At 33.7% G+C, this 57,671-nt stretch carries 57 protein-coding genes, 2 tRNA genes and 3 pseudogenes (2 of these 62 cut by a window edge); 18 read left to right on the top strand and 44 right to left on the bottom strand.

Annotated features, from left to right (window positions below):
• The 4 genes in view from BHU33_RS00905 to ezrA are tightly spaced (at most 57 nt apart) and all read right to left on the bottom strand, a layout consistent with a single transcriptional unit that may run on beyond the window.
• Positions 1–33 carry the beginning of a thiol peroxidase gene (locus tag BHU33_RS00905; RefSeq protein WP_054646329.1) on the bottom strand. It extends 465 nt beyond the left edge of the window, so the window shows 33 of its 498 coding nt (coding positions 1–33); the start codon lies at positions 31–33; the stop codon falls past the left edge of the window.
• Between the two features lie 18 nt (positions 34–51).
• On the bottom strand, positions 52–1,275 hold the full coding sequence (gene thiI / locus BHU33_RS00900) for a tRNA uracil 4-sulfurtransferase ThiI (RefSeq protein ID WP_056997653.1): 1,224 nt from the start codon (positions 1,273–1,275) through the stop codon (positions 52–54).
• 28 nt (positions 1,276–1,303) lie between these two features.
• Positions 1,304–2,449: a cysteine desulfurase family protein gene (locus tag BHU33_RS00895; RefSeq protein ID WP_054646330.1), complete on the bottom strand. Its 1,146-nt coding sequence runs from the start codon at positions 2,447–2,449 to the stop codon at positions 1,304–1,306.
• A 57-nt stretch (positions 2,450–2,506) separates the two neighbouring features.
• On the bottom strand, positions 2,507–4,219 hold the full coding sequence (ezrA, locus tag BHU33_RS00890) for a septation ring formation regulator EzrA (protein WP_054646331.1): 1,713 nt from the start codon (positions 4,217–4,219) through the stop codon (positions 2,507–2,509).
• A gap of 333 nt (positions 4,220–4,552) precedes the next feature.
• On the opposite strand from ezrA, the gene rpsD reads away from it, so the two are divergent.
• The 5 genes and pseudogenes from rpsD to BHU33_RS00865 all read left to right on the top strand — a co-directional run bounded on the left by rpsD (position 4,553) and on the right by BHU33_RS00865 (position 7,859).
• Complete coding sequence (gene rpsD / locus BHU33_RS00885; RefSeq protein ID WP_054646332.1) at positions 4,553–5,158, top strand: 30S ribosomal protein S4; 606 nt, start codon at positions 4,553–4,555, stop codon at positions 5,156–5,158.
• A 101-nt stretch (positions 5,159–5,259) separates the two neighbouring features.
• Positions 5,260–5,721 (top strand): YueI family protein, encoded by a 462-nt coding sequence (locus BHU33_RS00880; RefSeq protein ID WP_054646333.1) that lies wholly within the window; start codon positions 5,260–5,262, stop codon positions 5,719–5,721.
• Positions 5,722–5,736: 15 nt separating this feature from the next.
• A pseudogene (locus tag BHU33_RS00875) lies at positions 5,737–7,016 on the top strand (replication-associated recombination protein A).
• Positions 7,013–7,306 (top strand): hypothetical protein, encoded by a 294-nt coding sequence (locus tag BHU33_RS00870; protein ID WP_225354777.1) that lies wholly within the window; start codon positions 7,013–7,015, stop codon positions 7,304–7,306. The pseudogene BHU33_RS00875 and the gene BHU33_RS00870 overlap by 4 nt, the downstream one beginning before the upstream one ends.
• A 64-nt stretch (positions 7,307–7,370) precedes the next feature.
• Positions 7,371–7,859, top strand: a complete 489-nt coding sequence (locus BHU33_RS00865) for a universal stress protein (RefSeq protein ID WP_054646335.1) — start codon at positions 7,371–7,373, stop codon at positions 7,857–7,859.
• 54 nt (positions 7,860–7,913) lie between these two features.
• Here the strand turns inward: BHU33_RS00865 and BHU33_RS00860 are convergent, their stop codons facing one another.
• The 22 genes from BHU33_RS00860 to BHU33_RS00755 all read right to left on the bottom strand — a co-directional run bounded on the left by BHU33_RS00860 (position 7,914) and on the right by BHU33_RS00755 (position 26,975).
• Positions 7,914–8,807: a helix-turn-helix transcriptional regulator gene (locus BHU33_RS00860; protein WP_054646336.1), complete on the bottom strand. Its 894-nt coding sequence runs from the start codon at positions 8,805–8,807 to the stop codon at positions 7,914–7,916.
• Between the two features lie 255 nt (positions 8,808–9,062).
• Complete coding sequence (locus tag BHU33_RS00855; RefSeq protein WP_054646337.1) at positions 9,063–10,202, bottom strand: D-alanine--D-alanine ligase family protein; 1,140 nt, start codon at positions 10,200–10,202, stop codon at positions 9,063–9,065.
• A 91-nt stretch (positions 10,203–10,293) separates the two neighbouring features.
• Positions 10,294–11,490, bottom strand: a complete 1,197-nt coding sequence (locus BHU33_RS00850) for an FtsW/RodA/SpoVE family cell cycle protein (RefSeq protein WP_054646338.1) — start codon at positions 11,488–11,490, stop codon at positions 10,294–10,296.
• A gap of 36 nt (positions 11,491–11,526) precedes the next feature.
• The gene (locus BHU33_RS00845) at positions 11,527–11,742 is read right to left on the bottom strand and encodes a DUF2969 family protein (RefSeq protein WP_056997654.1); all 216 of its coding nucleotides are present in this window, start codon (positions 11,740–11,742) and stop codon (positions 11,527–11,529) included.
• A gap of 21 nt (positions 11,743–11,763) precedes the next feature.
• A complete protein-coding gene (gene yidD, locus BHU33_RS00840; RefSeq protein WP_054646340.1) occupies positions 11,764–12,012 on the bottom strand; it encodes a membrane protein insertion efficiency factor YidD in 249 nt (82 codons plus the stop codon).
• Positions 12,013–12,024: 12 nt separating this feature from the next.
• Entirely contained in the window at positions 12,025–13,047 is a 1,023-nt protein-coding gene (gene mreB / locus BHU33_RS00835; protein WP_054646341.1) for a rod shape-determining protein, read from the bottom strand.
• 64 nt (positions 13,048–13,111) lie between these two features.
• On the bottom strand, positions 13,112–14,383 hold the full coding sequence (gene murA, locus BHU33_RS00830) for a UDP-N-acetylglucosamine 1-carboxyvinyltransferase (protein WP_054646342.1): 1,272 nt from the start codon (positions 14,381–14,383) through the stop codon (positions 13,112–13,114).
• An 18-nt stretch (positions 14,384–14,401) separates the two neighbouring features.
• Positions 14,402–14,629: a DUF1146 family protein gene (locus BHU33_RS00825; RefSeq protein WP_054646343.1), complete on the bottom strand. Its 228-nt coding sequence runs from the start codon at positions 14,627–14,629 to the stop codon at positions 14,402–14,404.
• Positions 14,630–14,811: 182 nt separating this feature from the next.
• Positions 14,812–15,237 (bottom strand): F0F1 ATP synthase subunit epsilon, encoded by a 426-nt coding sequence (locus BHU33_RS00820; protein WP_054646344.1) that lies wholly within the window; start codon positions 15,235–15,237, stop codon positions 14,812–14,814.
• 12 nt (positions 15,238–15,249) lie between these two features.
• A complete protein-coding gene (atpD, locus tag BHU33_RS00815; RefSeq protein ID WP_054646345.1) occupies positions 15,250–16,662 on the bottom strand; it encodes a F0F1 ATP synthase subunit beta in 1,413 nt (470 codons plus the stop codon).
• Positions 16,663–16,684: 22 nt separating this feature from the next.
• Positions 16,685–17,602 (bottom strand): F0F1 ATP synthase subunit gamma, encoded by a 918-nt coding sequence (locus BHU33_RS00810; protein WP_054646346.1) that lies wholly within the window; start codon positions 17,600–17,602, stop codon positions 16,685–16,687.
• Positions 17,603–17,623: 21 nt separating this feature from the next.
• Complete coding sequence (atpA, locus tag BHU33_RS00805) at positions 17,624–19,150, bottom strand: F0F1 ATP synthase subunit alpha (RefSeq protein WP_054646347.1); 1,527 nt, start codon at positions 19,148–19,150, stop codon at positions 17,624–17,626.
• A 31-nt stretch (positions 19,151–19,181) separates the two neighbouring features.
• Positions 19,182–19,727, bottom strand: coding sequence for an ATP synthase F1 subunit delta (gene atpH, locus BHU33_RS00800; protein WP_054646348.1), 546 nt, complete (start codon positions 19,725–19,727; stop codon positions 19,182–19,184).
• Positions 19,714–20,232, bottom strand: a complete 519-nt coding sequence (gene atpF / locus BHU33_RS00795) for a F0F1 ATP synthase subunit B (protein WP_054646349.1) — start codon at positions 20,230–20,232, stop codon at positions 19,714–19,716. The genes atpH and atpF overlap by 14 nt, the downstream gene beginning before the upstream one ends.
• Before the next feature lie 42 nt (positions 20,233–20,274).
• Positions 20,275–20,487 (bottom strand): F0F1 ATP synthase subunit C, encoded by a 213-nt coding sequence (gene atpE, locus BHU33_RS00790; protein ID WP_054646350.1) that lies wholly within the window; start codon positions 20,485–20,487, stop codon positions 20,275–20,277.
• A gap of 19 nt (positions 20,488–20,506) precedes the next feature.
• Positions 20,507–21,217: a F0F1 ATP synthase subunit A gene (atpB, locus tag BHU33_RS00785; protein WP_103422770.1), complete on the bottom strand. Its 711-nt coding sequence runs from the start codon at positions 21,215–21,217 to the stop codon at positions 20,507–20,509.
• A gap of 219 nt (positions 21,218–21,436) precedes the next feature.
• Positions 21,437–22,063: a uracil phosphoribosyltransferase gene (gene upp / locus BHU33_RS00780; RefSeq protein ID WP_054646351.1), complete on the bottom strand. Its 627-nt coding sequence runs from the start codon at positions 22,061–22,063 to the stop codon at positions 21,437–21,439.
• A 53-nt stretch (positions 22,064–22,116) separates the two neighbouring features.
• Entirely contained in the window at positions 22,117–23,358 is a 1,242-nt protein-coding gene (gene glyA / locus BHU33_RS00775; RefSeq protein ID WP_054646352.1) for a serine hydroxymethyltransferase, read from the bottom strand.
• A gap of 39 nt (positions 23,359–23,397) precedes the next feature.
• Positions 23,398–24,411, bottom strand: coding sequence for an L-threonylcarbamoyladenylate synthase (locus tag BHU33_RS00770; protein WP_056997655.1), 1,014 nt, complete (start codon positions 24,409–24,411; stop codon positions 23,398–23,400).
• A gap of 4 nt (positions 24,412–24,415) precedes the next feature.
• Positions 24,416–25,279: a peptide chain release factor N(5)-glutamine methyltransferase gene (gene prmC / locus BHU33_RS00765; RefSeq protein ID WP_065866294.1), complete on the bottom strand. Its 864-nt coding sequence runs from the start codon at positions 25,277–25,279 to the stop codon at positions 24,416–24,418.
• Positions 25,266–26,354, bottom strand: coding sequence for a peptide chain release factor 1 (prfA, locus tag BHU33_RS00760; protein ID WP_056997678.1), 1,089 nt, complete (start codon positions 26,352–26,354; stop codon positions 25,266–25,268). Before prfA ends, prmC begins: the two co-directional genes overlap by 14 nt.
• 30 nt (positions 26,355–26,384) lie before the next feature.
• Positions 26,385–26,975 carry a thymidine kinase gene (locus BHU33_RS00755; protein ID WP_054646354.1) on the bottom strand — a complete coding sequence of 197 codons (591 nt, stop codon included), beginning with the start codon at positions 26,973–26,975 and terminating at the stop codon, positions 26,385–26,387.
• A gap of 189 nt (positions 26,976–27,164) precedes the next feature.
• Here BHU33_RS00755 and BHU33_RS00750 point away from each other — a divergent pair, with 189 nt between their 5' ends.
• A complete protein-coding gene (locus tag BHU33_RS00750; RefSeq protein WP_056997656.1) occupies positions 27,165–28,517 on the top strand; it encodes a Mur ligase family protein in 1,353 nt (450 codons plus the stop codon).
• Positions 28,517–29,221: a type 1 glutamine amidotransferase gene (locus tag BHU33_RS00745; protein ID WP_054646355.1), complete on the top strand. Its 705-nt coding sequence runs from the start codon at positions 28,517–28,519 to the stop codon at positions 29,219–29,221. Before BHU33_RS00750 ends, BHU33_RS00745 begins: the two co-directional genes overlap by 1 nt.
• 29 nt (positions 29,222–29,250) lie before the next feature.
• Here the strand turns inward: BHU33_RS00745 and BHU33_RS00740 are convergent, their stop codons facing one another.
• Positions 29,251–30,255, bottom strand: a complete 1,005-nt coding sequence (locus tag BHU33_RS00740) for a serine hydrolase domain-containing protein (RefSeq protein ID WP_054646356.1) — start codon at positions 30,253–30,255, stop codon at positions 29,251–29,253.
• Positions 30,256–30,369: 114 nt separating this feature from the next.
• Positions 30,370–30,442: transfer RNA gene (locus BHU33_RS00735), tRNA-Gln, on the bottom strand.
• A gap of 104 nt (positions 30,443–30,546) precedes the next feature.
• Between BHU33_RS00735 and BHU33_RS00730 the strand changes: the two genes are divergently transcribed.
• Positions 30,547–30,620 (top strand) — tRNA-Glu (locus BHU33_RS00730).
• Between the two features lie 77 nt (positions 30,621–30,697).
• Here BHU33_RS00730 and BHU33_RS00725 read toward each other — a convergent pair.
• Positions 30,698–31,003, bottom strand: a complete 306-nt coding sequence (locus BHU33_RS00725) for a hypothetical protein (RefSeq protein ID WP_054646482.1) — start codon at positions 31,001–31,003, stop codon at positions 30,698–30,700.
• Positions 31,004–31,182: 179 nt separating this feature from the next.
• Here BHU33_RS00725 and BHU33_RS00720 point away from each other — a divergent pair.
• Positions 31,183–32,064: pseudogene (locus BHU33_RS00720) on the top strand (3-hydroxyacyl-CoA dehydrogenase).
• A 43-nt stretch (positions 32,065–32,107) separates the two neighbouring features.
• Here BHU33_RS00720 and BHU33_RS00715 read toward each other — a convergent pair.
• The 10 genes and pseudogenes from BHU33_RS00715 to BHU33_RS00670 all read right to left on the bottom strand — a co-directional run bounded on the left by BHU33_RS00715 (position 32,108) and on the right by BHU33_RS00670 (position 41,312).
• The gene (locus BHU33_RS00715) at positions 32,108–32,560 is read right to left on the bottom strand and encodes a DUF3021 domain-containing protein (RefSeq protein WP_054646481.1); all 453 of its coding nucleotides are present in this window, start codon (positions 32,558–32,560) and stop codon (positions 32,108–32,110) included.
• A 1-nt stretch (position 32,561) separates the two neighbouring features.
• A complete protein-coding gene (locus BHU33_RS00710) occupies positions 32,562–33,002 on the bottom strand; it encodes a LytTR family DNA-binding domain-containing protein (protein ID WP_054646480.1) in 441 nt (146 codons plus the stop codon).
• A gap of 129 nt (positions 33,003–33,131) precedes the next feature.
• A complete protein-coding gene (locus tag BHU33_RS00705) occupies positions 33,132–34,076 on the bottom strand; it encodes an exonuclease domain-containing protein (protein ID WP_054646479.1) in 945 nt (314 codons plus the stop codon).
• A 142-nt stretch (positions 34,077–34,218) separates the two neighbouring features.
• Positions 34,219–34,767 carry a GNAT family N-acetyltransferase gene (locus tag BHU33_RS00700; RefSeq protein WP_054646478.1) on the bottom strand — a complete coding sequence of 183 codons (549 nt, stop codon included), beginning with the start codon at positions 34,765–34,767 and terminating at the stop codon, positions 34,219–34,221.
• A 176-nt stretch (positions 34,768–34,943) separates the two neighbouring features.
• Entirely contained in the window at positions 34,944–35,444 is a 501-nt protein-coding gene (gene hdcB / locus BHU33_RS00695) for a histidine decarboxylase maturation protein HdcB (RefSeq protein WP_054646477.1), read from the bottom strand.
• Between the two features lie 17 nt (positions 35,445–35,461).
• The gene (hdcA, locus tag BHU33_RS00690) at positions 35,462–36,397 is read right to left on the bottom strand and encodes a histidine decarboxylase, pyruvoyl type (protein WP_054646476.1); all 936 of its coding nucleotides are present in this window, start codon (positions 36,395–36,397) and stop codon (positions 35,462–35,464) included.
• Positions 36,398–36,562: 165 nt separating this feature from the next.
• A complete protein-coding gene (hdcC, locus tag BHU33_RS00685) occupies positions 36,563–38,023 on the bottom strand; it encodes a histidine-histamine antiporter (RefSeq protein ID WP_054646475.1) in 1,461 nt (486 codons plus the stop codon).
• Positions 38,024–38,099: 76 nt separating this feature from the next.
• On the bottom strand, positions 38,100–38,969 hold the full coding sequence (locus BHU33_RS00680) for a DNA/RNA non-specific endonuclease (RefSeq protein WP_054646474.1): 870 nt from the start codon (positions 38,967–38,969) through the stop codon (positions 38,100–38,102).
• Positions 38,970–39,091: 122 nt separating this feature from the next.
• Positions 39,092–40,365 (bottom strand): annotated as a pseudogene (locus tag BHU33_RS00675) (dihydroorotase).
• Positions 40,366–40,367: 2 nt separating this feature from the next.
• On the bottom strand, positions 40,368–41,312 hold the full coding sequence (locus BHU33_RS00670; protein WP_054646473.1) for an aspartate carbamoyltransferase catalytic subunit: 945 nt from the start codon (positions 41,310–41,312) through the stop codon (positions 40,368–40,370).
• Between the two features lie 378 nt (positions 41,313–41,690).
• Between BHU33_RS00670 and BHU33_RS00665 the strand changes: the two genes are divergently transcribed.
• The gene (locus BHU33_RS00665) at positions 41,691–42,632 is read left to right on the top strand and encodes a dihydroorotate oxidase (protein ID WP_056997657.1); all 942 of its coding nucleotides are present in this window, start codon (positions 41,691–41,693) and stop codon (positions 42,630–42,632) included.
• Between the two features lie 192 nt (positions 42,633–42,824).
• On the top strand, positions 42,825–43,868 hold the full coding sequence (gene argF / locus BHU33_RS00660; RefSeq protein WP_054646472.1) for an ornithine carbamoyltransferase: 1,044 nt from the start codon (positions 42,825–42,827) through the stop codon (positions 43,866–43,868).
• A 58-nt stretch (positions 43,869–43,926) separates the two neighbouring features.
• Here argF and BHU33_RS00655 read toward each other — a convergent pair whose 3' ends face one another.
• Positions 43,927–45,759, bottom strand: a complete 1,833-nt coding sequence (locus BHU33_RS00655; protein WP_054646471.1) for an NlpC/P60 family protein — start codon at positions 45,757–45,759, stop codon at positions 43,927–43,929.
• A 246-nt stretch (positions 45,760–46,005) separates the two neighbouring features.
• Between BHU33_RS00655 and BHU33_RS00650 the strand changes: the two genes are divergently transcribed.
• The 7 genes from BHU33_RS00650 to cydC all read left to right on the top strand — a co-directional run bounded on the left by BHU33_RS00650 (position 46,006) and on the right by cydC (position 53,685).
• The gene (locus BHU33_RS00650) at positions 46,006–46,191 is read left to right on the top strand and encodes a type Z 30S ribosomal protein S14 (protein ID WP_054646470.1); all 186 of its coding nucleotides are present in this window, start codon (positions 46,006–46,008) and stop codon (positions 46,189–46,191) included.
• 23 nt (positions 46,192–46,214) lie between these two features.
• A complete protein-coding gene (locus tag BHU33_RS07490; protein ID WP_159442460.1) occupies positions 46,215–46,322 on the top strand; it encodes a putative metal homeostasis protein in 108 nt (35 codons plus the stop codon).
• A gap of 183 nt (positions 46,323–46,505) precedes the next feature.
• Positions 46,506–47,681, top strand: a complete 1,176-nt coding sequence (locus BHU33_RS00645; RefSeq protein ID WP_054646469.1) for an NAD(P)/FAD-dependent oxidoreductase — start codon at positions 46,506–46,508, stop codon at positions 47,679–47,681.
• A 29-nt stretch (positions 47,682–47,710) separates the two neighbouring features.
• Entirely contained in the window at positions 47,711–49,147 is a 1,437-nt protein-coding gene (locus BHU33_RS00640; RefSeq protein ID WP_056997658.1) for a cytochrome ubiquinol oxidase subunit I, read from the top strand.
• The gene (gene cydB, locus BHU33_RS00635) at positions 49,147–50,181 is read left to right on the top strand and encodes a cytochrome d ubiquinol oxidase subunit II (RefSeq protein WP_054646468.1); all 1,035 of its coding nucleotides are present in this window, start codon (positions 49,147–49,149) and stop codon (positions 50,179–50,181) included. Before BHU33_RS00640 ends, cydB begins: the two co-directional genes overlap by 1 nt.
• Before the next feature lie 20 nt (positions 50,182–50,201).
• Complete coding sequence (gene cydD / locus BHU33_RS00630; RefSeq protein ID WP_054646467.1) at positions 50,202–51,947, top strand: thiol reductant ABC exporter subunit CydD; 1,746 nt, start codon at positions 50,202–50,204, stop codon at positions 51,945–51,947.
• Positions 51,931–53,685, top strand: a complete 1,755-nt coding sequence (gene cydC / locus BHU33_RS00625) for a thiol reductant ABC exporter subunit CydC (protein ID WP_054646466.1) — start codon at positions 51,931–51,933, stop codon at positions 53,683–53,685. The genes cydD and cydC overlap by 17 nt, the downstream gene beginning before the upstream one ends.
• Here cydC and BHU33_RS00620 read toward each other — a convergent pair whose 3' ends face one another.
• The 4 genes from BHU33_RS00620 to BHU33_RS00605 all read right to left on the bottom strand — a co-directional run.
• A complete protein-coding gene (locus BHU33_RS00620) occupies positions 53,686–54,654 on the bottom strand; it encodes a polyprenyl synthetase family protein (protein ID WP_054646465.1) in 969 nt (322 codons plus the stop codon). It abuts the gene before it with no gap.
• Between the two features lie 201 nt (positions 54,655–54,855).
• The gene (locus tag BHU33_RS00615; RefSeq protein ID WP_054646464.1) at positions 54,856–56,205 is read right to left on the bottom strand and encodes a glucose-6-phosphate isomerase; all 1,350 of its coding nucleotides are present in this window, start codon (positions 56,203–56,205) and stop codon (positions 54,856–54,858) included.
• Positions 56,206–56,232: 27 nt separating this feature from the next.
• The gene (locus tag BHU33_RS00610; protein WP_054646463.1) at positions 56,233–57,120 is read right to left on the bottom strand and encodes an ROK family protein; all 888 of its coding nucleotides are present in this window, start codon (positions 57,118–57,120) and stop codon (positions 56,233–56,235) included.
• A gap of 154 nt (positions 57,121–57,274) precedes the next feature.
• Positions 57,275–57,671: the 3' portion of a class I SAM-dependent methyltransferase gene (locus BHU33_RS00605; RefSeq protein WP_054646462.1), read on the bottom strand. The gene runs 779 nt beyond the window's last position; the window shows 397 of its 1,176 coding nt (coding positions 780–1,176); its start codon lies off the right edge, out of view; it ends in the stop codon at positions 57,275–57,277.

Here is a 57,671-nt window from a genome sequence, read left to right as displayed (position 1 = left end):
TTTAACTTTTTTAAAAAACATTTTAACTTCCATGATTAATTAACTCCTTTATTAAAGTAATTCCGCAAACACATCTTCTTGAGAATTCAAATAATTATCATCGACATTGATTTTAGAAATCTTGATTCCGTCTAAAGCTTCCTGCATTAACCCTTCAATGTCAATATTTTTCTCGTATTTACGTGTTTTTTCTAAATCAGGTTTAGTTTTGGGAGATGGTGGTGTAAAAATCGTACAACAATCTTCAAATGGCATTATTGATAAATCATAAGTATCAATATCTCTGGCAATTTTAATAATCTCCGTTTTATCTAATGATAACAACGGCCGTAAAACTGGCATAGTAGTTACATCGTTAATTGCACGCATGCTTTCCAAAGTTTGTGAGGCAACTTGTCCTAAAGATTCACCTGTAAAAACACCGTTACAATGTCTTTCAATCGTAATTGCAACTGCCAATCGCAACATCATTCTACGTTGGATTGTCATTAAATACCCTTCTGGGACCTTTTCTTTGATTTCTTCCTGAATTTTAGTGAATGGAACTTGAATAAAATCCAATGTCCCACTAAAAGCAGTTAATTTTGCCGTCAAATCTTTAGCCTTTGCCAATGCTTGTTCACTAGTATAAGGTGGACTGTAAAAATGAATCATATCTATTTTCACGCCACGTTTCATCGCCATATAAGCCGCCACTGGAGAATCAATTCCACCCGACAACATCATAGTAGCTCGTCCTCCAGTACCAACTGGAAGTCCAAGCGAACCAGAAATTGTTTTGCTTGATAAATAAATTCCAGTCAATCTAACATCAATTCGCAAATTGATATCTGGACGTTTCATTTCAACATCAATTCCATCAATTTTATCCAAAATATAACTACCTACTCCATCATCAATACCATAAGTATTAAGTGGATAGTTCTTATTCTGACGATTAGTAGATATTTTAAATGTATTTCCTGATTGATATTGTTCAGAAATCATTTGCAAAGCTGCCTCTTGGATTTCTTTTAATGATGCATCCTTAGATAATTTGACAACAGGAGAAAACGTTTCAATTCCAAAAACTTTACTTAAGGCATCTAAAATTGGTTGAGCATCTTGTCCGTTTAAAATAACATGTAATCGATCTCTTTGCGCTTTTACCTCAATGCCATCAAAACCAACTAAAACATTACGAATATTTTTACCTAATTGACGAATAAAATCTCTTCTATTTTTCCCTTTAGTTGATAATTCACCATATCTAACCATAATCTCATTATATTTCATTCTGTCACATCCTTTCACATTTTTTAATTTAACTTAAATGTTTAAACTTATCATAAAGTTTATCAAACACTTGGTTAAATTCATCAGCTTCAAAAAGTTGATTATGGTCTCCCAATGATACTCTTACAGCACTCTTGGAAATTTCATTTGGGATTCCCATGGCTGCGAGTGTTCCAGAGGTCTCATCTTTTTTAGAAGAACAAGCACTGGTAGTTGAAATGTAGATTCCTTCCTGTTCAAATGCATGCACAATAGTCTCACCTTTTACTCCCTCAATGGCAAAACACAAAACATGAGGAGCAAAATGATTATTTAAATCTGAAAATACATCAACTTTTTCATAATTACTAATATGATCATAAATTCGTTTTCGAATAGCCTGTTCTTCATTAATACTTTGATTTTCATGTTCTTTAATGATACGAATTGCCTTTGCCATTCCAGCAATAGCAGGTAAATTTTCAGTTCCACTTCTTTGTCCACGTTCTTGGCCCCCACCATCCATTAATGGATCAATTCTGCGACCATTTCTACCATAAATAAATCCAATTCCGCGTGGAGCATGAAACTTATGCCCTGAAAAAGTAATAAAATCAACTCGATCATTAAAAATTAAATCATGAATTCCTTTTGCCATTCCTTGAACCGCATCAACGTGAAAATGAATTTTAGGATATTTTTTTAGTACTTCTGCAATTTCATCTAATGGTTCGATTGTTCCTACTTCGTTATTAACTGCCATAATAGAAACTAAAATAGTGTCGGAACGAATTGCATTAGACAAATCACGAGCAGATACTCTTCCTTCAGCATCAACTGGAAGATATGTGATTTCAAAACCTAATTTTTCTAACATTTTCATTGAATTTTTTACAGCAGCATGCTCAATTTTGGTGGTTATAATATGTTTGCCAAATTCTTTTTTTTGAATTGCTGTACCTTTGATGACCCAGTTATCTCCTTCAGTTCCACCGCTAGTAAAATAAATTTCAGTCGGAGAAACACCAAGCAAATCAGCAATTTGTTTTCTAGACTGTTGTAACAACCCATTAGCCTTTTCCCCAAAGTTATGCAGACTCGATGGATTTCCCCAAAAATTTTCACTAACTTGATTGTAAGTTTTTAAAACATCATCATCAACTTTGGTAGTAGCACTATTATCAAAATAAATCATTTTGAACCTTCCTTCTTCAAAAAACGATACCAGGTCAACAAGACCTGGTATCTAGCATTATTTGTTTTTCTTAGCTTTAGTATTGTAATAATTGTCTTCGATTCGTCTATATGCACCGGGCTCAACCTTATCAACTGCATTAGCAATTGTAGCCAAACTCTCATCATAATGAAAGTCTTTATCGAATAAATACTTAGCCTTTTTCATAGCAGGTCTAATCTCAGGATTACTATTTACATATCGATTAGCATACTGCATAACTTGTTCGGCTAAAACTGACTGATCAATTAAATCATCAGTTTTTTCCTGAAGTGAATCCCGATCTTTTTTTATTTGAATTAGTTGTTTATTAACATCATCCATACTAATTTTAACTTTATTCATCGTAGAATTTAAATGATTAACCTCATCAGATACAATTCCAAAATAGTCCACATAATCATCAGCGATTCCAGGCAAATTCAAATTTTCAATTCTCCGTTGAATTGCATGTAATTCAGACGTTAAATCAGCTAAAATTTGATGAGCTTCTTTTTCTTCAGCACTAAAATCCGCAATAGAGTCATTTAATTTGATTTGCTGTTTTTCTATCTTAGTTAATTCAGCTTTGAACTTTACTATATTATCTAGAACATACGAATAAACTGCCGTACGATTTTTAATTTTATCCATATCCTGTTGGTGTTGTTGGGCAATCGAATCAATCCTTTGTCCTAAATCTTTAGCACTTTCAATCTCACCATGCTCTAAAGAATAATTATGGCTTAAACGTTCTAACTCGTTAGTTAAAGTAACATTTTGTTGTTTAGCGTGCTGAATAAATTTTGTAATAACATTAATTTGCTTTTCAACTTTTACCCGCGCTTTCATTTCTTTTTCCATTTTATCATAGAGACCATTAATTCGACTTTCAACTTCTTGATCTTGGTCTTTTACAAATTCAATATCCAAATGTTTAATATTTTCAATATTATCTGTTATAGTCTCTTTAAGTTCTTTAAGGGAAATATCAAAATCATCATCTACAAAACAAAATCCTTCTGCTTTCATTTTAGAATAAGCTGATTCAATCTCAGCAATTTGATTTTTATACTTAACGTTATTTAACTTAAATAATTTAGGAATAACCTTGATTATATTTTCGAGCTTATTAGTTGCTTGTCTCAAATCAAGCAATAATTTTTCAGCATTTTCATGGTCACCTTTTTGAGTTAAATCAGAAAAATCATTGAAAGTTCCTTCTATGGAAGAAAGTTGTTCCTCAAGTGCATCAATTGCAGGTCCAAATTCAGCATTATTGGTCAACAATATTTTCCTTAACTGTTTATAACTTGTCTCTAAATCAGCCACAGCCTGCTTATGTTCTTTATTCAATTTTTCAACATGTTCAAGGATTGCCTGAATACTGTCAATTTTCTTTGCTGATTTTTCAAGAAGATAACCTGCTTGATCACATTCATCACGTGTTTTTAAAAAATTAATCCCTTTTGAATTTTTACGTGCATTGGCCAGTGCTCGATTAACCTTAGGAAATTCATTTTGAGTAATTGTCTGAAACTCTTTATAAGCATCATCCACATTTTTTAAAGAAGTTCCAGTTAATCCAATTTCACTAATTTTTTTAAAACTCTCTTCTAGTTTAAGGTTTTTCATTCTATTACTTTGCTTTTCCATCGCAACAATTTGTTTTAGAAGATACTTTTGATAAAAGACAACAGAAATATAAATAATAATTATTATTACTAAGATACCTATAATGACATTGAGCATTTTATTTATCCGACCTTTAATTTTTTAGTTTATTTTAAAATAGCGTTGCTTATTCAACAAATTATACCATAAACATCATTCTTCTGACTTTGAAAGATTACGAAATAAGCTTTAAATATATATATTTTATTGACTTTTTCTCCTAATACAAATAGAATAGGAATCGTGTAAAATAATGCAGCGGTACATGGTAAGCTCGTCAACATATCTTTGCTATCTAATAGTTTAATTAGTAACCCACCGGCTGCTGAGGTGAAAGTTCTGAGAGATATGCACGAATACTAAGTGTACATCTATTATTTTACTCCAAAAATTTTATTGGAGGAATTATTTATGTCAAGATATACAGGCCCAAGTTGGAGAATTTCTCGTCGTCTTGGAATTTCTTTATCAGGTACTGGTAAAGAATTACAACGTCGTCCATATGCTCCAGGTGTTCACGGCCAAGGTCGTCGTCAAAAATTATCAGAATACGGTGTTCAATTACGTGAAAAGCAAAAAATGCGTTACATGTATGGTTTAACTGAACGTCAGTTTTACTCACTTTTCTTAAAAGCTGGTAAAATTCGTGAAGGTAAACATGGTGATAACTTTGAAATTTTACTTGAACAACGTTTAGATAATGTTGTTTATCGTTTAGGATTGGCAACCACTCGTCGTCAATCAAGACAATTAGTTAACCATGGTCACATTACTGTTGATGGTAAACGTGTTGATATTCCATCATACGAAGTAAAACCTGGTCAAGTTATCGGAGTTCGTCAAAAGTCTAAAGACATGGCTATCATTCAAGAAGCCGTTAAAGATGTTGTTAGTCGCCCTGCTTATGTATCATTTGATGCTGATAAGCTTGAAGGTTCATTAACTAGACTTCCACAACCAGATGAATTAAATGCAAATATTGATACTTCATTAATCGTTGAATACTACAACCGTTAAAATTTGGTATCAAAAAAGCGGATCTCATGTGAGACCGCTTTTTGTATACATTTTTTTATAAATGTTACAATAAAATCATCAATTATTAAAGGAGCTAATTTATGTCATCCGATAACGGAAATGTACAAAATCGACTTGATCAAGCCATCAATGGTGGAACGCCTAAAATTAATCCAGATGAACAAAGAAAATATTTAGGTACCTTTAGAGAAAGAGTAGCATTTGCAATTACAGTTTCACAAGTTAGTAATAAGGAAGCTCTCACTCAAGTAGAAAAAATTATTCAAGAACATCCCAACTATACAATAATCATTAATGGCAATCTTCCAACGGAAAAACAAAGTCCATATTTAAAAGCAGCTACAGCTAACAATGTAAAATTTACGCTGAAGACTGATAAAATCTATGAAACAAAACCAGAAGATTATGGAATTATAATTGCCGCTCCGGAAGCTATTCATGTCGATAATATTGATTATCATCCTACCGAAAATCAGCAATCATCATCGGATAAATCAACTTCTAATAAAAAAGAATCTTTTTGGAAACGTTTATTTCATTAATAAAGAAGGAATAATATGCAAAAACCTTTAGCATATCGAATGCGACCTCAGAAAATAGAAGAAATTGTCGGACAAGAAGATTTAGTTGGTAATGGTAAAATTATTCAGCGCATGGTCCAAGCTAAAATGTTATCTTCTATGATTTTATATGGACCTCCTGGAACTGGTAAAACAAGTATTGCAAGTGCAATTGCTGGATCATCAAAATATGCTTTTCGCATTCTTAATGCTGCAACTGATACTAAAAAGGATTTACAAATTGTTGCAAATGAGTCCAAAATGAGTGGTACAGTGGTATTATTACTCGATGAAATTCATCGTTTAGATAAAACTAAACAAGATTTTTTATTACCGTTGCTTGAAAGTGGTCAAATCATTTTAATTGGAGCAACAACTGAGAATCCATACATTAATATCAGTCCTGCAATTCGATCCAGAACTCAAATTTTTCAAGTCCATCCCCTCTCAAGTCAAAATATTAAAACTGCCATTGATCGGTCTTTAAATGATTCAGAAAATGGTTTAGGAAACTACAAAGTTAATATTGATGATAATGCTTTAAACTTTTTAACTCATAATACCAATGGTGATTTAAGAAGTGCTCTGAATGCTTTAGAATTAGCTGTTAAATCAACTAAGACTGTTGATGGGATTATTAATGTTACCTTAAGCGACATAGAAGCATGCTTACAAAAAAAGCACTGACACAAGACAAAAATGGTGATGGTCACTATAACGTTCTATCTGCATTTCAAAAATCAATTCGCGGATCTGATGTGAACGCTGCCTTACATTATGCTGCTCGTTTAATTGAGTCTGGTGATTTAAATTCACTTACGCGTCGCCTCATGGTAATTGCATACGAAGACATTGGTTTAGCGAATCCTTCAGCAGCTGCTAGGACCGTGACAGCTGTTGAAGCTGCTAATAAATTGGGATTCCCTGAAGCACGAATCCCGTTGTCGGATGCAATCATTGAACTTTGTTTATCTCCGAAATCAAATTCTGGAATTACAGCTATTGATGAAGCTCTTAAAGATGTACAAACTGGAAATTATGGTGTAATTCCAAAGTATCTACGAGATGCTCATTATAAAGGTGCCAAAGAATTAGGGCATGTTGGTTATAAATTTCCACATGACTACCCTAATGATTGGGTTTCACAACAATATTTACCAAATAAAATTAAAAATGCTAAGTATTATCATCCTAAAGAAAATGGCAAATTTGAAAAAGCATTAGGAGAACAATACAAACGCTTAAATCAAGCTAGTTCACCAAAATCTAAGGAGTGATTTCATTGGCAATTAACATTCTTGCTATTTTATTTTCATTATTATTACTACTAAATGGATGTTTCTTTTTAACACATGTGCATAAAAATTTTATGTTATTTAAACCAGAATCAAACTTAGCTTTGCAAAAAATTCTCTTATTTAGCGGCATTGCTTTAATTGTAATTGCACTATTAGGCATCTTAGCGGTTCTTTTGAATTCAACAATTATGATTGTAGTTGTTTTAATAGCTGGATGTGTTGGCTGTGTAGTTCCAGAATTATTATTGAGTCAATTTATAAACAAGTAATATCAGTGGTAATATTTTGGAAATGGATTATACTTAAACTAATAAAAGTAATGAGGTGGTTATGATGATTCAAGAATATAATAATATTTTAGTTCCAGTTGATGGCTCATATGGTGCTGAGCTTGCATTCCAAAAATCTGTGGCTGTTGCGAAGCGAAATGATGCTCATCTTCACATTGTACATGTAATTGACACTAGGGCTTTTCAAGAAATATCCAGTTTTGATACTTCAATCGTCACTGATATTTCTGACAAAGCTAAAAGCAACTTAGATAAATATACACAAGAAGCTAAAGATGCTGGAGTTAAAAATGTTGATTATTCCATCGAATATGGTTCTCCTAAAACAATCATTGCAAAGGATCTTACCAAGGAATTAAACATTGATTTAATTATGATTGGTGCCACTGGCTTAAATGCTGTAGAAAGACTTTTAATTGGTTCTGTAACCGAATATGTAACTCGAAACGCTACATGTGATGTTTTAGTTGTTCGTACTAATCTAAAGAACCAACTAATTGATTCTAAAAAAATTAAAAATAAAAATCATTAATAAATATAATAGAGAAAAAGGATAATCTTGACCAATCAAGATTATCCTTTTTCTCTATTGTTTTACAACATCATATTGATTAATTTTTAATAATTTTTGAACATTATTACTACTTCTTAAACAACATAATCCATTTGATTGCATAAATAACTTTTCAGCAGCTTCTTCCTTATTCTCTGCCTTCAAACTAATCCCTTTGACATAATAAAAATCTTTTAAACAATAATATGAATAGTTGCATCGTAAAATATTCATAACTAAGTCACATTCTTTTTGAACTAACTGATGTTCAGAAATTTCAAACCCAAAAACTACTACTGCTAAAGCTAACTGAGTATTTACCCATAAATCTTCTTTTTTATGAATATTTCGTAAAGAAATGTTTAATTTACTGATTGCTAATTTGAAATATTCTAAAGAACGTTTTTGTAATCTGAGCCTTTGATAAGCAATCGCCATTCCCAAGAAACTCCAACTAATTACCATTTGATTATTTTTAGATGTATGTTTATATATTGCCGTAGTAAAACTAGTTGTAACATCGTCCAATGATCCATCCATAAATAACTGTGAAAAACCTAAATCACAATAAAATCGAGCTAATAAATCTTTTGAATCTAAATTTTCCTTTTTAATTTTAGAGAGTAGTTTTAATGCTTTAGAAAATTTATGCGTTAAAAGACATAACTCAACTTGTCTTAAATTTCTTTCTCCATATCGATATAAAGATTTATTTTCGATCTCTTTAACATCAATATCAAGACGTTTAATAATCTCTGGAATCAATTCCCATTTGCTAAAACAACCATTATTTTCCAAAGTACTAATCGTAGTTTGTGTACAAATTCCTTTTGCTAATTCAACTTGTGACATATGCAAATCTTGCCGACGTTCTTTGACAAGTAATCCAATCTTCTTTAGCATTGCCGATGATGGAAATATCACCATGTATTCAATCTCTCCTACTTATTTAAATAGTCGTGCTATTAATTATCAATATCTTAAACAGCACAGCTTAAAATTATGAAATATTATTCCCATAATGTCAATAACTTTATGACAAAATAGTGATAATACCATTATCATAACTATTAATAAATACGTAATTTATAAGAGTTATTATTATAATTTCATATATAATTTTTACTCATTAAATAAAAAAGGGTTCAAACTAGATAAATATCTAGTTTGAACCCTTTTTATTTATTTTGCTTTATAAACTTTTTCTTGATCATTTTGATTCAAAGGTTTGAAATCATGTAAAACTTTTTCTTGTTTTTTGAATTCTTCAAAAGCAAGTTCAATTAGTTGATCGATTAGTTCAGTATAACTAATTCCAGATGCTTCCCATAACTGTGGATATAAGGAGATATTAGTAAAACCAGGCAATGTATTAATTTCACCCAAATAAGGTTTAAAATCTTTTGAAACTAAGAAATCAATTCTAGCCATTCCTTTTAATTCCAAAGCAGTAAAGGCTTTTAACGCCATTTCTGTGATTTCTTCACTTACTCCATTTGGTAATTTTACTGGAATTGTAAATTTAACCTCACTAGCGTCAACAAATTTATTTTCATACGTATAAAATTCATCATTTTCAGGTACCTTAATCGCACCAAGTTTAGAAGCTTTAGGTTTTTCATTTCCTAAAATTGAAATTTCAACTTCTTCTGGTCCTTCAATTGCTTCTTCCACTAATATTTTATCATCATACTGAAAAGCATCTCTAATTCCCTGCTCATATTCTGTTTGGTTTTCAATTTGATGAATTCCAATTGAAGAGCCTTGCTTAGCTGGTTTAATAAAAATAATTGAAGAATTAAGTTTTTTGCTAAGTTTATCGTAATTCCAGTTTTTAGCATTTGCTGGTGTAACCAAAACATATTTAGTATTTCTAACTCCAGCAATATCAAGCATTTTTTTTGTAATATCTTTATCATATGCCATAGATGAAGCCATAATTCCACTACCCACATATGGCTTATGTAGTAATCGTAATAATCCCTGGATAGTTCCATCTTCTCCTAAATTACCATGAATAATTGGGAAAAATACATCAATGTTATGTGTACTATCTAAATTAATAATTGGAGCGAGTGGATTATTCATATCTAACTTTGCCGTTACATCTTGTAAAACCGCAGCTTCATCCTCACCATCAAATACACGATGAGATGATGCATCATCTAAAATAATCCCATTTTTAGAAACCAAAAATAAACTAACGTCATATTTATCTTTGTCCATGGCGTCATAAATATTGTGAGCGGAACGTTTTGAAACATCATGCTCAGAAGAGTCCCCGCCAAATAATAATGCTACGTGTGTTTTCTTATCTGTCATTTAAATATACTCCCATTCGTATTGTTTGGAAACTTAAGTATATCACTAATTATAATTTCAAGTAACAAAAAAAACATGCTTAGCATGCTTTTTATGAAAATTGTTTTTCTGTGCTAAACATCGAACTTTTATTATGGTATTGCATCGACATTATTAACCCAATCCCTATCATGTTACCAATTAAGGCAGAACCACCTTGACTAATAAATGGTAATGGAATTCCTGTCATAGGAATTAAATCAATGCTCATTCCAATATTTTCAACAACATGGAATAAAATCATCATAATTACTCCGGTTGAAATATAAGCATAAAAAACATTTTTAGTTTGAAAAGTAACTTTAATCATTTCATAAATCAATAAAAAGTATAGTAAAATCAGTAAAACTCCACCAATAAACCCAAAATTTTCACCAACTACGGAAAAAATCATATCAGATTCACGAACTGGAACATAAACTTTTGAAACATTAAATCCTGTACCACTTACACCACCAGATCCAATCGCCTTCATACTTTGCCACAATTGAAACCCTTGATTACTGGAATCTGATGCTGGATGCAACCAACTATCAATTCTAGCAAATTGATAAGATTGAAAACCTAAGTGACTTAAAATAGATCGTCCCCATTTAGTAACAACTAATGAAACAGACGTTATACTGATAACAAGGAAAATTAACAAACCTGGACCTAATATCTTCCAAGTAATTCCAGAAACAATTAGCAAGCCACCTAAAATTGCAATAAAGACAATCGTAGTTCCAAAATCGTTTTGTAATTTCAACAAAATAATTACAGGTAGTGTCCATAAAAACATAACACCAATTAATTTCCAATCGCTTTTAACTGTATGAACTGGATAGCGATTATTATGTGCAGCAATTACTTTTGCTTCCATTAAAATATAAGCCGGTTTCATTATTTCAGACGGTTGAAAGGTCAAAGGACCAATTGCAAACCAACTTTTAGCACCAGTTTGTACAAAATATGATCTACTATAAAGAAACAAAACTGCAAATAATAGAAAAATTCCAACCCCATATGCATACGGAGCGATTTTCCATAGTTGTTCTGAATCAAATTGCATTATTACAACAATTGCAACAGCCCCAATTGCATACCAAATTAATTGAGAAACAACTGCTTTAACTACAGAAGTAGACCCAGTGTCATGAGCAGCAGCAACAAAGATTGATGCTAATCCGACTAAGGCTAACATCAACACACAAAAAATTATTCCCCAATCAATTCGATTTTCATCTTTTACTTGTTCTTTTCGAAACACGATAAACTCTCCTTAACATCAATTTAAGTTAAACGTTTATCTTTGATGCAAATTATACTCTCTTACAACTTGGTGAAGTGCTTCTTCTTCTGATTTTTCATGAAAAATACTGTCACCAACAACGCAGTCAAATCGATTATCTGACTGAGTAATTGTTCCAATTGTATGACCATTAATTTGCACTAAACGTACATTACTATCTTCTGGATTATCAATTACAGTAATTTCTATCTCTTTTTTTCTCCGTGCCATCATAACTCCCTAATAATAAAACTAATTTTTGGTACTATTATTTTTACTCAGCTTAAAATGAGTTGGGACTGGATCATAACCACCCTTAACGAATGGATTGCACCTTAATATCCGAGCACAACCCATCATTATTCCCTTAATTGTTCCAAATCGTTGAATTGCTATTAACATATAGTTAGAACAGGTAGGTTGATATCTACATTTTGCAGTTGTATAAGCTGAAATATTTTTTTGATAAAATTCAATCAACGAAATTAAAATTTGTTTCAAAATTTCACCTAATTAATTTTTCCCAAATAAACTAAATCCTTTTTTCTTTGGTTTATTTTCGCTCATATGATCTAATAAAGCACCAGCACCTTTGGCTACATTTTCTAACGGATCATCTGAAATAAGAACCGGAACCGTCAAAGCATCTGAAATAACAGAGTCAATATCAGCTAACATAGATCCACCACCAGTTAACATGACACCTCGATCAATAATATCAGCAGCAAGTTCTGGTGGAACAGTTTCAAGGACACTTTTAGCACCACTAATAATTGTTTCAATCGTACCATGCAATGATTCAGCAATTTCATTACTATTAATGGTAACTGAAATGGGCATTCCTGAAACGGCATCACGTCCACGTACTTGCATTTCTTTAACATCATCACTATTCATATCTGCGGTACCAATCGTTTTTTTGATTTTTTCTGCAGTGTGCTCACCAATCACAATGTTATGATTACGTTTCATGAAATCAATAATGTTTTGATTCATAACATCACCAGCTACTTTTAACGATTTACTAGCAACTACATCACCTAAAGAAACTACCGCAATATCAGATGTTCCGCCACCAATATCAATTACCATACTGCCCTTGGGTTCAAAAATATCCATTCCAGCACCAACCGCAGCCACTTTTGGTTCTTCTTCAAGAAAAACTTCACCACCAACCGCTTTTTGTGCAGCTTCAATAATTGCTTTTCTTTCAATATTGGTAATATTAGTTGGTGCACAAATCATAACTTTTGGTTTCGAAACTAAGCCTTTAACACTTAATTTATTAATAAAGTAGGTTAACATTGATTCAGTAACATCAAAGTCAGAAATAACTCCATCTTTAAGCGGACGAATTGCCTTAATGTTTCCAGGAGTTCTTCCTACCATTTCATACGCTTCTTTTCCAACAGCCAAAACTTTATTTGTCTTGGTATCAACTGCTACCACTGACGGTTCGTTAAGGACTACTCCCTGTCCGGTTACAGAAACAAGAACGTTGGCCGTTCCTAAATCAATTCCAATATCTTGAGCCATGTTATTCTTCCCTTCGTTATTATTACGATAAGTAGATTATATCATAATACTTGTCTAAATTTATTTATGCACCAGTAGAAACACGTTCAATATCAGCACCTAAATTACGTAGTTTTTTCTCAATTTCATAATAACCACGATCTAAATATTGTAAATTTGTAATGATAGTTTCACCTTTTGCAATTAATCCTGCTAAAATCAATGCTGCTGCAGCCCTTAAATCAGTTGCCGCAACCTCAGCACCCTCAAAATCAGTTGGACCGTACATAATAACGCTATTACCTTTAATTTCATACTTAGCATTCATTCGTCTTAATTCATCTAAATGCATAAATCGATTTTCAAAAACATTTTCTGTTAAAGTGCTAACACCATTAGCAGCTAATTGTAAAACTGTCATTTGAGATTGCATATCAGTTGGAAAACCAGGATAGGGTGCAGTTTCAACATCAACTGGCTTTAACTCATCAGGCCCAATAACTCGAATTCCATTTTTCTCCTGTTCAACTTTTACACCCATTTCACGAAGCTTTGAAATAAATGGCAGATTATGATCAGCAACCCCATCTTCAATTAAAACATTTCCCGCGGTAATTGCAGCAGCTGCCATAAAGGTACCTGCTTCAATCCGATCTTGAACAACTCTATGAGAAACCCCGTGAAGACTTTGAACTCCCTCAACCGTAACTGTATCCGTTCCAGCTCCAGAAATCTTTGCTCCCATATCATTTAACATATCAGCTAAATCAACAATTTCAGCTTCTCTCGCAACATTCTTAATCACAGTTTTACCATGAGCTAGCGTAGCAGCCATCATAATATTTTGAGTTGCTCCAACACTTGGAAAATCAAAATAAATTTCAGCACCTTTTAGACCATTTGGAGCACTTGCTTCTACATAACCTTCGTGTTGCTCAATTTTAGCACCCATGGCTTCAAAACCACGTAAATGAATATCAATTGGACGTGAACCAATCGCACATCCGCCTGGAAGAGCAACCCGTGCGTGTCCTAATCGTGCCAATAAAGGACCTAACACCACAATTGAGGCCCTCATTTTTGAAACATATTCAAACGGTGCTTCAGAAGATAAACTGCCAGTAGCATCAACCGTAATTTTATTTTGATTTTCATCAAATTTAACTTCTAAATCTAAACTGCGCAAAACCTCATTCATAATATGAACATCTGAAAGAATTGGTGCATTAGTTAGCTGTGACTTGCCTGAACTAGCTAATATTGTAGCTGCTAAAATTGGTAAAACAGCATTTTTGGCACCTTCAATATGGACATTCCCTGTCAATTTGTTACCACCATGCACAACAATTTTATCCATTTATAAAACTCCTAAATTTTAAAATAATAATGTTAAATTTTTTATATTATCAATAAATGAAAGGAAAAATGAACTACAGAGAAAACCAATCGCAATTGATAATAGAACAATTAAAACTTTACCTTGTTTTTCCTGAATCGGTAAAAATCGTTCAAAATGTATTCCTTGAATTGCCCAAAATGATAAAATTATGAAAAATAATTGACAAATAATTCCCATTAAAGCTTGAATTCCAAATACGTTCATAATATTCTCCTCCAATTTATTGCTACCTTTAATAATATCATAAAATCATGTAACTGTCTTTGATAGCAATGTTTTAACCACTATCAAAAAGTATTTAATTAATTATTTACAAACAAAAAGGCACTCCTTAATTATTAGATAAATTCATCTAATGATTATTGAGTACTTTAAAATGATTTTTATTAACGTTTTGCAACATTGATTCGGTTAACGGCTCTTTGCAAAGCTACTTCAGCACGATTCATAGTATCAGTATCATTTGCTTCACTAGCAGTTTTAATCTTTTGTTGAGCACGTTCTTTAGCACTAGTAGCTCTATCAATATCGATTTCGCTTTTAAGTTCCGCACTATCTGCAACAATAGTTAACTCGTTATTGGAGAATTCAACAAATCCTCCATTAACCGCTAGCACATCAGATTCATCATTGCCGTAATTAAATTGAGCTGGCCCAATTTTCAAAGCAGCAATTATAGGAATATGATTTGCCATGATACCAATATCACCGGATCCAGTCTGAATGACAGCCATAGAACATTTATCATTAGTATATTCTTCGCCATCAGGAGTAACGATACTAACAGTTAACACTGATTTGTTATCAGCCAATTAGATCCCTCCTTATTTACTGGCACCTTTTTTAGACTCATCGTATTTAGCAACAACGTCTTCAATTGGACCACAGTTTCTAAAGAAATCTTCTGGAATGTAATCGTATTTACCCTCTAAAATACCTTTAAATCCAGCAACAGTATCTTTGACAGGTACGTACTTACCAGGGACACCTGTAAATGTTTCAGCAACTGTAAATGGTTGTGAAAGGAAAAATTGAATCCGACGAGCACGACCAACAATCGTCTTTTCTTCATCAGATAATTCATCCATACCTAAAATTGAAATGATATCTTGTAATTCACGATATCTTTGCAAAACCTGTTGAACTTCACTAGCAACTTTAAAATGTTCTTCCCCGATAATATCAGGATCTAAAGCAGATGAAGTCGAGGCTAATGGATCAACAGCTGGATAGATACCTTGTTGAGTTAAAGAACGTTCCAAGTTAGTAGTAGCATCCAAATGGGCAAATGTGGTTGCAGGAGCTGGATCAGTATAATCATCAGCTGGAACATAAACAGCTTGAATTGAAGTAATGGCACCCTTTTTAGTTGATGTAATTCTTTCTTGTAGCTGTCCCATTTCAGTAGCTAAAGTAGGTTGATAACCTACGGCTGATGGAATACGTCCTAACAAAGCTGAAACTTCTGTTCCGGCTTGGGTGAAACGGAAGATATTATCGATGAACAATAGCACATCTTTACCTTCTTCATCACGGAAGTATTCAGCAAGTGTTAATCCAGTCAAGGCAACACGCATACGTGCACCAGGCGGCTCGTTCATTTGTCCATAGACCATGGCAGTTTGTTTCAACACACCAGAGCCTTTCATTTCAAAGTACATATCATTACCTTCACGGGTTCTTTCACCAACTCCGGTAAAAACCGAAATACCGTTATGACCCTGGGCAATATTATGAATCAATTCTTGAATTAAAACAGTTTTACCAACTCCGGCACCACCGAATAATCCAACCTTTCCACCACGAATATATGGTGCAAGTAAATCAATAACCTTGATACCGGTTTCTAAAACTTCTGTCGATGGATTAATTTCATCAAACTTAGGTGCTTGGCGATGGATTCCCCATCTTTCAGCATCTGGTCCGAATTTGGGTCCACCATCAATAGTCTGACCTAAAACGTTAAATACTCGTCCTAGCGTATCATTACCAACAGGAACCTCAATTGGTGCTCCTGTATTTTCAACTTCCATTCCACGACGTAAACCATCAGTTCCGTCCATGGCAATTGTTCTAACAACTCCGTCACCCAATTCAAGTGCAACTTCTGTAACTAAGACATTATCGTCACCTTTTTGGACTTTCAAAGCATCGTTGATTTTTGGTAAATCGCCATCTAGGTGAAATTCAACATCGACAACCGGCCCAATAACTTGTACAACTTTACCAGTACTCATTATGCGTTAATTCCTCCTATCATTAGTGATTCAATGCTTCCTGACCACCAGTAATTTCAGTGATTTCAGTAGTAATAGCAGCTTGTCTCGCTCTATTATATTTTAATTCTAAGCTTGAAATTAAATCATCCGCATTGTCTGTTGCAGCCTTCATCGCCATCGAGCTTGAAGAATGTTCAGCAGTTTTAGCATCCAAAATTGCTCCATACACTAAACTTTCAGCATATTGTGGCAAAATTGCATTTAAAACTTCTTCTTCTGAAGGTTCAACTTCATATTCAGCAGAAAGTACTTTGGTTTTTACATCTGAACCAGCACCTTCAGCACCATTCATGCTTTGCTCGATTGACTCGCGATCCATTGGTAACAGCTTTTCAGCTCTATAATCAGATTTAACTCGGTTAACAAAATGGTTATAACAAACATATAATTCAGTGAAAACACCATCATTATACATTTGAGAAACTGCTTTAACAATTCCCTTAACTTCATTAAATGTTGGAATATCTGAAACACCACGATATTCATAAGCAATATTGGCACCATTTTTCTTATAAAAATCAGCACCAGTACCGCCAACTGCCATAATGACATAATCATCTTGGTTGGGAGTGTGTTGTTCAATGAAACGATTAGTTCCACGAAGTACACTACTATTATAACTACCAACCATGCCACGATCTGATGTAATTACTAAATAAGCTGTTTTACCTTTTGAATTATCAGCTTTATTTCTTGAAGGTTTATGGTTGTCTAACATATGAGACTGAGCAAGATGCATTACAACCGATTTAATCTTAGAAACATAAGTATTATACGTTTCTGTTTGACCCTGGATTTGATTAAGCTTAACAGTTTGAACCATTTCCATCGCTTCAGTAATCTGACGCGTACTTTTGGTTGATGCAATTCGATGCTTAACTTCGTTCATTCCAGCCATTAGTTATTAACCTCCTTCAAGTTATTTGTCAGCAACTTTTTGGGCAGATGATTTAAAAATATTTGAAAATTCGTCAATTGCCTTATTCATTGCATCTAAATCTGGTAATTTTCCAGTTTCTTTAATGTGTTTCAATAAATCTTCATGAGAATCATCAAAATAACTAAAGATTTGGTTTTGATACTTCAATACATCATCAACAGGCAATTTATCAAGATACCCATGAGTAAGACAATAGAGAATCAAAACTTGTTTTTCTACTGGAATTGGATCATGAAGTTTTTGTTTTAATACTTCAACAGTTCTGGCACCACGATCCAACTTAGCCTTAGTGGCTTCGTCAAGATCTGAACCAAACTGTGCAAATGATTCAAGTTCGTGATATGAAGCAAGATCAATACGCAGTGTACCTGCAACTTTCTTCATAGCAGGAATCTGAGCGTCTCCACCAACACGAGATACTGATGTCCCAGCATCAATAGCTGGACAATCACCTGCATAGAACATATCTGAGTTCAAGAAAATCTGACCATCAGTAATCGAAATAACGTTAGTTGGAATATAAGCAGAAACATCCCCTGCTTGGGTTTCAACGATTGGCAAAGCAGTCATTGACCCACCGCCTAATTTATCGTTTAACTTGGCTGCACGTTCCAATAAACGTGAATGAGTATAGAAAATATCACCAGGATATGCTTCACGACCTGGTGGACGTCTCAAAATTAATGAAAGTTCACGATAAGCATTTGCTTGTTTCGTCAAATCATCAAAGACAATTAAAACGTCTTTTTTACGATTCATAAAATATTCACCCATTGTAGCACCAGAATAAGGTGCAATATATAACAATGGAGCTGGTTCAGAAGGTCCGGCATTAACAACAATGGTATAATCCATTGCACCATATTTCTTTAAAGTATCAACCTGTCCCATGACAGTAGAATCTTTTTGTCCAATCGCCACATAAATACAAATCATATTTTGATCTTTTTGATTCAAAATTGTATCAATAGCAATCGAAGTTTTACCAGTCTTTCTGTCACCAATGATTAATTCACGTTGTCCACGACCAATTGGTACTAACGCATCAATGGCCTTAATTCCAGTTTGTAATGGTTGATCAACAGAATGACGATCCATAATGCCTGGTGCCTTATGTTCAATTGGTGCAGTCATATCAGTATCAATATCACCTTTACCATCAATTGGCTGACCTAATGAATTTACAACTCGTCCAACCATTGCATCACCAACTGGAACTTCCATGATTCTTCCAGTACATTTAACTGTATCGCCTTCACGAATACCAGTATAATCACCTAAAATAACGATACCAACGTTGTTACTTTCTAGGTTTTGAACCATTCCGTAAACACCGTTTTGGAATTCCAGCAATTCACCAGATAAGGCATTATCTAAACCATAGGCACGTGCAACACCATCACCAATGTATGTAACAATACCAGTTTCATCAACGGTAAGGTCATCTTTGTAGCCTTCTAATTGTTTTTTAATTAGAGCACTGATTTCTTCAGCCTTAATGCTCATAAAAGTTTCACCTCTTTAATTATAGATATCACTATTTCAACAATAAACGTTTAACTTGTTCGATTTTAGTACGTATACTTCCATCGTAAACCACGTCTGATGACTTTAAAATAACGCCACCAATGATATCTGGATTGATTTTAGTAGATAACTCAACCTTTTTAGCATTAATTCTTTTTCCTAATGATTGAGCTAACTTACTTTTTTCATCTTCATCTAACGGAACTGCCGTAACTGCTTCAGCTTTTACAATTCCATTTTTCTGATTGTATAATTTATCAAATTCATCAATCACTGCAACTAAATCACTAATTCTTCCATAATCAAACAACATGTTGATTAAATTTCGAACATATTCAGAAGTTGCACCATCAATTAAAGGATTCAATAAAGTTTCTTTTTGCTGAGTATCTAAGGAAACTCCGTTTAGCGCAGCTGCTAATTCAGGATCATTATCAAATACAATCTTAATTGCATCCAAATCAGCTTTACCCTTATCTATTGAATTTTCATTTTCAAGTGCTTCGTATAATGCCTTTGAATAGTTTTTGGCAACATCAAGTTTACTTAGACTCATTATTACCCAACCCTTCAATATAAGAATCGATTAGTGCTTTTTGATTATTGGCATCTAAGTTCTTCTTAATGATTTTGGAAGCAATCTCAATAGATAAATCAGCTACATCATTTTTAATACTAGCAAGTGCATCTCTTTTTTGTTGTTCAATATCTTTCTCTGCATTTTCTTTAATGTTTTTAACATCGGCTTGTGCTTCCGAAATGATTGATTCACGCCGTTTATCACCAGTTTGTTGTGCTTTATTGATAATTTCATTAGCTTCTTCTTGAGAATGAACTAAAGCTTCCTCGCGTTTTTTAGCTAATTCAACTGCCTCATTTCGAGATTTTTCAGCTGTATCAATATCTTTGGCGATTTTATCAGCACGGTTCTGCATCATTTTAGTAACAGGTTTCCATGCAAAAATCTTAACAACCCACATTAAAATAATGAATAAAATTGCATAGAAAAGTGCATCACCGATGTTAAACCCAGCAGCTCCAACAATTAAATGTGTAAACATCTATCGACACCTCCTTTTTCTTTAATTAAGAAAATGTTATTCCTATTTGTTCATAACTAACATAGCAATAACAAAGGCTAAGATAGGCATAACTTCGATCAAAGCAACCCCGATAAACATATTAGTTCTTAAAGTGTTACTAAGTTCTGGCTGACGTGCCATTCCTTCAAGCATTTTAGAAATTAAAATTCCATCACCAATAGCGGCACCAATAGCGGCACCACCCATAGCGATTCCAGCAGCAATAGCTCCCATAATTAAGTCCTCCTATTTTTTATTCCTCAATTGACAATTTTTGAGAAACGTATACACACGATAAAGTTACAAATACATAGGCTTGTATACACCCAATAAATACTGAGAATCCTTGCCATAACAGTTCAAGTGGAGCAGAAACGGCAAGTGTGACAATTCCGTTAGAAAATGCCAACTTGGCAATTAATCCAGCCAATAGTTCACCAGCAAAGATATTACCGTAAACACGAATACCTAACGTTAAAAAGTTAGTCAATTCTTCCATCAAGTTAACAGGTAACAAGAAAGAAATTGGTTGCATATATGTCTCAAAATGACCTTTGTATCCTAGTTTCATAACACTAGAATATTGTGCAATCAATAGCGACATAAGCGCAAAAGTCATCGCAACCACCGGATCAGCAGTTGGACTCTTTACATAAACAATTCCACCTACTTCAATATGCAGGAATAAACCTAACAAGTTGGAAACTAGAATAAAATAAAACAATGTAAAGACCCATAAACCGTAATCCCTAGTTGAACCACTTGGCATTGTTGACTTTACAATTCCATTTGTAAAGTCAATCATGTACTCCAATAGATTTTGTTTACCTTTCGGCTTAATTTGCAAATGTCTAGAACAAACAAATACAAACACAAAAACAATTGCGGCTACGATAACACCAGAAATCATATTTCCAACATTAAAAGTCAGCCCTAAAAATTGAAAAGTACGAGTTGGATCCACTAATCATCACCTCTTTTACCCATCATTTTCCAAGCAGTAAAAATTTAATACTACTAAATTTTTGATTAAAATTTCAAAAAATATAATCTAAAATTCATTGTGAATGATACCACCAAATAAAGCAAAATACAAAACTAAATGCTTAACAAATTTAACACGTTTAATTAAATATTTGATATTAAAAAAGTAGAAATATTTAAATTTCTACTTAACAATTTATTATTTAGTTCCAAATAAACGATCTCCAGCATCACCAAGTCCGGGAACAATATAACCATCGTCTAATTTTTCATCCAAGGCAGCAGCGTAGATATCGATATCTGGATGTGCTTTTTCCAAAGCTTTAACACCTTCAGGAGCAGCTACTAAACACACGAATTTGATATTTTTAGCCCCACGCTTCTTTAAAGCATCAATTGCCATAATAGCAGAACCACCGGTTGCAAGCATCGGATCAACTACTAATACTTCCCGATCTTCAATATCGGATGGTAATTTAACAAAATATTCATGTGGTTCAAAGGTTTTTTCGTCCCGATACATCCCAATATGTCCAACTCGAGCACTTGGAATTAAGCTCAAAATGCCATCTACCATTCCAATACCTGCCCGTAAAATTGGAACAACCGCGACTTTTTTACCAGCTAATTTTTGTACATTAGCAATTCCCATTGGGGTCTCAACCTTAACATCCTTTAATGGCATATCTCTAGTAACTTCAAAAGCCATTAAATTAGCAATTTCGTTTACAACTTCACGAAATTCGTTAGTTCCAGTGTTCTTATCTCTAATGATACTTAATTTGTGCTGAATCAATGGATGATTCATAACATGAAATTTGCCCATTTCAAACGCTCCCTTTTACTATTTAAATCTATTGTACCACATTGATTTAAATTCTATCTGGTAATTGGATGTGTAACGCATAATGCTGACACCTCTGCTTTAACTTCATTTAAAATAACTTGATCTTCACTATTTTCTACTACTTTAATAATTAATTCTGCAACTTTTTGAGCATCTTTTTCATCAAAACCACGTGAAGTAATTGCTGGTGTTCCAATTCGAACCCCACTAGTTATAAATGGACTCCGTTTTTCGTTAGGAAGTGCTTCTTTATTGGTAGTAATATGGGCGCTATCCAACAAATTCTGGGCTTCTTTGCCATTCAAATCCGTACCAGTTAAATCAATTGTCAACAAGTGATTATCAGTGCCACCAGAAACAACCCGAATTGAATCTGATGCTTCAAATGTTTTTGCCATTGCTGTCGCATTTTGTAAAACTTGTTGTGAATATTTTTTGAATTCAGGTTGTAATGCTTCATATAAGGAAGCTGCTTTCCCAGCAATTACATGTTCTAAAGGACCACCTTGAGTTCTTGGAAAAACAGCAGAATTAAGTTGTCTTCCATATTTTTCTTGCGACAAAATCATCCCACCGCGAGGTCCACGCAAGGTTTTATGAGTAGTTGTAGTTATCACATCAGCGATTCCAACTGGACTGGGGTGTAATCCGGTTGCAACTAAACCAGCAATATGAGCCATATCTACCATTAAGTAGGCACCAACTTCGTCAGCAATCTTTCTAAATTTATTCCAGTCAATAATTCGACTATATGCAGAAGCCCCAGCCACAATCATTTTCGGATGCACTTTTTTAGCAATTTTTCTAATAGCTTCATAGTCCAATCGTTCTGTTTCTGGATTTAGACCATATGAATATGATTGGTATATTTGTCCCGAAAAACTCACTTTGGCACCATGCGTTAAATGCCCACCAGCATTTAAATCCATTCCCAAGATTACATCACCAGGATTCAAAAATGCTGAATAAGCAGCTTCATTAGCTTGTGAACCAGAATGAGGTTGTACATTAACGTATTCTGCGCCAAATAATTCTTTAGCACGATTAATTGCTAAGTTTTCCACCACATCAACATATTCACAACCACCATAATAACGATGAGATGGATACCCTTCGGCATACTTATTAGTTAAAACGGATCCTTGAGCAGCCCGAACTGCATTTGAAACAATATTTTCTGATGCGATTAATTCAATTGTATTTTCCTGACGCTTACTCTCGTTTTTTATTGCATCCCAAAGTGATGGATCATCTGTTTGATAATCATAACTCATATACCGTACCTCCGTCTTTTTTATTTTCAGCGATTATAACTACTCGAAATGCTTTTGTCCAGCGGATTTATTAAGACGGTTCATATAGGCTTCCCCAATTCCTTCTGTAGTGAAACCCTCTACCAAAATATCAGTAATATCAGAATGCAAATCAAAGTTACGCAATCCAGCAAATAAAGCATGACTAGCAGATTTTACGTCATTTCCTAAACTATAAGTTTCAACATTTTGGGGCCAGTTATAGTCGTTAAGGATAGCATCAGTTGCTAAAATTCCCACTTTTCCTGATTGATTGGCAGCCCATTCAGTTACACTTTTCCATTGATTTTCATTATCAACAATTTGAACAGATGCAGTCGGAGAATAATGAGTATATTTCATACCAGGAGCCTTAGGAACTTCGGTTTTACCAACATGCTTTTGTTCATCAACAACTGGACCAATTACTTTTTCAATTGCTTGGCTTGTAACTGCCCCAGGTCGCAAAATTGTAGGATGATTGGTTGATAAATCAAGTACTGTAGATTCAACTCCAAAATCTGTTGCCCCTGCATCCAAAATACCGGCAATTTTACCATTTAAATCATGATAAACATGTTTTGCCAATGTGGGACTTGGTTTTCCAGAAGTATTTGCAGATGGACCAACTAATGGGACTCCTGCTTTACGGATTAAATTCAACGTTGCTTCCTTATCAGGGTTTCTAAAAGCAGCAGTTTTAAGTCCTCCAGTAACTTTTGAAGATAATACATGTGGTTTTAGTTTCAAAATAATCGTCAAAGGACCAGGCCAAAACTGTTTAATTAGTTGTTTAGTTTTTTCATTTAAGGGTTGTGCGTATTTTTCAACAGTTGATATATCCGCCACATGAACAATTAATGGATTGTCACTGGGACGCCCTTTTGCCTGATATACTTTTTCAACTGCCTGAACATTTGTGGCATCTGCACCTAATCCGTAAACTGTCTCAGTAGGAAATGAAACTAAATTTCCTTTTTTTATTTCAGCAGCAGCCTGGTCAATTTGGTCAGGCTTAAATATTTTAGTTTCCATTTAGTTAATTATCTCCTTTTAAGGTCATCTTTATCATCCGATCATGTTCAGCTAAATCTTTTTGTAATTCAATTTTTGCAAAAGAATTACTTCTTTCAAGTAACGATTTGACTGCTTTCCCCTGTTGAAATCCAATTTCTAAATACAAATCACCATTATTAACTAAATAACTTTTTGCACTATCAGCCAGCCTCTCATACAATAAAAGTCCCTCATGTTGGGCAAATAAAGCCTGTTGCGGTTCATATTGAATCACGCTTTGATCCATATATTTAACTTCATCGGTGGAAATATATGGTGGATTGGAGACAATTACATCAAAATTTTGAGATTTTATTTGTTTAAACAAATCGCTGGCCTGAAAGTTAATTGAAACTCCGTTTAATTCAGCATTTTGTTTGGCAACTTGCAAAGCTGAAGAAGAAATATCAGACGCCGTAATTTTCCAGTTGGGACGGTGCTTTTTTAAAGTAATTGCAATCGCACCGCTTCCAGTACCAATGTCTAAAACTTTTAATTGTGGTTCCAAATGATCACGTAAAATCCACTCTACAAGTTCTTCAGTTTCTGGACGCGGGATTAAAACATTTTGATTTACATAAAATGGAAATCCATAAAAATAGGCATTTCCAGTAATATACTGGGCAGGTTCTCCAAGTAACAATCGATGCACATGAGTTTCAAATGTTTTTTGCTCGCTCTCCGATAAATGCTGACGATAATGTAATAACAAATTAGTTTCATCCCAATTCATCTGATCAAGCATCAAATAACGAGCACCATTAGCTTCCAAATTATTTTTTTGCAAACACAAAGAGGCCCAATTAAGGGCTTCGAAAACTGTTGCATTCGATTTAAGCTTGGTCATCATTTAAGTGTTCCAACTTATCTGCTTGATCAGAAACAATCAATGCATCAATAATTTCATCCAAATCACCATCCATGATTTTGTCCAGCTTGTTTAAAGTTAATCCGATTCGATGATCAGTTACCCGATTTTGAGGATAGTTATAAGTTCTAATTCGCTCAGAACGATCACCAGTTCCAACAGCAGATTTTCTTTCAGCATTATATTGATTCTCTTCTTTTTCTTTATAATACTCATAGACACGTGCTTTTAAAACATTCATAGCTTTGACACGGTTTTGCTGTTGTGAACGTTCGTCTTGCATAGCAACTACAATCCCAGTGGGTAAATGAGTCATCCGAACCGCTGATGAGGTCTTGTTAATGTGCTGACCCCCAGCTCCGGAAGATCGGTAAACATCAGTTCTAATATCAGCCGGATCAATTTTAATATCAACGTCTTCCTCTTCAGGCATCACACCAACTGTTGCAGTTGAAGTATGAACCCGGCCAGCCGATTCAGTTTCTGGAACTCGCTGAACTCGATGAGCTCCATTTTCATATTTTAATTTTGAATAAACCTTATCACCAGTAATCATTAAAACAATTTCTTTAAAACCACCGACCTCAGTGTCAGCTTCATCAATTATCTGAACTTTCCAACCTTGTGTCTCTGCGTACTTAACGTACATATTGTATAAATCAGCAGCAAAAAGACTAGCCTCATCGCCTCCAGCCGCACCATGAATTTCCATGATAATATTTTTTTCATCATTTGGATCTTTAGGAATTAACAATATTTTAAGTTGATCTTCAAGTGCAGCCTTTTGTGGTTCTAAAGTCGAAATTTCATCTTTGACCATTTCTGTCATATCATCATCAAGCTTATCTTTTAACATAATTTGGTCTTCATCTAATGTTTCGGTTACGGCTTTATATTTATTGTAGGCATCCACCGTTTCGCGTAAACTTCCTTCTTCTTTTGAAAGTTTCATAAAACGATTAGTATCAGCAATCACTTCTGGATCACTAATTAATTCATTTAATTCATCATAACGATCAGATACAGATTGTAATTTATCAAAAATCTGGTCCATCTTATTATCAGCCATATTCGTTCCTCATTTCTATTTTAAGTTCAGTGGCGGATGATAGTAGTGTTTGCGGCAAACTGGATAATAAGCTTCATTACCACCCATCACAACTTGCTCTCCTTCATATACTGGTTTGCCATCATGGATTCGTAAGTTCATCGTTGCTTTTTTTTCACAAAACCAACAGATTGTTTTCATTTCTTCTAATTTGTCAGCATATAACAATAAGTATTTTGATCCTTCAAACAGATGATTTTGAAAATCATTTTTTAATCCAAATGCCATAACTGGAATATTAAATTTATCAACAATTGTAGCCAATTCTTTAATATGATGTTTTTCTAAAAATTGAGCTTCATCGACCAAAATACAACTAACCGACTTATCAAGCTTACTTAACTGTTCTTCAATCATTGTTGTTACATTGGATTCTGATTTGATGGGCATTGCATCACGTTCTAGTCCAATCCGAGATGCAATCGTGCCTTCCTTTTCTCTAGTATCAAGAGCACTAGTCATCAAAATCACGCGTTTTCCTTGTTCTTCATAGTTATGAGCAACTTTAATAATTTCAAATGATTTTCCACTATTCATTGCACCATACCGAAAAAAGAGTTGTGCCAAAGTATCACCTTTTCCTATAAAATTCCACTTAAATTCATTATATCTAATTTGATAACATGCTGCATTGTTATTTTAATTTTTTAAAATAATATTAATCAACGTTATAATTCGGTTTATCTGTTGTTTTTATGCTAAAATTTAGAGTACGATGTATTTTTATCAGCAAATAAATAAAGGATGTGAATTCCTATGACATTACAAAGCAGTATCGCAACATTAGCAGGTAAATCTTCATATTGGTTCCTGCATACTTTTATGGGTGGCGGAAGCTCTTTACCAGGAAAAATAACCACCAAAATTGATCCTAATGTTTTAAAAGACCTTGGGGAAAACTATGACGTGATTATCGTAAGTGGAACAAACGGTAAAACTTTGACCACTGCCTTAATTGTCCAGGTACTAAAAGAAAAATATTCTGAGGTTTTAACCAATAAGTCTGGATCAAATATGATTCAAGGAATTGTCTCAACCTTTTTAGAGGCTAAAAATCCTAAAAAAGGTGAAAAAGGAATTGCGGTCTTAGAAGTTGATGAGGCGAATGTAAAACCAATCGTTGAACAAATCAAGCCTAAAATGTTTGTTTTAACTAACATTTTTCGTGATCAATTAGATCGTTACGGTGAAATATATACTACTTATCAAAAAATTCTTGATGGAATTAAATTAGCTCCAGATGCTTTAGTTCTTTCTAATGGCGACGAACCAATTTTCAATTCTAAAGAATTGCCTAATCCCCAAGTCTTTTATGGTTTTGCGGACCAGCCTGCTGACCAAAATATCAAAGCAGATCCAAATACAGACGGAGTTCTATGTCCAATCTGTCAGCATATTTTGCATTATCACTACATTATTTATGCCAACCTAGGTGACTATTTCTGTCCAAATTGTGGTTATCATCGTCCTAATTTAGCGTTTAAAGTTACTGAAGTAGCCGAACGAACACCTATATCATCAAAATTTTCAATTGATAATCAAGCTTACGAAATTGGAATTGGCGGGACTTATAATATCTATAATGCTTTAGCCGCCTACTCGGTAGGACGTGAGCTTGGAATTTCAGCCGAAAAAATTAAACATGCTTTTGAATCCAACAAACGTATTTTCGGTCGCCAAGAAGAAATTAAAGTTGGCGATAAAGATGTAACTATTATTTTAGTTAAAAATCCCGTAGGTACTAATCAAGTTATTGATTTATTATCAACTGAAAAAGAACCTTTTTCTTTTGTAGCTTTATTAAACGCTAATTACGCTGATGGAATTGATACTAGTTGGATTTGGGATGGTGAATTTGAACGTCTACCACATATGAATATCAAACAATTTGAAACCGGTGGTCAACGCTATAAAGACATTACTTTTAGACTAAAAGTTGCTGGCGTCCCAGCTGATAAACATCAAATTCAGTCCGACCTCGAAAAGGTAGTTGCCGACATTCCTAATCTACCAACTAAAAAAGTTTATATTTTAGCAACGTATACTGCAATGATGCAAGTTAGATCCATTTTAACTAAAAAAGGCTACATCAAAGGAGGAGTAAACTAATGACAATGACAATTAGAGTTGCTCACCTTTATGGTGATTTAATGAATACTTATGGTGATATTGGTAATATTCTTGCCTTGCAATATTATGCAAAACAAATTGGAGTTGAAGTAACTTCTGACATTGTTAGTCTGGAACAAGACTTTAATGCCGATGACTATGATTTTGCTGTGTTTGGCGGTGGGCAAGACTATGAACAATCAGTAGTTGCCAAGGATTTGCAAAATAAAAAAGATGAACTAATTAAATTTATTGAAGCAGGAAAACCCTTAGTAGCAGTGTGTGGTGGTTATCAAATGCTTGGTAAGTACTATGTAGACGCTGCGGGTCAAAAACTTCCTGGAATTCATGCAATGGATCATTATACTGAACAACAGGATAACCATCGTTTTATTGGCAATGTTTTAATTCAAAACGAAGTAACGGGGCAAAAATATCATGGCTTTGAAAATCATCAGGGAATTACATTTTTGGGTAAAGATGAGCATCCCCTGGGAAAAGTATTAAAAGGCTATGGAAATAATGGTGAGGACGGTACTGAAGGTGCTGTGCATAAAAATACCATTGGAACCTACTTTCATGGACCAATCATGGCCAGAAATGGAAATCTCGCTAAACATATGATGTTTAAAGCATTAGAAACTAAATATCCTGAAACTGATTTTTCTAAAATGAAAGAAAAAGTTAAAACTTATGAATATTAAAAAAATGATGCCAATACGGCATCATTTTTTTATTCAAATAATTCTTTTAAATAAGTATTCATCATTTCATTGCGTTCTTCCATAAAATGCTCATTCACATCAGGATGAACTCGATTTGATAAAAACACAAAAGCACTGCGCTTTTGCCGCACAATTATCATGACAACACCAGTATAACCACTTTGCCAAATATAAGGATGTCCTTCATATTCATCAAGTCTCCAACCAAACGAACGACTACCATCCTGCATTGGCGTTTGATCAACATACATCGCATCAAACATATCATTTGAATATACTTTACCCGGTGGTGTCAGTTGTAACATCCACTGAGCAAAATGGTCCATGTCGCGTAAAGAGCTGAATAATCCAGCTGATCCACAATCAGATCCGAGAACCTGGGCTTTAGGATCATGAACTTTACCAACTCGATTCATCCCTGTTGTTTCATCATATGTAGTTGGGACAGTTCGTCTAGCATCTGGATGAAAAGTTGAATCAATCATCCCTAGTGGTTGGAGTACCATTTGATTAATTAATGGTTGAATAGGAAGACCTGTCACTACCCCCGCAATCCAGCCTAAAAAAATATAATTTACATCTTGATACTTCATTTTTTTACCGTATTCATCTCCGACATCTAAACCTAATAAAGCACTTCGCAACTGATTCATGTTTAATTCATCACGATTAGGAATATATCCATCAATGTCAGAAGTATGAGTAAGTAGATGTCTGATTGTTATTTTTGGATGTTTCCACTCAGGAAGGTATTTAGTAACTGGGTCATCAATACCTATCTTGCCCTGATTTAATAATTGCATTATCACAGGAAGAGTCCCCATGACCTTTGTCATTGATGCTACGTCATATAGTTGATTAGGATACAAGTATTCTTGTTGTGGTTTTAAACTTCTATACCCTTCTACATGATCTTCAACGTTAACTCCCGTAATAAATGAAAATGAAGCACCGGGAATGGTTGTTTCTCTAATCATTCTTTCAATTATTGCCTTAGTATTCTCAAAGGTCATTATCATCACTCCTATCATATGATAATTATAAGCGTTTTTATGATAATAACCCAACAAAAAAAGCCCATTATAATGGACTTTTGATTTTTATTGAGATTAATAAAATTACTACAATTGAGTATACTGGATTCGAACCAGTACATTATGGATTCAGAGTCCACTGCCTTACCAGTTTGGCTAATACTCAATAATTACAATAAATATCTTACAATGTAGATTTATATTTGTCAATTATTAATTTTTGGTTGACAGTAAATCTAGAAGTCGGTAAAATATAACATATTGGATTATTGCCCGTTGGTCAAATTGGTTTAAGACGTCGCCCTCTCAAGGCGGAGTTACGAGTTCGAGTCTCGTACGGGTAATTAATAGAAATCATCTAACTTATAAGAATATGTTTAAAATTAATTATAAATAAAAAACGACCTATTATGGTCGTTTTTTATTTATTCAAAAATTTCCAAATTACTCCGCCAATAAATGCAGCAATTAATACCGGCATGAACAACATAAATATCAATTCTTTTGGCATATAGATTCCTAATAAGGCTAAGCATCCAAATAAGATAAAGCTGAAAATCAAAACAACTGTATCAATGAAACAAATGATTTGACCACAGTCGGCCCAAGCATTTTTATAAATTTTCCTTTTCATCAGTTTATCAATTAGCCATAAAGCTGCAGTAACAATCCACATAACAATATTAATTACAACCAGTGTTTCTAATAAGTCAAGTATTTCAAGCATTTTAAACTCCTCCACTAATTATTGATTACAATTTAATTATATACTTTTATTCATAAAGATAAATTATTCTCAGTTAAAAACCTTCTAAAATCAATAAGTTCATTTAATATGTGACAAAATTTAATGGTGTTATACTTATCTCGTTTAATTAAAAGATAATAACAAAGGAGATTATTAAAATGGAATTTAATAATGTTACAGTAGTTGGTGGAGGAACACTTGGATCACAAATTGCTTATATGTCAGCTTTTCATGGTAAAAATGTGACCATTTGGGGTCGAAATGATGGTTCATTAAATCGTGCTAAAGAACGAGTTGGTCGGTGGGCACAAGCCGTTAAAGATGATCTTAAAGCAACTGACTAACAGTTAAACGATGCACAAAAACATCTCACTTATACTACTGATTTAGCCCAAGCACTAAAAGGTGCTGATTTAGTAATTGAAGCTCTTCCAGAAAATATTGAAACTAAAAAAGACTTTTATGAAAAATTTGCTAAATTAGCAGATCCAAAAACTATTGTTGCTACCAATACATCAACACTTTTACCTTCACAATTTGCTGACTACACAGGTCGTCCCGATAAATTTTTAGCCTATCATTTCGCTAATGAAATTTGGAAAAACAATACGGCTGAAATCATGTCACAAAGTAAAACTGATAAAGATCTTCCTAAGATGTTTGAAAAGTATTCTAGAGAAATTGGGATGGTTCCATTGCTTGTTAATAAGGAACAGCCAGGTTATATTTTAAATTCACTGCTAGTTCCCTTCGTAACAGTTGGAATTCAACTTTGGGTTAAGGGAATTTCAGATCCAAAAACAATTGATAAAACTTGGATGATTGCAACTGGCTCACCAATGGGTCCTTTTGGATTTATTGATATGATTGGTTTGCGAACTGTTTATGAAATTAACAAAATGTCTAATGATCCAACTTCACAAAAAGCAGCTGAACTGCTTAAAAAGATGATTGATAATGGTGAGATTGGTGTTGAATCAGGCAAAGGATTTTACACTTATCCTAATCCTGATTTTAAAAAAGCTGACTTTTTGAAATAAATTTAGGGAAAAAGCCTCTCATTTTATGAGAAGCTTTTTTTAATTATTGATTTCTTCTTTTTAATTTCTGATTAACCAATAGTACGTTTTGTCGCGCTTCTATCATTGAACTAATCCAAATAAAAATATAAATGATAATAAAAATCATGGTAAATAGAATTAAATTCCAAAAACCAATTTTAAACCACCCACACAAAACAGCTAATGGTAAAAATAAGGTATAAGTCACACAAAAATGAACAATCGTTTTCTTAGTGATACTCCAATTATCTTTTCTAAAAATTAATCCTGAAAAAGAAAACACCATTCCAATTATCATCCATAATAATCCCGACACAATCGTTGCAGTTAAATTTGAAGTAAAATGTTGCATAAAAATTGGAGTGGATGGTATGAATTCAGTGGAATGATAAATCCAAGAAAAGAAAACTGCATTCCAAAAACCAAAAAAAGTTCCAAATCCAGCTCCACATAAAATTCTTTTAAAGATTCCCATTTTAAATCAGCTCCCTTTTTATTTTTTGTACAAATCTCCTAGATGCAAATAAAATTTCATTGTTTTTTAGTCTCACTTCATATGAACCAAGTTTGCTTAACGAAAACTGTTTTACATAATCTAAATTAACTACTTCTGAACTAGAAATCTGCACAAATTCTTTTGCTGACAATAAATTATTTAGTTGATAAATACGTTGTTTAATTCGATAATTTTGTCTATCCGTTTTACAATAAACGATATTTTGATATGTATAAAATCTAATTATTTCTTGAAGTGGTATTGCAAATTTTTGATTGTCCACATAGCCATAAATTAATTTTTGTTTGGTTATTCTTTCAATATCAACGGCTAGTTCTTCCAATGATTTCGTTTTTTCCTTCGCATTAATCGTTACAAATGGATCAATAAATGAGTCTTTAATATTGAAGTATATTTTCATTATTTTTACCTCCTTATAACTAAATCCTAGCAAATAAAGTTTGTAAAACAATCTTTTTTATAGTAATCGGTTCAAAACAAATAATAATTGGAAAAGCATCCTGAAAATAGTTACTTTTCAGAATGCTTTTTATTGAATCATATTCATAAATTGTTCTTCAGTGATAATTTGGATATTTTTGCCCTTTGTTGCATTTAACTCTTCTGCACGGCGTTGTTTGGTAGATTTACCATCAACTACAACGGCCGGATTTTCAATTCCCACTACCACATAATCAGTCTTTAAAACCACTGATTTTTTAATAATTCCTCCTTCCCCTTCTACAATTTTTTGAGCTTGCTCTCTAGGAAGTTGCTTCAAATCACCTGTAAAAACAAATATTTGATCTTTTAATTTGGATTTGTTTTCAGGTACTACTAATTTATCAATCAATTGATTGCCAAATAATGCTCGTTTTTTATTAATCTCATTTTTACTCAATGAGTTATCAAATTGATCATAAAAATAATCTTTTGATTTCCATTGCCTGAATTTTGGTCGTGATGGCTTTTGCAAATAACCAGCATCACGGAGTTTTTGATAGACAACTGCAGTAGTTTTAACATCATTCAAAGAATTATGAGAACGATTATCAATCCCAAAATAATTTTTTAAAGTTTCTAATTTTGTATTTGGTAATTTTAATTGATTCTGAGCAGCTTGAGCAATATCAAGGGTATCAACAAATTCAAGTTTAGGAAGATTCAATCCATTATATTTTAAAAAGGATAAATCAAACATCACATTATGCCCAATAAGAGGTTGATCGCCAATAAAATCATTTAATTTAGGAATTATTTCTGTAATTTCGGGTGCATTATCTACATCTGAATTTGAAATTCCAGTTAAATTTTCAATAAACGGACTAATTTGTTTATGAACTGGTTTGATTAAAGTATCCAAATAGTCTAATTCCTGATCCTGTTTAAATTTAACAGCTGATACCTGAATAATTTCATCTCGTTCTTTTTTTAATCCAGTAGTTTCAATATCTAAGACCACATAGTCGTATAATGGCTGTTTAATTTTTTTCATCATCTATTCTCCAATTAAAAAGAGTTATTACTTTAACAAAAGCATAACTCTTTTTTTGATTAGTTTCGATTGATTTTTCCAGATTATTCAATTTACTATTAATGAACTTTATCATTCGATTACCATACTGCATACAACAATTTTACAGTTTAAATTCATCCTTTGATAGCACCCATTGATTTGCATCATGCCATCCATCAGTTAATTTAATGGAATTTTCTTTTATCTGTGCTAACTTAAATCCACATGTATGAGCCACTTGGTTACTGGGAAAATTATCCACAGCAGCATCAATAATAATTTTATCTAAAGCTAATTCTGTAAAACCAAATTTACACATTCCTAAAACAGACCGATGCATAATTCCTTTTCCAATAAATTGATTGCCAAGCCAATAACCAATTTCACCAATCTTTTGCTTAGTATCAAATCGATTAAAACTAATCATCCCAGCACTTTTTCCCTGATAGATAATCACAGCTGATAACGATTTTCCCTGATAATATTCATCCATAGATTGATTTAAAAATCTTAATTCATCATTAACTGTAACTGTTAAATAAACCCATGGTAACCACTTACCTAAGCTAGTAACTGATTGCTGAATTAATTGATATAAATCGTTTGCATCTTGATATGAATCTGGTAGCTTAAGCGTAATCTCATTATCAATTTTCAACGGTAAAAACACAAAAATCACCCCATTAACTTTCTAATAGTTAATGGGATAATAACTGATTAATTATTAATTTACAATGACTATGTTAACGGCCAGTGACACCAAACATATAAAAAACATACATAGCCAATGGAAAAGTCATTAAAACCAAAAATAAAAAAGCAAAAAATATTTTTTAAACACCTTATTCACTTTCCAGCTTTTGAAATTGATCCATTAAAATCATCATATTCGTAACGACTAATTTTTCCATTTTGCAATGCTGTACGTAATCTATCAATTTCTACTGCATGATCTGGGTTGCTCAAATAATTATTTTCACCGCGATTTGTATTAGTATAATTTGCTTCTAAAGGTAGCGTTGGTTTTAGCGTTTGAACAAAATCAAATACTCTTCCTATTCTAATCTGATTAACCTTATACACGTGATTTCCAAATTTAAATTGAATTTCTCCATTGGGAGTTCCTTTAATAAAGGTTAATTTTCTTACCTGATTCAACGGAAAAGTTTTGGTATTATCTTTTTGTGCTAAAATCAATAAGTTTTTCGTAGCTAATAATACAACTTCTTTTTGTTTAATTTTCCCTAATAGCAGCGAATTTATTTTTCGCATTCCATAATTTAGTTGTAAAGTTTGATAAAAATCAGCATTTATTTGATTTTCAAGTACTGCTATTTTTACATTCATTATTTTAACCTTATTAATCAATATTCAATATGTTGATCTTTAACAATCGATTGATACTTCATTTTTTCAAGCCATTTTGGCAACGTTAATTGCTCCATGATGTTCATATCTACATCTGGTGTTAAAATCGATCCGCCGGGAACAGCATCAACTGGAATCGAAAAGTAAGGTCCAACTGTGATAGCATTCCCAATTTCTCCGGGTTTCATCATTACATGTGCAAATCCAATCCAGGAACTAGCAAATGAAGTATTAGCATCCTGACCACATTGTGCGATTGATAAAGCAATGGCTCTGCGTCGTCGATCTAAAAATTCATTTAAGTCATCTTCATTTGGAGTATTCCAAGTCCCAGCATCTTCAATAAACATTGATGAATTATGAACTGGATCTTTAGCAATTGAAATGGCAATGGCCGACCACACCCCATAACTCTCCCCAGTTCTTAACGGACGATCTTCTTTAGGACGATACGAAGTAACCCCCTTATTTGCACAAACAATAAAACTACCTGGTGCTGGATAATGACGCCGATTGTCTGAAGTACCAAAATATTCAACTAACGTATCTTGAAGTGGTTTCCCATCATAAATGGGTAATTTAGAACCATCCCATTGATCTTCTTCAAATAATGGCTTTGCATTATCAACTGCTGGGTTTCTTAATAAATCGTAGCCTAAAATATGCCCTTGAACTCCTGTAAAACTTGAAGCAGTTGTCATATTAATCTGACCCATATAGGCATTTTTACATTCAGCACGATCGTATGAAACAATGCCGTCTAACACTTCATCATCAGTTTTAACTCTTGTACCAGCATCAACTTTTAATCCAGTTACATAACCAGTACCTAAATTTCCTGGTTCCATATAACCACGTGAATACTGCTTATAAGGACTGATTGCAATTCGGTCAATTCCTTCTTGATTTAAAATTTCATCAATTTTTGCCATCAAAATTTCCCCTAATCATTCTTAAGATTATTAATTACAGTTTAATGGTAGCACAAGCAAAAGATTGTTACACATTTCACATCTTGACTTTTGTGCAATTATTTAATTATTTTACAAAATAAAAACTGTTAGCTGGGTTAATCAGCAATAACAGTTTTCCTAATTTTATTTAAATATAATGAATAATCCCATCACAGCAATTAAAACAATCATAATAGCAAAAACTCTCTCAAATTTACCGAAAACCGGTTTTGTAGGAGCATATTGTTTTCTAGCATAAATAAACAGTGGAATTCCAATTGCATAAATCACAAAAGCAATCGTTAAATATTTAATACCTGCTGTGTACCCCATAAACAAGGTTCCAACAATTGCTAAGATGGATGTAATAAAAGCACCCGTGCGCGAAGTAGATACTACATTTCCTGCTGGATTAAAGGTTTCTTTTTTTGCACTAATTTTAGCTAAAAATAACATTGAAATTAGATACGGAGGAACAGTCATGGTAGCGACAATTGTCAGTGTCGTATTAAAAGCTCTTCCAGCAAAATGAGTAAAGAAGATAATGATTTGAATTACCAATACTGTCATCAATAATGAAGCAACTGGAACATTATGCTTACCCATCTTATTGAAAAATTTTGGAAAAGTTCCATCTTCTGCTGCAGCTCGTGGCATTTCTGACAATACCAAAATCCAACTTAACCAACTGGCTAAAACTGCAACAATTACTCCAAAGGTAATAATCAGCCGTCCAACGGGTCCCATTACATATTGCATTAAGCCAGCAGTTGACGGACTAGATAAATTAGCCAGCTGTCCATAACTTTTTAATCCTAATGGTAGAATTGAGACTAAAGCATACAGCACCAAACAAATTAAAAAACCATCTCTGGTGGCATGACGCACATCTTTTTGACTTTTTGCATTTCCTGAAAGGACAACTGCACTTTCTACTCCCGAAAAGACCCAAAGAGTAGTTAACATGGCGCCTTTAACTTGAGAAAAAAGACTTCCTAATGCTTTATCATCAACTTGGGGTAAACTTTTAGCCGCCATTGGATTGGTAATAAACGTCTGCCAGTTAAACGCAACAATCATTACAATAATAAAAAATGCAACAATCAACAGCATACAAACTGTACCGAGCATATCAACATTACTTGTTGTTCTAATCCCTTTTACAATTAGAGAAGCCATAATCCAAAGTACTAAAGATCCGCCAATTACAGCTGCCCAATTATTTCCCCCGGAAAAAGTTCCCGGCCAAAAGGCATTCAAAGTCGACATTAACAATACTGAATAAGCAGCAATTGCAAATGACTGACAAATCCAATAGCCCCAACTAACGAAAAAGGCAGTAAAGTTACCAAAGCCCGCATGTGCATAATGATAAAGTCCCGTCGTATATTGCGGCCTTACTTGTGACAAGATCAAAAATGATTTAACAATTAAACCAATAATTAAGCCGGAAATTACCCAAGCAATTATTTGAGCAATCAAACCCGCATGCAGTGCCATATTTTGAGGTAAATCATAAATACCCCCACCAACCATCGCTGAAAGTACGAAAGCAGTTAACCCAAGTGTACCAATTTTTTCATCTTTTTTATTATTCAAACTCACACCTCTTTCGTGATATCTTCATTATAAAGACATCAAAGGTGTTTAGCAATCAAACCCATAGTTAGTAAATTTTATCCTAAAGATGATAATGTCCTTTAATATGAAAAGCTCGGTGATGTTTATGAGATTGATAACCAGTATTAAATTTCTTGTAAGTTTTTGAATGGTAGTTTTCATAATTAATTGGCGTCGGAACTTGCGTGCTTGGATCAACATTTGAACGTCCAGTAGCATAATCAAAGTTTAATCCAGGCTGCACATTATATAAGTAACGATCAAAATGCATACTTCCATCAGTACTAGCAGCTTGAACCCATAAACCTTGTGCCATCAAATCATCGCCCACATACACAGGGGTCACTTGATAAATTACTTTTTTATTTTTCTCCAAAGCATTTCTAACCATTTGTTCGTTAATGGTCATTACTTTTTGATTTGAAAAAGCAGTTTGTGTAAATAAATTTTTAGGATTATCAATCGAGCCTTTCTGACCCGGATCTGGTTGTCCATCATTGTTTAAGTTAAAACTACATGAATATGCAATTAAATGTCCGCGGTTAACCGGAAAGACTTTTTTACCATTTACCTTTTTAGGTTGATTATACCATCCTGTTGGTTTGAAAACCTGAGGCGCCCGACCATCAGAATGACCCAAATTGTCTTTCGTCAGATAAGCAGTTGCCGTTCTCGCTCGATTTAAATGATCAAGATTAGAAAAATTAATTTTACTAGTATCATAATTAATTTTTTGAATTGTTTCTGGATTATCCTTATTTAAAACATCATAAGCTTGTGAACCAGGTTGATATTGCTTTTTTTGCAATGATTGATATGTAGCCGTCTGTTCTGGATTTTGAGCGTCATCAGCTTTAACAGCTTTTAATGAAGTAATTAGCAGTGCTGAACTCGCCAGCGTAATAATACCTAATTTAACCGAGATTTTCATTTTTTATCCTTTCTATTAGTACGAACATCTGTTTTGTATCTTAAATTAATTTTAACCCATTGTCAAAATCATCTAATTGTAAATAAAAAATTCTGTCACAAATAATCGTGACAGAATTTTATTTAGGCTTGATACACAAGTTTTCCATTTGAAAAAGTGGCTAAATTATTGGCATTGACTTGCTCTCCAATAAAAGGAGAATTACGTCCCTTCGACTTCATTTCAGTTGTAATAATCTTATGTTGATGCTGCAAATCCCAAATAGCAAAATTAGCTAGGTTACCAACTTTAAGCTCATTATCATTTGTTAAATTAAATTTTTCAACTGGTGCCCTGCTCATCCATTTTAATAATTGTTGAAGCGTAACTTTTTTGGTTTCAACTAAACTGGTATACAACAAAGGAAATGCTGTTTCGATTCCAGTAATTCCAAATGCCGAATCAACAAATGAATCGCCTTTATCAGTTATGGTATGTGGGGCATGGTCAGTAGCTATCATATCAATTGTTCCATCCAATAACCCAGTTAATAATGCTTCACAATCCTCTTTACTTCGTAACGGCGGATTCATCTTATACATTGGATTATCCATTTTAATCATTGAATCATCCAGTAACAAATGATGTGGTGAAACTTCGGCTGTTACATTGACTCCATCAGCTTTCGCACGTCTAATCAGTTCAACACTACGGGATTTAGATACATGACAAACATGATAATGCACGTGAGTAACCCTCGCTAATTCTAAATCACGTGCTAGCTGGCTTGTTTCAGCCACTTCATTAGCTCCTTTTAGACCTAATGCTTCTGAAACTCTTCCTTCATTCATCACACCGCCATTCATTAATGCATGATCTTCAACATGAGCTGCTAATGGCAATCCAGTTTTGGCAATTTCAACCATTGCATCAAACATTGTTTTACCAGTCTGGATTCCAATTCCATCATTACTAAAAGCAACTGCTCCTGCACGTTTCATCGCAGCAAAATCAACTAAATGATTCCCACGTTCATCATACGTTACAGGGGAATATTGTTCGACATTAATAACACCTTGTTTTTCATTATAAGCAGCCATCTCTTTTAATTTATCAGGAGTATTTGGGACTGGAGTTACATTAGGCATAGCACAAACAGTAGTATATCCTCCATGAGCAGAGGCTTCACTTCCAGTTTTAACTGTTTCCTTGGCAGTTTGTCCAGGGTCACGAAAATGAACATGCACGTCTACTAAACCGGGAAGGATTGTCTTTCCTTCAGCATTAATTACTTTTTCAGCAGACTCAGATATAATTTTTTTTGTATTTTTTTAATCATTCCATCAACTAACAGCACATCTTCTTGCTGTAATTGTTCGTCATGATAAACTTGAGCATTTTTAATTAAAATTTTCATGATTAATTAATTCCTTTAATTTCAGCTGGACTAACAATTCCCTTATTGACTAAAATATCAGTTAAAATAGCCATCCGCATGTACATCCCATTTTCCATTTGTTTAAAAATTCTTGATTTAGCACTTTCTACTAATTCAGAATCAATTTCGACTCCTCGATTAACCGGAGCCGGATGCATAATAATGGCATTATCTTTCATCATGTCATAACGTTCTTTAGTTAAACCATACTGTTGATGATAAGTAGTCGCATCAAAATCATCTGCTGCTTTTCCAAGTCGTTCTTTTTGGACACGTAACAACATCACAACGTCTGAATTTTTGGCTGCTTCGTCAACACTTAAATGAGATCCGTAATCTGAAAACTTATCATCATACCATTGATCAGGTCCGGAAAATGCAACATTTGCACCTAACTTAGTTAGTAATTCCATATTAGATCTAGCAACCCGAGAATGATTTAAATCGCCAATAATACTAATATTTAATCCTTTAAATGTCCCAAATTCTTGATAAATGGTCATCATGTCAAGCAAAGATTGAGATGGATGCTGACCACTGCCGTCACCAGCATTAACAATGCTAATATCTAAATTAGCTTGTAAAAGTTGTTTATAATATTCATTATCAGAATGACGGATAACGGCAAAATCAACTCCAATAGCTTGAATAGTTTTTACTGTATCTGCTAAAGTTTCACCTTTTGTCACTGAACTAGCAGCGGCATCAAATTGTAAAACTTGTATCCCTAACTTTCTTTCAGCCATTTCAAAACTGGTATGAGTTCTAGTACTATTCTCAAAGAAAAGATTCATTGCATAAGTCGGACGATTAAGCCGAATAGTTTTTCCTTCACTAAATAACTGCGCTAATTTGATTTTATGTAATACTTGTTGTTGGGTCAGATTTGCCACTGTTACTAGGTCATGTTTGGTTATTAATGCCATTTTATATCCCCCAAGGTTTTCATCCATTGTAAATAAAACTGCATAAATAAAAGACATACTACAATTAACGTAGTATGCCTGTTTTAATAACATTACCAGTTAACTTCTCGATTTCTCTGAATCGAATTAAAGTATTCCTTATTTATTGTTACTTACTCTATCCAAATTCATTAAAGATGTCAATAGACATAATATTATTGACATTCTACGATGAATTCAGTAATATTATGACAATTAATCTTAACTTGGTTCAGAGAAGCCAAAAGATCTTATCACCACTTAATATAAACATACCACTGCCGCAATTTTGACTACTTAGTATTTCTCTGAAAACCATGGTCTTAATTGCGGCTTTTTGTATATAAAGGAGTTTTTACAATGACTAACATCTCAATTTCAGCAAACATTGGTAACGAAGTTTTTCAATCACCTTTCATCAATGCTGCAGGTGTTTTTGACGAAACAGCTGCCGAAATGAATCAAATTTTAAATTCTGAAGCTGGTGGAGTGACCACTAAAAGTGCTACTTTAAAACCGCGCAAAGGAAATCCAACTCCTCGTTATGCAGATACCAAATTTGGCAGTATTAATTCTATGGGGCTACCTAATCAAGGATTAGACTATTATTTAAATTTCATTGAAAAAAATGAAATTAATAAACCAATCGATTTATCAATTTCTGGGACTTCTAGGGAAGATAATTTAACCGCACTCAAAAAGGTACAAAAAAGCAGTTTCACTAGCTTATGTGAGTTAAATCTTTCTTGTCCTAATGTGATTGGAAAGCCTCAAGTCGGTTACGATTTAACCGCAATCGAAGAAACTTTAACTGCCGTTTTTGAATTTTTTACAAAACCATTAGGCCTTAAACTTCCACCTTATTTTGATCTTCAACAATATGATGCAGTTGCTAAAATTTTAAACAAGTATCCCCTAACTTACATTAATACCATTAACAGTGTCGGAAATGGATTAGTGGTTGATGCTAAAACTGAATCAGTCGTGATTCGGCCTAAAGGAGGATTTGGGGGAATCGGTGGAACATACGTTAAACCAGTAGCACTTGCTAATGTTCGCGCATTTCGCCAACGTCTTAATCCGGAAATTAAGATTATTGGAACTGGTGGAGTCAAAACCGGATTAGATGTTTTTGAGCTAATTTTATGTGGCGCAGATATTGTAGAAATTGGAACTGCTCTTGCCCAAGAAGGACCACATATTTTTGCCAGACTAAAACAAGAACTTACAGATATCATGCAGGAAAAAGGTTATCATCAACTTTCTGATTTCCGCGGAAAATTAAAAGAGTACCAAAATTAACACGACGTTGCATTATTGAAAAAAACATTATGAAATTTCCCGTTTAAGTGAATTCAGAAATTAATAAAATTAAATGTGTTTTAATTCATATTTTAGAAATCACACCATCAGAATTTAGCCAGCATTCGTGTTGGAACTCTTTATATATCATAAGTAATCATTCAAGAAAAATTTTAATTATAAGGAATTAATATGAATACACTCAAAGAATTAAAATCCATGCAAGGACGTTCATTTTTAAAAGAAGCTGATTTTACCCCAGCACAAATTAAAGCTTTAATTGATTTTTCAATTAAGCTTAAAGCCGAAAAACAACAAACTGGTAAAGTAACTAAATATCTTCATGATAAGGATTTAATTCTTTTGTTTCAAAAAACTTCTACAAGAACCCGACTTTCCTTTGAACTTGGCGGAGATGATTTGGGTGCTAATACGGCATACATTGATCCCACTTCAAGTCAGTTTGGTAAAAAAGAATCTGTTGCAGACTCTGCCAGAGTGTTTGGAGAACTTGCAGATGGAATTGAATATCGGGGATTTTCTCAAAAAAATATGGAAATCATGGCAGAACATGCTGGAGTCCCGGTTTGGAATGGTTTGTCAAACGAGTGGCATCCTACTCAAATGATTGCTGATTTTATGACTATCAAAGAAAATTTTGGTCATTTAAAGGGCCTAACCTTAACTTTTGTAGGAGATGGACGTAACAACATGGCTAACTCTCTTTTAGTAACTGGCTCAATGTTAGGAGTTAATGTCCATATTGTAGCTCCCAATTCACTACAACCAGATTCAAAAATTCAAAAACTAGCAGCTAACTTTGCTAAAAAATCTGGAGCTCAATTGGTCATCACTTCTAATATTGAAACCGGTGTGAAAAATAGCAATATTATTTACACTGATGTTTGGGTTTCAATGGGAAAAACTAACTGGCAAGAAAGAATCAAGTTATTGTCACCCTATCAGGTTAATATGAAAATGATGCAAGCAACTGGGACGCCTGATGAGCAATTAATTTTTATGCATTGTCTCCCTGCTTTTCATGATGGTAATATCAGTACTGCTGCAGAAGCAGTCAAAAAATACAATTTAAAAAGTCCAGAAATGGAAGTTACCGATGAGGTATTTAAAAGTAAATTCGGACGACAATTCAGTGAGGCGGGTAATCGAAAACATTCTATTATGGCAATCATGGCGGCTACTCTTGGTGATTTAACCCTATACACTGAACACTAAAAAAATAACAAAAAACTTTCACGAATTAAAATTCGTGAAAGTTTTTATTTGGTTTAATTTATTTATTAGCATTTCGACGTTTGATACCGAAAAGAGCCATTAGTCCTAAAATAATTGCTCCTAAAATCGATGCAAGCAAAGTAGTTTGTTCCCCAGTTTGTGGTAAAACATTATTACCTTTACTATTCGATCCAGTATGATTCTGACTGGCTGAATTAGTTTGGTTATCAGTCTTAGCAGTTTTTGCTGAATTTACATCAGCAACATCAGAAGCAGCATTGCTACTGTTAGAGTTACTACTTGAAATATCTTTTTGGCCATTAGCTGATTTCGATGAATCAGTGTTTAAAGCACTAGTAGCTGATTGATTTTGATTAGCTACTTGAGTATTCGTTTGATTGCTAGCTTTATTTTGATTATTAGTCTTAACTTGACTATTCAAATTTTGCTTTACATCATCATTATTTGTGCTTTGGTTATTACTAATTGGGGTAATAATCTCAGAATTATCTTTACCGTCCTGAGAAATTTTAAATTGAGTATCTAGATTAGTTTCTGGTGTGCCTGGTTGGTAGCCGATAGAAGTATCGTTAGTCACTGCAAAGTTTTTACTAAACAACTTAGTATAATTCGATGGTGCCAAATAATTAGAATCATCTACAGTTGCGGTTGGCTGACTAGCAGCTACTGCATTTTGTCTTGGTGTCGTAGTTGCATTGCCAGTATTATTAGTATTAGCAGGAGTTGTATTGTTAACAGCTACACTGTTATTAGTAGAACCAGTGGCATTAACTACTCCATTTACCCGGCCAAAAAGTACTTGGCCTTGGAAGTATCCCAATGAATCATTATTAATTACTCCTCGGTTTTGAGCATCCAGCATTAAACCATTTCCAAGATAAATTCCATCGTGATAGATACTACCATCATTAAAGAATACTAAATCTCCAGCCTGAGCTTCATCTGAAGATATATGTTGAACAGCTGCATATTGGTCAGAAGCGACACGAGGTAAGTTAATTCCATTTTTACCAAAAACATATTGAACAAATCCAGAACAGTCAAATCCAGCTGGTGTTGTTCCACCCCAAACATAAGGAGTTCCGACATATTGTTTACCAGTATTAATAATTGCACTAGCATTATTAGTATTTGAAGCTGTAGTTACTGCTTGTGAGGTGGTAGCTGCTGCCTGTTTATTTACTGGAGCTGCAGGAGTGGCTTGTGGAGTAGCAGTTTGAGTTGGTGTTGCTGCAGGTGTAGTATTAGCCGAATCATTATTAGTTACTGCTAAATTAGTGGCAGCAGTTCTAAGTCGGTTTTGGGTTGCAGAAGTAGAAGCTGCTTGAACATTAGATTCAGTAGTCTGTCTAGCATTATTATTTACTGCAGGAGCTGCTTGATCTGCAACATTATTTGCGACTGTATTTTGTGGAGCTGGTGTACTTTGTACATCAGTTGCTTGATTGTCAGGTGTTTGATTAGATGCGGGAGTATTATCAGCAGCTTTTGCAACATTATCATCGGTAGTAGCGGCATTGTCAGCTGTATTTTGAACAGCCTGAGTAGTACTTTGATCCTGATTGGTTGTTGCAGCTGCATTATTCAATTGATTAGTTATGTTTTGATTATTATTTGCAGTTTGATTATTAGTAACATCATTAGTATTTGAAGCTGTTTGTTGATTTGACAGTTTGTCAGCCTGATTACTTGTAACATTATTATTTGTTTGTGCAGTTTGAGTAGTTGGTGCTGCATTGGTTGTAGCGTCTGCAGAAGCACTGTTAGAAGCTAATAATACTCCTCCTGAAACCATCAATGTTGCAATCCCAGCAAACATCCATTGTTTACCAGCTTTATACATTTTATAATGTAATTTTTCGTTTTTCATTAAGTAAAACTCCTTTATGGGTTATCTTATAATTAAAATTTATATTAACTTTTACACTTACGATGATTATATTATCATTACAACCCCAATATTTGGCGATAACAACCCTTTTTTAACACGATTGTCATATAAATGAAATATATTATGAATACATTAAGAAACACAAACACAATTGTTTGACTTTAATTGACCAATAGTAGTACACTAGGTTTCCGTGGGTACTAAATATTTAGAAAGGAGGAGATTATGGCAAAAAAATCAATGATTGAAAAAAGCAAGCGCCCCGCTAAATTCACGACACAACAATATACGCGTTGCGAACGTTGCGGCCGCCCTCGTGCTATCTACCAAAAATTTCATCTTTGTCGTATCTGTTTAAGACAGCTTGCGCATAAAGGTCAAATTCCTGGCATGAAAAAAGCTAGCTGGTAATCTTAGTTGGAAGGAGTTCTAATATGAAAAAAGAAGATTTAGCAACTGCTTACCGTAATCTAAAAAGTCCAAACAAGCGTACTAAGAGCCGTGCGTTACGAACTATCAAAAAGGCCAAAAATGAAAAATAATCATAATATATAAAAAGAACTGTAATCTGGAAAATAGATTACAGTTCTTTTTATATAATGGAAGCAATTATTATAATTAATCAACTAAATAACTTGAATATCCAAGTGATTAAGGTATATTTAATTTGATTAACAAATTATTAAGTTCTTTATGATATCATGTGGTGAGAGGAGATGTTAATTATGACTGATGTACTTGTTCTCGGAGCTGGTTATGCTGGACTTCGAGCATGTAAACAATTAGCTAAAAGTAAACTAGATTTAAATATTACTTTAGTTAACAAAAATTCATATAATTATGATGCGACTGCCCTAGAAACTGTGGCAGCGGGTGCTACTGCACCAGAAAATATTATGATGGATATAGCTGATGTAACTAGTAATAAAGTTCATTTTATTCAAGACGAAGTTGAAGTTATTAATCGTAATCAAAATTCAGTAGTTTTAAAAAATAGTAAACAAGAGCTGAAATACGACTATTTATTTAATGCCCTTGGCTTTGAACCAGAAACTTTTGGAACACCAGGTGCAGATGAATATGCATTACAAATCAGCAATATTGATAATGCTGTTGCTGATTATGAAACCGTGGTCAAACACTTGGAAACATACCAAAAAACAGGTAATAAAGATTACCTAAGTATGGTTGTAGTTGGTGGGGGGTTAACTAGTGCCGAATTACTTGGTGAGTTAGTCCATCAAATTCCTAAATGGGCTCGCAAATATGGATTTGATAAGGCAGACTTCCAATTAACTTGTATTGGTCCTAATTTGTTGTCAATGTTTGATGAAAAACAGCGTGCCTATGCACAACGTTACTTAGAAAAACATGGAGTTAAGTTTATTCTTGGACAAAACGTTAAATCAGTTTCTGATACTGGTGTAATTTATGGCGACAATAATCATAATCTTCCTGCTAGAACAGTTTTCTGGACTGCTGGGGTTAGCGGTAGTCATGTTATTGAAAAATCTGGATATCCAGAACATCGTGATCGAGTTGCGGTTAATGATGACATGACGTCACCTACTAACGCTAATGAGTACATTATTGGTGATGTAGCCGCTGTTAAAGATCAATCAACTGGCCGGTTTTACCCACCAACGGGACAAATTGCAATTCAAGAAGCTAATATTGCCGTTGCAAATCTAAAAGCTAAATTAACCCATAGCAAGCCAGTTCCATTCACATACAGAAGTTTGGGAACAGTTTGTTCATTAGGACCTACTACTGGAATTGCTTATGATTTGCTAGGATTTCCTATCAAACTAACAGGTATTCTTGTTCCCACAATTAAAAACTTGATTTTCAAACGGTCAGCTTTTGAACTTTCTGGTCTCAAAGCCGCCTTACAACGTTAATAATATTATAATGAAAGAAGTATGATAATATGTTTAATTTAGGACTTAGTGTGTTATCACTAGCGCGGTTCCAGTTTGCCATGACTACTATTTTCCACTTTTTCTTTGTTCCTACTTCAATTGGGATGGGTTTAATGGTAGCCATTATGGAAACCGCTTATGTAATAACAAAAAAACAAATCTACAAATCAATGACTAAATTCTGGGGAAAAATCTTTTTACTCAGTTTTGCCGTCGGTGTTGTAACTGGATTAATTCAAGAATTTCAGTTCGGAATGAACTGGTCTAACTATTCTCGATTTATGGGTGATATTTTTGGTGCTCCGCTGGCAATCGAAGCTCTACTTGCCTTTTTCTTGGAATCAACTTTCTTAGGAATCTGGATGTTCACCTGGGATAAAATGAAACCAGTTTGGCACGCCTTAATGATTTGGTTGGTTTTCATTGGTTCCGTACTTTCGGCCTTATGGATCTTGGCTGCTAATAGTTTCATGCAGCATCCAGTAGGTTATGCTATCAATAAAAAAACCGGTCATGCCGTTATGACTAGTTTTAGTGCTATTGTTGCTAATAAACAACTTTGGTACGAATTCCCCCACGTTATTTTTGGAGCTTTTGTAACTGGTTCCTTCATTGTCGCTGGACTCTCAGCAATTATGCTTTTCCGGAAAAAATCACCTGAATTTTTCCGAAAATCAATGCGTCTCGGTTTAATCATCGGATTATTGAGTTGTGGCGGTAGTTTCTTATCCGGTGATTCACAGATGGTATATTTACAACATGATCAACCAATGAAATTCGCAGCTGATGAAGGTATTTATCAAAACGTAAAAAGTCCTGCACCATGGACAGTTGTTCAAATTTCAGACAACAAGACCAAACGTGGTTATGGTAAGATTGAAATTCCTTATTTATTGGATATTCTTAGTTATCACAAGCTATCTGGTAGTGTTAAAGGAATGGATTCTGTCAATGCAGAATTACACAAGAAATATGATAAGAAGTTTGGAAAGCATATGAACTACTATGTCGCCACCAACACACTTTTCTATTCATTTAGAATTATGGCTGGTGGGGCTGGTGCCTTAGGATTACTAGCAATCTTAGGACTATGGTTCTCAAGAAAGAAAAAAGATACGATTATGAAACAAAAATGGTTAACTTTCTTACTTTCCATTGCAACTATCGGACCTTGGATTATTAATTCTTGTGGTTGGTTAATTACAGAATTGGGTCGTCAGCCTTGGGTTGTTTATGGTCTATATCCTACAGCTGCTGCAGTTTCACCTAGTACATCAGCTGGTGAAGTATTATTTACCAACATCATTTACTTCGTTGTTTTTGCAACATTGGCAGCTTTTATGATTATGTATTCCTTAAAGATTCTTAATAAAGGACCTAAAGCAGTCGGTGATAATGATAATTATGACCTTGAAGACCCATTTTCAAAGGAGGCCTTTAAATAATGAGTATCTTACAATTATTGTGGTATAGCGTTATCGGTTTACTGTTCGCATTATTCTTAATCCTTGATGGTGCAGATTTCGGGGTTGGAATGGCAACTAGATTTTTATGTTATAACGATACTGAACGTGGGTTGGTTTTAAGAACAATTGGTGCCCACTGGAATGGTAACGAAGTTTTCTTAGTTACAGCTGGTGGAGCAATGTTTGCATCAATCCCTTTGTGGTACGCTAGTTTGTTTTCTGGTTTTTATATTGTTTTGTTCCTGATTTTAATTGCTTTGATTTTTCGAGGAGTCTCTTTTGAATTTTCAGAAAACGCAGAAACAAAACAAGGAAAGAATCGCTGGATGTGGGCAAATTTCTTTGGTAGTTTATTCTTACCTTTCTTATTCGGAATTTTGTTCATGGATATGATTCAACCAGTTCCAATGGATAGTCAAGGTAACATTTTTGCTAGTTTCTGGAATGTAATCAATCCCCTATCATTATTAGGTGGAATTGCTTTAACTGCAATTTGTTTATATCAAGGATTACACTACATTTCCTTGCATACTACTGGTTTGATTGAATACAAATCAGAACGATTAGCTGATAATCTATACTGGGCTGCTTACCCTGTTGAAGTACTCCTTGTCGTTGCGCTTTATTTCCAAACTAATTTTTTTGAACGTCATTTATACAGTACTTTAATTTTATTAGTTTTAATTGTAGCAATGACTGTTTGGGGACAAATAGCAAGTGCTAAAGATCATGAATGGCAAGCTTACTTTGCTAGTTCGTTAAGTCTTGTATTTATCGTAATGTTAGTTTTTGTAGGACTATTTCCATATGTTCTAATTGCTGAAAATCCTGCTCATTCAATTTTAATTACTCAAGCATCTTCAACTCCATACACATTAACAGCAATGACAATTGCCTTGGTAATTCTTTTACCTATCATGTTGGCTTACTTTATTTGGAGTTATATTTACTTGTCTGGCAGAATTTCTTTGCAAGAATATGAGAAAATGGAAAAACAAGACGAAAGTTATTAAAAATATGATTGGAGAATTGCATGTTTGATAAACAACTTATGTCAATTCCCGGTGTCAAAAATTTAATTGTAAAACTTTCTTTTTTAGCAATTATTCAAGGACTAGCGATTATCTTTGAAGCCGTATTCTTATCATTAGCGGTTGTGCTAACTTGGAAACTCAAAAAAGTAACAGCATTATTTACTCCAATGCTGTTCTTTTTTGTATTTTTTGCAATTCGTTATTTAGTTACACGAATCGAAGCCCAGTTAACTGATCAATTTGCTTCTAAAGCAAGCGGAACTCTCAAACAAAAACTTTTGATAAAAGAATTTGAGCTTGGTCCTACTATTGTTAGCAACCTAGGTTCTGGTCATTTGATAACATTGGCACTGGAAGGCATTAACAAAATTGATAACTATTTAAATTTAATCATAATTAAAACCGTTAATATGGCAATAATTCCTTGGGTACTTTTAATCGCAGTTTTTTTCTTGGATAAGCTTTCTGCCTTTATCTTATTGCTCATGTTTCCCATTATTATTTTATTTATGATCATTTTGGGGAAAGCTGCAGCTGCAAAATCAAATGCCCAATATGAAGGATTTACAAACATGTCTAATAATTTTGTGGATTCAATGCGCGGTTTAAAAACATTAAAATTATTTGGTTTAAGTAAAAAATATAGTAATAATATCTATAAAGTCAGTGAAAACTATCGTAAAAGTACCATGAGCGTCTTAAAAGTTGCTCTCTTATCCACGTTTGCACTTGATTTTTATACCACTGTTTCAATTGCAATTGTGGCCCTCTTTTTAGGAATCAATTTAATTAACGGACATATTTTATTATTTCCTGCTTTAGCAATTTTAATTTTATGTCCAGATTATTTCTTACCAGTTAGAGATTACGGTAATGATTATCATGCAACTTTAGATGGCAAAAATGCATTAGTTAACATTAATGAAATCCTTGCAGTTCCCTCCCCTCATGCTAAAGTTACTTTAAAAAACTTTGCTGGATGGACTGCAAATAGTTCTTTAGCTGCTAATCATTTAGACTTTGATTACGAAAAAGAACCCACTTTATCTGACATTAATTTTAAGATTCACGGATATACTAAGGTTGGAATTGTCGGTCGCTCTGGATCCGGAAAATCAACTTTATTAAATTTAATTGGCGGCTGGCTACAACCAACCAATGCTAAAGAATTACCATTTACAGTTGGTAATCAAAAAGTTGATAGTTTAGCTCAAGCAGAGTGGCAGCAACATATTAGTTATATCCCCCAAGATCCCTACATTTTTAGTGGAAGCATTGCAGAAAATATTGCTTTTTATAAACCAGATGCATCAATAGCAGCAATCAAAACTGCTGCTGAAAAAGCTGGGTTAACTAATTTTTTAACAGAATTAAAAGCTGGATTAGACACCAAAATTGGTGAAGGCGGTCGTGGCATTTCAGGTGGTCAAGCCCAACGAATTGCACTGGCACGTGCTTTATTAGATCAAAAACGTAATATTCTTTTGCTAGATGAACCAACTGCCCATTTGGACATTGAAACAGAATATGAGCTAAAGCAGACAATGCTGCCTTTATTTAAAAATCATCTTGTCATTTTTGCTACGCATCGATTACATTGGATGAATGATATGGATTACGTCTTAGTAATGGAAAATGGTAAATTAGTTGAACAAGGTAATCCAACTAATTTGTTACAACAAAATGGTGTTTATCGAGATTTAATCAATGAGATTCGAGGTGAAATCCATGAAAAAAATCTTTAAAAATGACTCTTGGATTAAACCTTATTTAAAAAAATACAAGGGCTTATTAGCATTAGTATTTTTCTTAGGTGTTATAACTTTTATTTGTTCAATCGGACTGATGTTTACAGCGGGATATTTGATTAGCCGTTCGGCTCAAAGACCATATAATATTTTGTTAGTCTTTGTACCCGTTATCATCACTGAAGGTTTTGGAATCTTTCGACCAGTTTTTAAGTACTTGGAACGAATTAATAGTCATAACTGGGTTTTAAAAGTCACTTCTAACCTCCGTAAACGACTATATGAAACGCTTGAAAAACAAGCCATGTTTTTAGATCAAAAATTTAAAACTGGTGATTTATTAAGTGTTTTAGCAGATGACATTGATCACTTAGAAAATTTGTATTTAAGAACTATTTTCCCATTAATCGTGGCCTACTTAACCGGAATTATCCTAATTATCATTTTGGGAATTGTAAGTTGGGTTTATGCTTTATTCATGTTATTTACTTTTTCATTAATTCTTTTAGTGATTCCTTTAATATCGGTGGCAGTTCGTGGTGCTAGTCTAGAATATCAAAAAACATTACTACACGATTCTTACAATAATCTGACTGACGCAACATTAGGAATTGGCGATTGGATGATTTCCGGTCGAAAGAAAGGTTTCTTACAACAAACCACTAAAAATGATACTAAATTATCAGCATCAACTTTTAAAACTCATCGTTTTGAATGGAATCGTGATTTTGTTATCAAGTTAATTTTCGGAATAATGGTAGTTGGAACTCTTATTTGGACAAATTTTGCCCTTACTTCTTCGGCTCGACTGGCTGACTATGTAGCTGCATTCGTATTGGGAGTCTTCCCCTTAGTCGACGCCTTTGCCCCTGTTTCACAAGCTATGGAAGAATGGCCAATGTATCGTGATTCAGTTATTCGTCTTAATCAACTTTCTGATGATGATACAACTGAACCCAATGTACCTCAAACTGATTTAAGTCCAAGTGAATTTAAAAACATTGAAATGAAAAACGTTACTTTTCATTATCAAGGAGATTCACTTGATTTATTAAAAAATGTTTCTCTAAAAGTTTTAAAAGGACAAAAAACTGCTATCATTGGTCCCTCTGGAGTTGGTAAAACAACTTTACTACAATTATTGTTAGGTGCTTTAACTCCCACAAATGGAGAAGTAACTATCAATGAAACTGTTGATGTCGCCGCTTTGCAGAATAATCGCTCGAATTGGTTCAGTGTTCTTGATCAAAAACCATTTTTGTTTAAAACTTCGGTACTAAATAATGTTCGAATTGGAAATGAAAATGCAACTGATACCCAAGTTGAACAAGCGTTAGCAGATGTAGGTATGAAAAATTTTGTTAATTCATTACCAAATGGGATTTATACTGATGTTTCAGAAAATGGAGTTCGTTTTTCTGGCGGACAGCGTCAACGATTAGCACTTGCACGAATTTTATTGCAGGACAATCCAATCGTATTATTAGATGAACCAACCGTTGGATTAGATCCAATTACTGAAAATGATTTAATTAAAACATTGGAACAGGTATTAAAAAATAAAACAGTAATTTGGGTAACCCATCATCTTCAAGGATTAGATACTATGAATCAAATTATTTTTTTAGAAGATGGTGTTATTAAAATGGCAGGAAATCCTAGCTCATTGTATAAAAATAATCCTCGATTCAGACAGTTAACTGCCATGGATCAAGGATTACCGTTCAAAAAATAATTAACTAAAAAGCTGATGGATGACTTTTTCCAGTTCTGTTCTTTCACTGGAATCAGGTATCTCACGTAATAAAGAAAATGCTTCATCTAAGAAATTTTGTAAAACTTTTCGAGCATAATCAATTCCACCGCTTTTCTCAATTATGTTAATAACTTTTTCTAGATCAGCTGAATTCAGCTGATCTTTTTTTAATAGTATCTCTAATTCTTCTTCGTAACTAGTCGTCAAGGCATGAATAACAGGCAACGTATAAATACCACTCTGCACATCATTTAGAGTTGGTTTACTCGTTTCAACATCTGGTTCAAAATCACGTAAATCATCTCTAATTTGAAAGGCCATTCCAATCTGCAGACCAATCTTTTCAAGCAAAGCAATCTGATGTTGAACGCCACCACTTAAAATAGCACCCTCACCCATGCTAATTCTAAATAATTCGGCTGTTTTTCCCTTAATTGCTTTAAAATACTGATTTTCAGTTCGATTTACATCATAACGCTCAACACTTTGATTTAGTTCTCCTGCTAAAAGATCTTCCATTACCTTTACATTATATTTTAAATTTTCAAAATTTGGTGCATATTTTAATAAGAGTTCAAAATACTGTGTGAATAGATAATCACCTAAATAAACGGCATTATGAATCCCAAAGTTAAAATTTAATGTTTCTTTTCCACGCCGCAGATCTGATTCATCAATTACATCATCATGAACTAAAGAAGCTAGATGAATAATTTCAATAGAAGCAGCTGCTTTTTCATATTGCTGATCAATATCTGGTTTAGTGCCTAAATTAGCAGCCAATAAGAGTAAAGCTGAACGAAGCATTTTGCCATTACCATCAATCAAATTCTTGATTCCGTCATTAAATTCAGGAATATTAACCTTAATCTGATTATCCATGATAATTTCAGTTTCAGTTAATTTTTCTTTTAAAGACGTAAAGTTTTCCCATAAACTCAAATCCATGTTTTACCGCCCTTGTAATCCGTATTAATAACATTAGTATAGCATACCATCTCAATAGAATAAGATACCCTTTTAATGATTACATTCTTTTCTTAATAAAAAGAGACTATTAAAAGGAAAATTACTTTGCTTCCGTTCTTTAAAAATTAAAAAAAGGTCAGCTGTAATCAATTTAGACTACAGCTGACCTTTTTAATAATCTTATTCATGTAATTCTTTGTTTAACTTCTTACCAAGTTCTTCAAAACCAGGTTTGCCAAGCAATGCAAACATGTTCTTTTTATATGCTTCTACGCCAGGTTGATTAAACGGATTAATCCCATTTAGATAGCCAGAAATTGCCACTGCAACTTCAAAGAAGTAAATTAAATAGCCTAAACTGTATTCTGACTCATCAGGAATCTCAACAGTCATTACCGGTACCCCACCATCATTATGGGCTAAAACAACTCCTTCATAGGCTTTATCGTTAACTTCATTCATTGATTGTCCCTTTAAATAGTTCAAACCATCTAAGTTTTCTTTATCCATTGGAATTTCAACGTTATAAGGCGGATTTTGAACTTTAACAACCGTTTCAAACAAGTTACGTAGACCTTCTTGAATGTATTGTCCAAGCGAATGCAAATCAGTTGTAAAGTTAGCTGATGAAGGATAAATTCCTTTTTGGTCTTTCCCTTCAGATTCACCCATTAATTGTTTCCACCATTCTGAAAACATTCTCAAGTTTGGTTCATAATTTTCAACTAATTCAGTTACATAACCCTTACGATACAAAATATTACGCAAAGCAGCATAACGATAAGCATCATTTTTCTCAAGATCAGAGCTAACGTAATCTTTAGCTGCATCGGCAGCCCCTTGCATTAATTGATCAAGATCTGCACCAGTTGCAGCAATTGGAAGTAATCCAACTGGAGTCAAAACAGAATAACGTCCACCAACATCATCAGGAATAATAAACGATTCATACCCGTTAGCATCTGCTTCTTTACGTAAAGCACCACGTTTGGCATCCGTTGTAGCATAGATTCTTTGGTTAGCATCTTTACCATATTTTTTAATTAACTTATCTTTAAAAATTCTAAATGCAATTGATGGTTCAGTAGTAGTACCTGATTTAGAAATTACATTCACTGAAAAATCACGATCGCCTAAAAATTCTTCTAATTCATTCAAATATGATGCACTTAAAGAGTTTCCAGCAAATACTACTTGGACACCACGACGATTTTCTTTAGGTTTTGAATTATAGTAACTACCATTTAAAAAGTCAATCGCCATTTTAGCGCCTAAATATGATCCACCGATTCCAATCACTACTAAAACATCAGAATCTTTTCTAATCTTTTCAGCGGCCTTTTTTATTCTGGCAAATTCAGCTTTATTATAATCAGTTGGTAAATTAATCCAACCTCTAAAGTCAGCTCCAGCGCCTGTTCCCTCGCGAAGTTCAGTATTAGCAGCATCAACCATTGCCTGCATTTCTGGAACTTCGTTATCGTGGACAAATTTTTTCACTTTTGAATCATCAAATTTAATGTGTGACATAATAATATACCTTTCAAAAATAATTAATTAATCGTTTTTTTGTTCGTCAATTGCCTTTTGTGCTAAAACAAAATCACCGAAAGTTGCTGATCCATTATGAGCAATTTCAGGAGCAGTAATGTATTTTTCCAATGAACCAACATTTAGATAGTTATTAAATAGTAAAGTAAATTGAGCTCTTACCTTAGCAATAAAATCAGGCGTACAAACTCCACCACCTAAAATTACTTTGTTAGGTCTAAATGTTACGGTTAAATCAATAACAGCTTGAGCAACATAATATGCAATGATGTCCCAAGTTGGATCAACGATTGGGGTATCAATTCCTTTAACTCCGTTTCGAGCTTCAAAAGTAGGACCAGAAGCAACCCCTTCAAGACAGTCTCCATGCCATGGACATATTCCCTTAAAATCTAAGTCGTCACGATGACGTTTAACTTTAATATGACCAAATTCTGGAGTGCCTTCTACACCAAGGAATTCACCGTTAATTACGGCACCCATTCCAATCCCGGTTCCGATTGTGATATAAGCGACTGATTTAATAGATTCATCATTTTTTTTAGCACTAATATATTCGCCATAAGCTGATCCATTAACATCAGTAGTCCAGTACATAGGAACATCAAAATTTTCTTTCATTTTGCCTAAAAAGTCGATATTACTCCAACCTTTTTTAGGTGTTTTAATAATCCAACCATAAGTTTCTGAATCTTTATCAACATCAATGGGTCCAAATGAAGCAATCCCAAAAGCATCAATATGATCAAATTTTTTAAAATATTTAATTACTCTAGCTAGAGTTTCATCTGGAGTAGTGGTAGGAAATTGAGTTTGGTCAATTACATTGAAATTTTCATCACCAACAGCACAAACAAATTTAGTTCCACCTGCTTCAATACTTCCATATAGCATAATCATCATCCTCCTTGGATGTCTTCTTAACTTTTCTTTGATTAACTATATTATAATAGTCGATAAACACTATTGCAACGCATTTGTAATCGTTTTCATAAAAATAATGTTTCACAAATTGAAACCTTTGTGTATCAACTAGTTCAGCGAGAAACTATTTTTGCAGCTTAAACCATAATCCTTTAATTGGACTTTCACGTAAATATTCTTTATCAAATGGAAAATCTGCTGGTGCTTTAAAGACTTCCTTTTCAATAAAAGCATGTTGAGTGTTGTTTAAAGCGTCTTGAGCGTTACTACGCAAATCACGGATACTAACACTAGTAGTTTGAGTAGTTAAGAAAATATCAGCTTGTGAATTTGCTAAAGCAAAAACGATGGTAAGCAATTCTTTCAAATCTTTTCGAATGTTAAAGTTACCTTTCTTACTACGTAAGAAGACTGGTAAATTAATGGTAATTACATCAAAACGCAAATCATGTTTTGAAGCATAATCAAGATAACCCTTAATATCCATAATCCGAACAGTTTGAGCGTCTGATTGCACACTA

Origin of the sequence: Fructilactobacillus lindneri DSM 20690 = JCM 11027, from assembly GCF_002907375.1 — a bacterium.
GTDB classification, from domain to species: Bacteria; Bacillota; Bacilli; order Lactobacillales; family Lactobacillaceae; genus Fructilactobacillus; species Fructilactobacillus lindneri.
Note: the sequence above shows the minus strand (reverse complement) of the source record. Positions and strands in the feature narration are given on the sequence as shown.

Bases quoted from the DNA above. Each gene is read 5' to 3' on its own strand.
- BHU33_RS00645 (WP_054646469.1), top strand. From the start codon at position 46,506: ATGACTGATGTACTTGTTCTCGGAGCTGGTTATGCTGGACTTCGAGCA.
- BHU33_RS00620 (WP_054646465.1), bottom strand. From the start codon at position 54,654: ATGGATTTGAGTTTATGGGAAAACTTTACGTCTTTAAAAGAAAAATTA.
- mreB (WP_054646341.1), bottom strand. From the start codon at position 13,047: ATGGCTCAAGATATTGGAATTGATTTAGGAACGGCCAACGTTCTTGTT.
- BHU33_RS00725 (WP_054646482.1), bottom strand. From the start codon at position 31,003: ATGCTTGAAATACTTGACTTATTAGAAACACTGGTTGTAATTAATATT.
- BHU33_RS00825 (WP_054646343.1), bottom strand. From the start codon at position 14,629: ATGAACGTATTTGGAATTCAAGCTTTAATGGGAATTATTTGTCAATTA.
- prmC (WP_065866294.1), bottom strand. From the start codon at position 25,279: ATGACCAAGCTTAAATCGAATGCAACAGTTTTCGAAGCCCTTAATTGG.
- ezrA (WP_054646331.1), bottom strand. From the start codon at position 4,219: ATGCTCAATGTCATTATAGGTATCTTAGTAATAATAATTATTATTTAT.
- BHU33_RS00880 (WP_054646333.1), top strand. From the start codon at position 5,260: ATGTCATCCGATAACGGAAATGTACAAAATCGACTTGATCAAGCCATC.
- BHU33_RS00895 (WP_054646330.1), bottom strand. From the start codon at position 2,449: ATGATTTATTTTGATAATAGTGCTACTACCAAAGTTGATGATGATGTT.
- BHU33_RS00710 (WP_054646480.1), bottom strand. From the start codon at position 33,002: ATGAAAATATACTTCAATATTAAAGACTCATTTATTGATCCATTTGTA.
- hdcB (WP_054646477.1), bottom strand. From the start codon at position 35,444: ATGAATGTAAAAATAGCAGTACTTGAAAATCAAATAAATGCTGATTTT.
- murA (WP_054646342.1), bottom strand. From the start codon at position 14,383: ATGGATAAAATTGTTGTGCATGGTGGTAACAAATTGACAGGGAATGTC.
- BHU33_RS00680 (WP_054646474.1), bottom strand. From the start codon at position 38,969: ATGAAAATCTCGGTTAAATTAGGTATTATTACGCTGGCGAGTTCAGCA.
- upp (WP_054646351.1), bottom strand. From the start codon at position 22,063: ATGGGCAAATTTCATGTTATGAATCATCCATTGATTCAGCACAAATTA.
- atpA (WP_054646347.1), bottom strand. From the start codon at position 19,150: ATGAGCATTAAGGCTGAAGAAATCAGTGCTCTAATTAAAAAACAATTA.
- atpD (WP_054646345.1), bottom strand. From the start codon at position 16,662: ATGAGTACTGGTAAAGTTGTACAAGTTATTGGGCCGGTTGTCGATGTT.
- glyA (WP_054646352.1), bottom strand. From the start codon at position 23,358: ATGAGTTATGATTATCAAACAGATGATCCATCACTTTGGGATGCAATA.
- BHU33_RS00640 (WP_056997658.1), top strand. From the start codon at position 47,711: ATGTTTAATTTAGGACTTAGTGTGTTATCACTAGCGCGGTTCCAGTTT.
- BHU33_RS00650 (WP_054646470.1), top strand. From the start codon at position 46,006: ATGGCAAAAAAATCAATGATTGAAAAAAGCAAGCGCCCCGCTAAATTC.
- BHU33_RS00705 (WP_054646479.1), bottom strand. From the start codon at position 34,076: ATGAAAAAAATTAAACAGCCATTATACGACTATGTGGTCTTAGATATT.
- BHU33_RS00810 (WP_054646346.1), bottom strand. From the start codon at position 17,602: ATGGCTGGAATGAACGAAGTTAAGCATCGAATTGCATCAACCAAAAGT.
- BHU33_RS00615 (WP_054646464.1), bottom strand. From the start codon at position 56,205: ATGTCACACATTAAATTTGATGATTCAAAAGTGAAAAAATTTGTCCAC.
- BHU33_RS00665 (WP_056997657.1), top strand. From the start codon at position 41,691: ATGACTAACATCTCAATTTCAGCAAACATTGGTAACGAAGTTTTTCAA.
- BHU33_RS00745 (WP_054646355.1), top strand. From the start codon at position 28,517: ATGACAATGACAATTAGAGTTGCTCACCTTTATGGTGATTTAATGAAT.
- BHU33_RS00740 (WP_054646356.1), bottom strand. From the start codon at position 30,255: ATGACCTTTGAGAATACTAAGGCAATAATTGAAAGAATGATTAGAGAA.
- BHU33_RS07490 (WP_159442460.1), top strand. From the start codon at position 46,215: ATGAAAAAAGAAGATTTAGCAACTGCTTACCGTAATCTAAAAAGTCCA.
- cydB (WP_054646468.1), top strand. From the start codon at position 49,147: ATGAGTATCTTACAATTATTGTGGTATAGCGTTATCGGTTTACTGTTC.
- atpF (WP_054646349.1), bottom strand. From the start codon at position 20,232: ATGTTTACACATTTAATTGTTGGAGCTGCTGGGTTTAACATCGGTGAT.
- prfA (WP_056997678.1), bottom strand. From the start codon at position 26,354: ATGGACCAGATTTTTGATAAATTACAATCTGTATCTGATCGTTATGAT.
- cydC (WP_054646466.1), top strand. From the start codon at position 51,931: ATGAAAAAAATCTTTAAAAATGACTCTTGGATTAAACCTTATTTAAAA.
- BHU33_RS00845 (WP_056997654.1), bottom strand. From the start codon at position 11,742: ATGGCACGGAGAAAAAAAGAGATAGAAATTACTGTAATTGATAATCCA.
- BHU33_RS00610 (WP_054646463.1), bottom strand. From the start codon at position 57,120: ATGCTATATGGAAGTATTGAAGCAGGTGGAACTAAATTTGTTTGTGCT.
- atpE (WP_054646350.1), bottom strand. From the start codon at position 20,487: ATGGGAGCTATTGCTGCTGGAATCGCTATGGGTGGTGCCGCTATTGGT.
- cydD (WP_054646467.1), top strand. From the start codon at position 50,202: ATGTTTGATAAACAACTTATGTCAATTCCCGGTGTCAAAAATTTAATT.
- thiI (WP_056997653.1), bottom strand. From the start codon at position 1,275: ATGAAATATAATGAGATTATGGTTAGATATGGTGAATTATCAACTAAA.
- rpsD (WP_054646332.1), top strand. From the start codon at position 4,553: ATGTCAAGATATACAGGCCCAAGTTGGAGAATTTCTCGTCGTCTTGGA.
- BHU33_RS00670 (WP_054646473.1), bottom strand. From the start codon at position 41,312: ATGGCATTAATAACCAAACATGACCTAGTAACAGTGGCAAATCTGACC.
- argF (WP_054646472.1), top strand. From the start codon at position 42,825: ATGAATACACTCAAAGAATTAAAATCCATGCAAGGACGTTCATTTTTA.
- BHU33_RS00860 (WP_054646336.1), bottom strand. From the start codon at position 8,807: ATGGTGATATTTCCATCATCGGCAATGCTAAAGAAGATTGGATTACTT.
- BHU33_RS00855 (WP_054646337.1), bottom strand. From the start codon at position 10,202: ATGACAGATAAGAAAACACACGTAGCATTATTATTTGGCGGGGACTCT.
- BHU33_RS00770 (WP_056997655.1), bottom strand. From the start codon at position 24,411: ATGGAAACTAAAATATTTAAGCCTGACCAAATTGACCAGGCTGCTGCT.
- hdcA (WP_054646476.1), bottom strand. From the start codon at position 36,397: ATGGCAAAAATTGATGAAATTTTAAATCAAGAAGGAATTGACCGAATT.
- BHU33_RS00715 (WP_054646481.1), bottom strand. From the start codon at position 32,560: ATGGGAATCTTTAAAAGAATTTTATGTGGAGCTGGATTTGGAACTTTT.
- BHU33_RS00865 (WP_054646335.1), top strand. From the start codon at position 7,371: ATGATTCAAGAATATAATAATATTTTAGTTCCAGTTGATGGCTCATAT.
- atpH (WP_054646348.1), bottom strand. From the start codon at position 19,727: ATGAGTCTAAGTAAACTTGATGTTGCCAAAAACTATTCAAAGGCATTA.
- BHU33_RS00750 (WP_056997656.1), top strand. From the start codon at position 27,165: ATGACATTACAAAGCAGTATCGCAACATTAGCAGGTAAATCTTCATAT.
- BHU33_RS00655 (WP_054646471.1), bottom strand. From the start codon at position 45,759: ATGAAAAACGAAAAATTACATTATAAAATGTATAAAGCTGGTAAACAA.